Annotated in this window: 42 protein-coding genes, 2 pseudogenes and 1 riboswitch (2 of these 45 cut by a window edge); of the genes and pseudogenes, 24 read left to right on the plus strand and 20 right to left on the minus strand. The window is 59.5% G+C overall.

The genetic code is table 11. The features are described 5' to 3' along the window. Positions 1–2,216, plus strand: partial view of a hypothetical protein gene (locus CU048_00225; protein ID QBR69967.1) — the 3' portion only. 286 nt of this gene lie to the left of the window's left edge; the window shows 2,216 of its 2,502 coding nt (coding positions 287–2,502); the start codon falls outside the window, past its left edge; it ends in the stop codon at positions 2,214–2,216. Positions 2,217–2,234: 18 nt separating this feature from the next. Here the strand turns inward: CU048_00225 and pbpC are convergent, their stop codons facing one another. The 3 genes from pbpC to ispDF all read right to left on the minus strand — a co-directional run bounded on the left by pbpC (position 2,235) and on the right by ispDF (position 10,964). Next, entirely contained in the window at positions 2,235–4,343 is a 2,109-nt protein-coding gene (gene pbpC / locus CU048_00230) for a penicillin-binding protein 1C (protein QBR69968.1), read from the minus strand. After that, positions 4,340–9,553: an alpha-2-macroglobulin gene (locus CU048_00235; GenBank protein ID QBR72529.1), complete on the minus strand. Its 5,214-nt coding sequence runs from the start codon at positions 9,551–9,553 to the stop codon at positions 4,340–4,342. The genes pbpC and CU048_00235 overlap by 4 nt, the downstream gene beginning before the upstream one ends. Positions 9,554–9,767: 214 nt before the next feature. Then, on the minus strand, positions 9,768–10,964 hold the full coding sequence (ispDF, locus tag CU048_00240; protein ID QBR69969.1) for a bifunctional 2-C-methyl-D-erythritol 4-phosphate cytidylyltransferase/2-C-methyl-D-erythritol 2,4-cyclodiphosphate synthase: 1,197 nt from the start codon (positions 10,962–10,964) through the stop codon (positions 9,768–9,770). Positions 10,965–11,097: 133 nt separating this feature from the next. On the opposite strand from ispDF, the gene CU048_00245 reads away from it, so the two are divergent. The 7 genes from CU048_00245 (at position 11,098) to CU048_00275 (ending at position 22,390) form a co-directional block, all read left to right on the plus strand. After that, positions 11,098–12,123: a tRNA dihydrouridine synthase DusB gene (locus CU048_00245; protein ID QBR72530.1), complete on the plus strand. Its 1,026-nt coding sequence runs from the start codon at positions 11,098–11,100 to the stop codon at positions 12,121–12,123. Next, the gene (locus CU048_00250) at positions 12,120–13,262 is read left to right on the plus strand and encodes a two-component sensor histidine kinase (protein ID QBR69970.1); all 1,143 of its coding nucleotides are present in this window, start codon (positions 12,120–12,122) and stop codon (positions 13,260–13,262) included. The genes CU048_00245 and CU048_00250 overlap by 4 nt, the downstream gene beginning before the upstream one ends. Positions 13,263–13,387: 125 nt before the next feature. Then, positions 13,388–14,866 carry a nitrogen regulation protein NR(I) gene (gene ntrC / locus CU048_00255; protein QBR72531.1) on the plus strand — a complete coding sequence of 493 codons (1,479 nt, stop codon included), beginning with the start codon at positions 13,388–13,390 and terminating at the stop codon, positions 14,864–14,866. 235 nt (positions 14,867–15,101) lie between these two features. Next, positions 15,102–17,375, plus strand: coding sequence for a PAS domain-containing sensor histidine kinase (locus CU048_00260; protein QBR69971.1), 2,274 nt, complete (start codon positions 15,102–15,104; stop codon positions 17,373–17,375). 8 nt (positions 17,376–17,383) lie between these two features. Continuing rightward, positions 17,384–18,751 (plus strand): sigma-54-dependent Fis family transcriptional regulator, encoded by a 1,368-nt coding sequence (locus CU048_00265; GenBank protein ID QBR72532.1) that lies wholly within the window; start codon positions 17,384–17,386, stop codon positions 18,749–18,751. Positions 18,752–18,867: 116 nt separating this feature from the next. Then, a complete protein-coding gene (locus CU048_00270) occupies positions 18,868–21,471 on the plus strand; it encodes a glycosyl transferase family 1 (GenBank protein ID QBR69972.1) in 2,604 nt (867 codons plus the stop codon). A gap of 133 nt (positions 21,472–21,604) precedes the next feature. Next, positions 21,605–22,390 (plus strand): hypothetical protein, encoded by a 786-nt coding sequence (locus CU048_00275; GenBank protein QBR69973.1) that lies wholly within the window; start codon positions 21,605–21,607, stop codon positions 22,388–22,390. 109 nt (positions 22,391–22,499) lie between these two features. On the opposite strand, the gene CU048_00280 is transcribed toward CU048_00275, so the two are convergent. Then, on the minus strand, positions 22,500–22,715 hold the full coding sequence (locus CU048_00280; protein ID QBR72533.1) for a DUF1674 domain-containing protein: 216 nt from the start codon (positions 22,713–22,715) through the stop codon (positions 22,500–22,502). 206 nt (positions 22,716–22,921) lie between these two features. On the opposite strand from CU048_00280, the gene CU048_00285 reads away from it, so the two are divergent. Both CU048_00285 and CU048_00290 read left to right on the plus strand, forming a co-directional pair. Continuing rightward, a complete protein-coding gene (locus tag CU048_00285) occupies positions 22,922–24,292 on the plus strand; it encodes an MFS transporter (GenBank protein ID QBR69974.1) in 1,371 nt (456 codons plus the stop codon). Positions 24,293–24,435: 143 nt separating this feature from the next. Beyond that, positions 24,436–26,160, plus strand: coding sequence for a heparinase (locus tag CU048_00290; GenBank protein QBR69975.1), 1,725 nt, complete (start codon positions 24,436–24,438; stop codon positions 26,158–26,160). Here CU048_00290 and CU048_00295 read toward each other — a convergent pair. The 6 genes from CU048_00295 to CU048_00320 all read right to left on the minus strand — a co-directional run bounded on the left by CU048_00295 (position 26,140) and on the right by CU048_00320 (position 32,026). Then, positions 26,140–26,769 carry a thiamine phosphate synthase gene (locus tag CU048_00295; protein QBR69976.1) on the minus strand — a complete coding sequence of 210 codons (630 nt, stop codon included), beginning with the start codon at positions 26,767–26,769 and terminating at the stop codon, positions 26,140–26,142. The two genes, CU048_00290 and CU048_00295, sit on opposite strands and share 21 nt — an antisense overlap. After that, positions 26,762–27,559 (minus strand): thiazole synthase, encoded by a 798-nt coding sequence (locus CU048_00300; protein ID QBR69977.1) that lies wholly within the window; start codon positions 27,557–27,559, stop codon positions 26,762–26,764. Before CU048_00300 ends, CU048_00295 begins: the two co-directional genes overlap by 8 nt. Position 27,560: 1 nt before the next feature. Next, positions 27,561–27,758, minus strand: a complete 198-nt coding sequence (thiS, locus tag CU048_00305) for a thiamine biosynthesis protein ThiS (protein QBR69978.1) — start codon at positions 27,756–27,758, stop codon at positions 27,561–27,563. Further along, positions 27,727–28,737 (minus strand): glycine oxidase ThiO, encoded by a 1,011-nt coding sequence (gene thiO / locus CU048_00310; GenBank protein ID QBR72534.1) that lies wholly within the window; start codon positions 28,735–28,737, stop codon positions 27,727–27,729. Before thiO ends, thiS begins: the two co-directional genes overlap by 32 nt. A gap of 56 nt (positions 28,738–28,793) precedes the next feature. Next, a riboswitch (TPP riboswitch) is annotated at positions 28,794–28,913 on the minus strand. 50 nt (positions 28,914–28,963) lie between these two features. Next, a complete protein-coding gene (locus CU048_00315; GenBank protein ID QBR69979.1) occupies positions 28,964–29,968 on the minus strand; it encodes a phospholipase in 1,005 nt (334 codons plus the stop codon). 192 nt (positions 29,969–30,160) lie between these two features. Next, entirely contained in the window at positions 30,161–32,026 is a 1,866-nt protein-coding gene (locus tag CU048_00320) for a sporadically distributed protein, TIGR04141 family (protein ID QBR69980.1), read from the minus strand. 373 nt (positions 32,027–32,399) lie between these two features. On the opposite strand from CU048_00320, the pseudogene addB reads away from it, so the two are divergent. Beyond that, positions 32,400–35,545: pseudogene (gene addB / locus CU048_00325) on the plus strand (double-strand break repair protein AddB). Then, positions 35,545–39,027, plus strand: a complete 3,483-nt coding sequence (gene addA / locus CU048_00330) for a double-strand break repair helicase AddA (protein QBR69981.1) — start codon at positions 35,545–35,547, stop codon at positions 39,025–39,027. Before addB ends, addA begins: the two are co-directional and overlap by 1 nt. On the opposite strand, the gene CU048_00335 is transcribed toward addA, so the two are convergent. The 4 genes and pseudogenes from CU048_00335 to CU048_00350 all read right to left on the minus strand — a co-directional run bounded on the left by CU048_00335 (position 39,024) and on the right by CU048_00350 (position 42,464). Continuing rightward, the gene (locus tag CU048_00335; protein ID QBR69982.1) at positions 39,024–40,772 is read right to left on the minus strand and encodes a peptidase S8; all 1,749 of its coding nucleotides are present in this window, start codon (positions 40,770–40,772) and stop codon (positions 39,024–39,026) included. The genes addA and CU048_00335 overlap by 4 nt on opposite strands. Before the next feature lie 50 nt (positions 40,773–40,822). Next, positions 40,823–41,506: a hypothetical protein gene (locus CU048_00340; GenBank protein ID QBR69983.1), complete on the minus strand. Its 684-nt coding sequence runs from the start codon at positions 41,504–41,506 to the stop codon at positions 40,823–40,825. Further along, positions 41,503–42,060, minus strand: coding sequence for an RNA polymerase subunit sigma (locus CU048_00345; protein ID QBR69984.1), 558 nt, complete (start codon positions 42,058–42,060; stop codon positions 41,503–41,505). Before CU048_00345 ends, CU048_00340 begins: the two co-directional genes overlap by 4 nt. Before the next feature lie 245 nt (positions 42,061–42,305). Further along, positions 42,306–42,464, minus strand: a pseudogene (locus CU048_00350) (hypothetical protein). 89 nt (positions 42,465–42,553) lie between these two features. Between CU048_00350 and CU048_00355 the strand changes: the two are divergent. From CU048_00355 to queD, 4 genes are all read left to right on the plus strand, one after another. Then, positions 42,554–42,733: a hypothetical protein gene (locus CU048_00355; GenBank protein QBR69985.1), complete on the plus strand. Its 180-nt coding sequence runs from the start codon at positions 42,554–42,556 to the stop codon at positions 42,731–42,733. A gap of 78 nt (positions 42,734–42,811) precedes the next feature. After that, the gene (locus CU048_00360; GenBank protein QBR72535.1) at positions 42,812–43,132 is read left to right on the plus strand and encodes a thiol reductase thioredoxin; all 321 of its coding nucleotides are present in this window, start codon (positions 42,812–42,814) and stop codon (positions 43,130–43,132) included. A 144-nt stretch (positions 43,133–43,276) separates the two neighbouring features. Beyond that, positions 43,277–43,912, plus strand: a complete 636-nt coding sequence (gene queE, locus CU048_00365) for a 7-carboxy-7-deazaguanine synthase (protein ID QBR69986.1) — start codon at positions 43,277–43,279, stop codon at positions 43,910–43,912. Positions 43,913–43,937: 25 nt separating this feature from the next. Next, a complete protein-coding gene (gene queD, locus CU048_00370) occupies positions 43,938–44,294 on the plus strand; it encodes a 6-carboxytetrahydropterin synthase QueD (GenBank protein QBR69987.1) in 357 nt (118 codons plus the stop codon). Between the two features lie 9 nt (positions 44,295–44,303). Here the strand turns inward: queD and CU048_00375 are convergent, their stop codons facing one another. From CU048_00375 to CU048_00385, 3 genes are read right to left on the minus strand one after another with little or no spacing between them, the layout of a single operon-like run. Further along, complete coding sequence (locus tag CU048_00375; GenBank protein QBR69988.1) at positions 44,304–44,438, minus strand: cytochrome bd-I oxidase subunit CydX; 135 nt, start codon at positions 44,436–44,438, stop codon at positions 44,304–44,306. 12 nt (positions 44,439–44,450) lie between these two features. Further along, positions 44,451–45,587, minus strand: a complete 1,137-nt coding sequence (gene cydB / locus CU048_00380; GenBank protein QBR69989.1) for a cytochrome d ubiquinol oxidase subunit II — start codon at positions 45,585–45,587, stop codon at positions 44,451–44,453. An 18-nt stretch (positions 45,588–45,605) separates the two neighbouring features. After that, a complete protein-coding gene (locus CU048_00385) occupies positions 45,606–47,177 on the minus strand; it encodes a cytochrome d terminal oxidase subunit 1 (GenBank protein ID QBR69990.1) in 1,572 nt (523 codons plus the stop codon). A 503-nt stretch (positions 47,178–47,680) separates the two neighbouring features. Between CU048_00385 and CU048_00390 the strand changes: the two genes are divergently transcribed. After that, on the plus strand, positions 47,681–49,201 hold the full coding sequence (locus tag CU048_00390) for an aldehyde dehydrogenase (protein QBR69991.1): 1,521 nt from the start codon (positions 47,681–47,683) through the stop codon (positions 49,199–49,201). Positions 49,202–49,253: 52 nt separating this feature from the next. Beyond that, positions 49,254–49,631, plus strand: a complete 378-nt coding sequence (locus tag CU048_00395) for a DUF779 domain-containing protein (GenBank protein QBR69992.1) — start codon at positions 49,254–49,256, stop codon at positions 49,629–49,631. A gap of 85 nt (positions 49,632–49,716) precedes the next feature. On the opposite strand, the gene CU048_00400 is transcribed toward CU048_00395, so the two are convergent. Genes CU048_00400 through CU048_00410 form a run of 3 tightly spaced genes read right to left on the minus strand, consistent with a single transcriptional unit; the run spans position 49,717 to position 53,765 of the window. Then, complete coding sequence (locus CU048_00400) at positions 49,717–50,190, minus strand: transcription elongation factor GreA (protein QBR72536.1); 474 nt, start codon at positions 50,188–50,190, stop codon at positions 49,717–49,719. A 36-nt stretch (positions 50,191–50,226) separates the two neighbouring features. Beyond that, entirely contained in the window at positions 50,227–50,415 is a 189-nt protein-coding gene (locus CU048_00405; GenBank protein QBR69993.1) for a hypothetical protein, read from the minus strand. 26 nt (positions 50,416–50,441) lie between these two features. Beyond that, positions 50,442–53,765, minus strand: coding sequence for a carbamoyl phosphate synthase large subunit (locus CU048_00410; protein QBR69994.1), 3,324 nt, complete (start codon positions 53,763–53,765; stop codon positions 50,442–50,444). 214 nt (positions 53,766–53,979) lie between these two features. Here CU048_00410 and pssA point away from each other — a divergent pair, with 214 nt between their 5' ends. The 6 genes from pssA to CU048_00440 all read left to right on the plus strand — a co-directional run. Next, positions 53,980–54,876, plus strand: a complete 897-nt coding sequence (gene pssA / locus CU048_00415) for a CDP-diacylglycerol--serine O-phosphatidyltransferase (protein ID QBR69995.1) — start codon at positions 53,980–53,982, stop codon at positions 54,874–54,876. Positions 54,877–55,009: 133 nt separating this feature from the next. Then, positions 55,010–55,228, plus strand: a complete 219-nt coding sequence (locus CU048_00420) for a translation initiation factor IF-1 (protein QBR69996.1) — start codon at positions 55,010–55,012, stop codon at positions 55,226–55,228. Positions 55,229–55,249: 21 nt separating this feature from the next. Beyond that, a complete protein-coding gene (locus CU048_00425) occupies positions 55,250–55,888 on the plus strand; it encodes a septum formation inhibitor Maf (protein ID QBR69997.1) in 639 nt (212 codons plus the stop codon). 28 nt (positions 55,889–55,916) lie between these two features. Next, a complete protein-coding gene (locus CU048_00430) occupies positions 55,917–56,147 on the plus strand; it encodes a DNA gyrase inhibitor YacG (GenBank protein QBR69998.1) in 231 nt (76 codons plus the stop codon). Positions 56,148–56,251: 104 nt separating this feature from the next. Next, the gene (locus tag CU048_00435) at positions 56,252–57,046 is read left to right on the plus strand and encodes a YdcF family protein (GenBank protein ID QBR69999.1); all 795 of its coding nucleotides are present in this window, start codon (positions 56,252–56,254) and stop codon (positions 57,044–57,046) included. Positions 57,047–57,122: 76 nt separating this feature from the next. After that, positions 57,123–57,671 carry the 5' portion of a glutathione S-transferase gene (locus tag CU048_00440; protein ID QBR70000.1) on the plus strand. The gene runs 105 nt beyond the window's last position, so the window shows 549 of its 654 coding nt (coding positions 1–549); its start codon is at positions 57,123–57,125; its stop codon lies off the right edge, out of view.

Raw genomic sequence — 57,671 nt, forward strand, 5'->3', positions numbered from 1 at the left:
AACCGTTCGACATATATGCGATTTCGGTCTCCGACGGTAAGACGACAAGTGTCCCAGTTTCCATCAACACACCTTGCGCGACGCATTTTGATACGCCTGAAATTGGAAGCAAAAACCGTTTCCGCATTTTTGGGCATAATTTGCATGTGCCGGCAGCCGCGCCGACAGTGGCGTTCATAGATCCAAAAACAAATGCGAGCCTGTCGGCAATTGTCGATGTCGCCGCGAGCGATGCCTACAGTCTGGCCGTTGTGGCGCCAGAAAATATTGTGCCTGGCGCTTCTTATCGGCTTGTGGTTTCGAACGGACTCGCATCATCGCCGGTCGAAAAAACGCTCTTGGGACGTCCGCCGGCAGGAGAGGATCATTTTAAGCTCGGCGTGCCCTGGGGGGCGGATTTTATTTACTGGGATGGTCCAGCCTACCAGGCCGGAGCGACGAGAAACAGCCAGGCCGACCATCACCTGTTCGACGTCACCAGTGATCCCGCTTTAAAGCGCCATGCGCTGGGCGATGGCATTGCGGACGACCGGCCAGCCATTCAAGCCGCCATCGACCTCGCTGCTGCCCATGGCGGCGTCGTCTATTTGCCGGCGGGGCGCTATCGGCTCGCGTCGCTGACCAATACCAATGGGCTCACCCTGAAATCGAATGTGGTTCTTCAGGGACATAGCGCCAGCGACACGACCATTCTTTATGGTCCATCCGAACCGCAAGCTGCAGGATATTCATTCAAAGGGATTGAATGGCCCGCGAACACGAAAAACTCCGGGATTGCGGATCTTTCGCTCCAGAACATCGACAACACAAGCCAGAAAGTGAGCAATGCGGTAGCCAAAAGCCCGTCCCAGAATCTATTCATCGCGCGGGTGAATTGGGATCTCGGCAGCGGAATTTTTATTCTCATGCAAGGGGTCGACAAGCTCGTCGTAACCGACTCGACGTTCCGCCAATCCGCCAACAGCCAATTTCCAAATATTGATTTTCGCGGCAACAGCGGTGTCGGGCCGATCTATCTGTGGAATGTAAGCAATGCGATTTTTCGAAATAACAAGATTTCCTGGGCCTCGGGCCAAAATTCATTCAAGGACGTCGACAGTGCCGTAATCGAAGGCAATCATTTCACGCGCAATGCATCCGACCAGATCGTGGCTGGCTCTGAGAATCTTTCCTGGGCGCAGGGCGATCAAAAAATTGCCGTGGGAGACGTCATTCAACGCAGCGAGGGGCGCCAGCTCTCTTTGAATTTCGCCAAGAATGTTGCCGTTCAAAACAATGTTTTCGATGTCTCGGACGGGGTCTTGAAGCATAATTGGTATGACGGCGAGACGCTTTTGAGTGAAGGCGGAGGAGCCTCGCACAAGCACGATGTAGGCACGGCAACGGCAGCCGGCGATTTGACCATTACCGACGATTCCAAATGCGCGGGTGCATGCACGTGGGGCTATTCCGCTAACTCAATGATTGCGATTGTGAGCGGCAAGGGCTGGGGCCAATGGCGCCGGATCGTTGCGCAAAGCGGCAATAGTTTTACGGTCGATAGGTCCTGGGACGTCGTTCCGGAGGCGGGCGACCATTTCTCGATTTTCGAGCCGTCGTATGAGAATGTTTTGATCCGCAACAATCTGATGCAGGATAATCCCGCCGGAATCTTATTATACCACGCCGCCTTCCTAAATGTTTCCATCATCGCCAATACCTTGATGGACAATGGTGGTATTTTTCTGCGGGGAGATCAAAGAAAAGGCTCGATCGGGGCCATGAGAAATATTGAAATCATTGGGAACACTCTAAAAAATACGAAAGGCCAATTCCCTTCCTATATCGTTGCCGAGTTTGCCTTGATTGCCCCCAATGCGATTTGGGGGACCAATATCGACAGCGTCGTGGTGCGCAATAATACGCTCTTCGCCCGCCCGGGAACGCCGACCTATCTCTTTCCGGAAGGCTATATGAGCGTGGTTCAATACCAAGCAGGTGGGGCTGGGTTTTCGCCAGATAGCGCGGCCCCTGCGATCGCGGGCATGGTCTTCCAGGGCAACAATTGCAACAAGTGCCCGGTCGCCTACACACTTAGCACGGGCGATAGCGGCACGATCATCTGGGGTGCCATCGCCGGCGATGCCGCAAGCGCGCCGCGTCAATTTCTTCTCGACAAGAAGATAGCGAATACGGCCAAGGAAGCGTCCGTGGGGACAGTCGTTGGCGGTGATTAGATCAACGCGTGGGTAAGTCTATTCGAGGCGGACCATCACGCTATCCGTTGCACCTTGGGCATCCATGACCGAAACGCGCACGAAGCCCGCCCCATCTGGAGTCCAGCTCGTTTGACGGCGAAGGTCCGGGTTTCCCACCGGCGCACCGTTGATGATCCATGTCAGCGGCAGAACGCCTCCTTCCGCTTTCAAGGCGAGTCGTGCGTTAGGCTCGGGCGGTTGCGCGGCATGATCATGCAAGCCGAGATCGACTCGCGCTCCATCTGGCGGGAAGGCGATCTTCACGCGCGCGGCTGACGCGGCGGCAAGAGCCCTGGGCGCATCCTTGCGCAGACGCCGCAGGGGTGGGGGAAGCGTAGAGGTGCGGCCGGACAGGGTATCGGGCGGCGGGGCGGGAAATTCGTGCTCGGCGCCAAGCCTCGTGAACGCATCGAACAGGACCGGGGCGGCGGCCTGCCGCCCGACCAGCCCGAAGACCGCGCCGTTATCCGGCCGCCCTAGCCAGACGGCAATCGTATGCGCCTTGTCGAAACCGATGGCGAAAGCGTCGCGATATCCATAGGAGGTCCCGGTTTTGAAGGCGATGCGCCCATAAGGTGCGTTGAGCGGCGGCGGCGCGCCGCGCAGAATATCGGCGACATACCAGCTCGCGACTGGCCCGGTCAGGTGGCGTGTTTCGGCATCCGCGGTCGCCTTGTCCCGCGCGATTTCAGTCAGGGTGGGAACATTTCCACCGCGTGCCAGACCTGTATAAAGCGCTGCGAGATCGCGAAGGGTGATTCCAAGACCGCCTAGAGCGGTCGCAAGCCCTGGGGCGGAGTCATCGGGCAGCCTGATTTGCGCGCCGGCGTTGCGGAGACGCGCGATGAAATGGGCCGGGCCGATCTCGGCGAGCAATTCGACCGCAGGCAGATTCAAGGACAATTGGAGTGCGTGCCGGGCGGTCACCGTGCCCTGAAAATTGTGATCGAAATTTTCCGGCGCATAGATTCCATAGCGGGTCGGCCGATCGTCCAAAATGGTTTCGGGGTGGGCGATCCCATTTTCAAAGGCGAAGGCATAAATCAAAGGTTTCAATGCGGAGCCGGGAGAGCGGATGGCCTCTGTCATATCGATCGACCCGGCACGGTCTTGCGAAAAATAATCCGCGGTGCCGACATGAGCCCGAATCTCACCGTTTGCATTGTCAACGACCAGGATCGCGCAAGACAGGGTCGGCCCCAGCGCCGCCGCCGCCGTATGCGCCAAATCCTCAAGCGAGGCTTGGAGTTTGGCATCGAAGGTCAGGCGGTGGACAGGCTGCTGCGGGGCGCGCCGGATGGCCGCCTCGCTGGCATGGGCGGCAAGCATCGGAAACGCCCGCCGACTGGCTGGGACCGTTTCCCGCTTGCCATCGTCACGTTCGGCGGCATTGATCACGCCGCGCGCGAAAGCCCGTTCGAGCACGGTGTCGCGGGCATGACGCGCGGCATCCCGATAACGATCCGGCCGCCGGGTTTCCGGCGATTGCGGCAAAGCCACCAGAAGTGCCGCCTCGGCGACCGACAGCCGCTTGGGCTCATGGCCGAAATAGGCGAGACTCGCCGCTCTCAGACCTTCAATATTGCCGCCATAAGGCGCGAGGACGAGGTAGAGATTTAACACTTCTGTCTTGCTTGTCGTGTGTTCGATCTCGATGGCGCGCAGCATTTGCGCGAGCTTCGCGGAAACGGATTTTTCTCCGCGTGGTTCCAAGAGCTTGGCGACTTGCATGGTCAGCGTCGAGCCGCCGGAAACGATATGGCCTTGTTTTGCCCACTGCAGAGCCGCGCGGCCGAGGCTCAAGAAATCGACGCCGTGATGGGTGCCGAAGCGCTGGTCCTCATACGCGATCAGCATCGCTATAAAGCGGGGATCGACATCAGTGGTTTGGACAGAAAGCCGCCAACGCCCATCTTGGGTCGTGAAGGCGCGCAACAGCTGACCATTGCGGTCGACCACGACGGGTGAAGCTTTCCGCGCCATATCGAGGTCGAGGGGCCCAAGGGATCGGTGGATAAGGGCAAGAGATGTGACGACGCCAAGCAGCGCCAATACAGGGACGAGCGCGGCAATCTTACCAAAATGTTTCCCGTGAAACATTTTCATTTTGGTGCGGTGATGTTGGTGGTTCCAAAAGCTGTACGACCAAATCGTTCCGGGCGGTACATGTCCTCGATGGTTGCGGGCGGAAGAACGTAATGCCCGGGAGTGACCGCGCGTACGATATAGGCAATGGAGAAGGTCGCCTTGTCCTGTCCATTCCGATCGAAGGCGGCGACAAAACGATCATCGCGATATTCGGTGTGCACCGGCTCGACGGTTTTCTTAAGCCAGGACAGGGCCTCAACCGAGCCGCCCTCAAACAGGTCCGGATTGTCGATTTCGAGCCCAGCCGGCAAATGATCGACCAACAGCAGCCGGGCGAACGCCGCTTCGCTTTCAGTGACCGTCAAAGCGACGACAAAGCGGTCGTTCTGCTTGATCGCCGCGTTTGGCGGGATCAGAGTTCCCTCCAGCGAATAATAGGCGCGTTCGATCCGGTAGCCTTGTTGCGCGGCGGGCTCCGGAGTCAGCGGATTGCCGGAGGTGGTCAACACGACGCTCACTGGCGCTTGCCCGTTATTGGCAATCGTGACGGGTTTCTTGTCGAGCGTGGCGCCGGCCCAATGCCGATAGAGGATGCCTTCATGCGGCGCGCCATCGATCGAAAGAGCGATGTTTTCCGCCTTGTCGGAGAGTGCCTCGGCGGCGAGCACCATGAAGGCATCTTCCTGCGTACTGGTCAAAGAGGTTTTCGTTCTTGCGTCTTCAACGACTTTCGATATGCGCTGAATTTCAGCGGCAGGCATTTGGGTTTCGACGCCAAGCGCCAGCACCCCGGCGCCATCGCGCAGACGGGAACCATAGTCGGGGCTCGAATAGAGGGGATTTCCGATCGTGCTCAGACGGTCCGTTGCTTTGGTGAACACAGCCAGCGCGTGCGTGCGGTCCCCTAGAAGGGCCAAGGCCGCGGCGAGCTGGGCGCGGGCGAGGGGCGACTCGAATGAGTCGATCTTAGCGTCGGCGAGATACCTCAAATCGCCCATGACTTGCCGCCCATTCCGCGCGAGAACATAAGCGGCATAAGCGATCGGGGCGCCTTGACCCGCGGCAATATCATTCGAATTGGCGAGCAGATTGCGCAGCCGCTCCAGCGCGGCATCGAATTTTTTCTGCGAAACCTCGAAATGATTTTCCCTCGCGCGGGTCAGGAAATCCGTGACGAAGGCATGCAGCCACATGTCTTCGGAATCCGCCGACGACCAAACACCGAAGGCGCCGTTCGAATCCTGGCGTGCCAGCACCCGTTCGATGGCCTCGCGGATGCGCTGATCGACATTCGGGTCGATCCCAAGCGCGGCGCTCTTGGCAAGTCTGTTCACATAGAGGAGCGGCAGGGCACGGCTGACGATCTGTTCGGTGCAGCCATAGGGGTAACGGTCGAGCGCCTGCAGCAAGGCCGGAACATCTATTCCGGCCAGCTGCGCTACGGCGAGCGAAATCGCCCCGGTGCCGGGCACGAAATCAACCAAAAGGTCATTTGAGACGGTGAGGCTCGCCGTGGGCGCGAGCGTGCGCACCGTTCGGCGATACAGCTCCGAGGTGCCGGGAAGTATGTTAAGTGCGAGCGACTGCGGCGCTTCCAGGGCCGGGCCGGTCAACTTGAGGTCGATGTCGGCGCGGCCGACCCCGGAAGCCGTCACCGGAACTGTCAGCGCCTTGCGTGCCCCGGCATCGAGCTTGAGCTTGCGATGCATAGCATCGGCCTGCGCCGAGATCGGGCCGTGAAGGTCGACATCGAGGGCATAATCTCCAGGCTTTCCCTCGACATTGTCGACCTGAACAAAAAATTGCGATCGATCGCCGAGCGACAGAAAGCGCGGCATAGTTGCCTGAACGACAACCGGATCGCGAACGATGACATCGGTACTGGCGCTGCCTGCCTTGGACTTTGTCCAGGCGACAGCCATGATCCGCAAGGTGCCGTTGAAGGCGGGCAGATCGAAGGTGATCCGCGCCTTGCCATCTGGATCGACCTTGACGACTCCCGAAAAACGCGCCAGCGGCTCCTGCGTGGGGCGTTCGCTGCCGAGATCCGGCGACGCGTCGCCGCCCGACCGGATCGCTCCGCGCGAGCCGAGCATTCCATCGATCAGGAGACCGTAAAGATCGCGGATCTCCGTGCTCAATTGCCGCTGACCGAAAAAATAAGCCCGTGGATCCGGTGTTTCATAATGGGTGAGATTGAGGATGCCCGCATCGACGGCCGCCACGATCACCCTGGCTTCCTCTCCCGGAGCCAGGCCCTTGATGGCAACCGTGATGGTGAGCGGCTCGCGCGGGCGCGCCTTCGCCGGCGGCGAGAGATTGACGTCGAGCTTATGGGCATCGGCGTCGATGGCAAACCAAGCAAGCCCGATGGCCCGGCCCGGCATGCGATTGGCGGCCTTGTCCATCGGCCGATACGCCGACACAACGGCATAGGCGCCAGCGCCCCAATCCGCCGAGACCGGAATTGACTTGACCGTGTCGCCTTCCTTGATATCGAGCGTCGCCAGAGAGTTCAATCCCTCGCCGACAATCGCGATGGTCGCGGTCCCGGCAAACTTCGAAGCGATGCGCAACCGCATCTCCTCGCCCGGCTTGTAATTTGCCTTGTCGAGCGTGACATCGAGGAGATCGGGAGTTTGAGCACTGGCATCGCCCGACCAGCCGCTATCGAATGTAATGCTCGTCGGCTGATCGCTGCTGTTGTCGCTTGCGAGATCGAGCCGGTACTGGCCGAGCCCGACGATGGCGGAAATTTTCGCCGGCGCTTCGGTGGAAAGATCGATCTTTCCGTCCGCTATTCGCTTCGAAGATTTGACCTGCTCGAAATTCCAACGTCCGTCCGCCCGGTACCATTGGTAATCATTGCTGATCCGGTACAGCGACCAGCCGACACCCTTGCGGGCGACGCGCGCACCATCCACACCGACTGCAATAACATCGAAACTCGCCGCAGCGCCGTCACTCAAGGTCGTAAAATTCTTTTTCACGCCGATCAGCCCATTCTTCGGAAGAATTGGCAGGACGAGCGAGCGCTCGATGGCGCGTCCGCCCGGCTCGCCGGCTCGAAGAATGATCTTGGCCTCAAGCGGGCGTGCCGCCGTTACTTCCGGGATGGGCGCCAGGATTTTTGCCGCACCCTTGGCATCGGTCGTCGCGACATCTTCGAGTTCATTGCTGATCGTTTCGAAGGGCTCGTTCTGCAGTCCGGCGACAAAGCCGGTGAGGGCCGGCAATTGCGATTTTTCAGCAGCGTTGATTTGGACGTCGCCGGTGATTTCAAGGTCCGACCCGGCGGCGCCATAGAGGTAACGCGCCACCGCGGCAATCTCGACCGTGCCGCCGGCGCGCGCCGTTGTCGTGGCCGGAGTCAAGGTGAACTCGAGGCGTTCGGGTACATAATCTTCAACGAGAAAACTCGTCTGCCCGACCGCCGCGGCCTTTGGATCGGCAAACGCCTCGATGCGCCACGTTCCGGTTGAGACGCCTGACAAGAGGGGAAGCGCAAAGCTGCGGCCGCCGTCTCCCTGATCCTCGATTTGAGCCCGCTTATATTCGACGCCGTCGGGACGTTTGACTACAAGGGTGAGGGGCAGAGCGGGGACGCCAACACCCAGCCCGTTGCGCAGCAGGGCCGAGATGAAAACCGTCTCGCCGGAGCGGTAAACGCCGCGTTCGGTAAACACCAGCGCATCGAGCGCGGTCGTCGCCGCGCGCCCCTTGACGCCGCGATCGCTGAGGTCGAACGCGCTTTGCGCGAGGTCAAGGAAACCATAATCACCCTTGCCGTCCTCGGCGACGAGCAGGCCGGGAGAAACCCCGCCGGTGCCTCGCGCAAGTCCGGGATCGAAATGGATATGGCCTGTCGCGTCGGTCTTTTTGGTCGATAAAATCTCATTGTCGCGCGCGATCAGGCGCACGTCGGCGCCCTCGATCGGTTGAGCAGTGGCCAAGGAGCGCAGGAAGACGTGGATACCGTCCTTGCCCATGAAGGAGCTAAGTCCGAGGTCCGAGACTATGAACCATTGGGTCGCGGTCGTTTCGCCGCTGTCCTCGTCGCTGGTCGCTGTGGATTGATCATCGGCCGGTTTTGCGACCATGACATAGACGCCGGGATCGAGTTTCGTGACCGCCTCGTTCACCGGGAAAGCGGTTGTCACATCGGCATTGAGTTCGGGGCTCACGTCGAGCGTTCCCGACCAGACTTTTCGGCCGTCCGTGTCGATCAATTGCTTGATACGGTAGGAGGAAAGCTGGGAAAGGAAATCCTCGGACCTGATCGTCGGCAACAGATTGCGATCGCCGATCCGGACGATGTCGATGCCGACCTTGCGTGTATTGACGGAGACGACCGGAATGCCCTCCTGGCCCACCCGTGGCAGAACGTAATTCTTGCCGGTGAAATGCACATGCGGCGAACGATCGCGGACATAGAGTTCGTAATCTGCTGTTTTGAGGAGCGCTTCGCCGGTCGAAGAGGGCAGGCCCTGCCGCAGCACGATCTTGTAATGTTCGCCGTGCTTCAGGCCTTCAACGCAAAGCTGCTGATCCTCGCTGGAGATGGCGGGCGTCGTGAAACCCGACGCCGTCACGAAAGGCGCGAAATCGACCTTGCCGAAGGCAAGCGGCTCGGAAAATTGGAAACACGCGCGGGGAGAAGCCGACTCATTATCGATTTTGTAATCGACGATGCGGAAGCCATGCTTTTCGCGAAGGTCCTCATAGATGGCGCGCACGGCAGGGATGTCCGCGAGATCGAGGCTCGCGTGATAGGCATCGAGCGAGGGACGCCACATGCTTCGCTTCGCGTAGATTTCGCCGAGCCACGCGAGCGCGATGGCCCGCTGTGGCTTATCTGTGGCGCGTTGATAAGCGATATAGGCGGCGGCCGTGCCGGCCTGCATAAGATCGTAATCATCGCCTCCAGCGGCGATCGCGGCGCGCGAATAGGCGAGCCACGCGCCGGCATCCTTTGGATTTGCCGCAACGATCGCGGCGAGATATTTGACCGCCGTTTTGAAATCCTTGCGGGCGAGGACTTGGTCGGCATCCTTGCGTATTTTGGGCAGGGGCTGCGCGGCAAGAGGGCCCAAATCATTGCCGATGTTTTGTTCGAGACGGGTTGCGTCGCTTGTCAGCTCGTCGGTTACGAAGCTCTTCTGCGCTTGGGCGGGAACGGCCCAAAGAAATAGCGCCATGCCGAAGACCAAAAGGGCCGATTTGCGCATTTTTTTCTCGATGAAATAGAGGGAAGGGCAATGATCGATGCTAGCATATTCAGTGTCGTACGCCACGATTCCGTCAGTAATATTTCAGCCGTGGAATATGGCTCGGCTGCAGCTCGTCGACTTTCCGATGGCCCGGTCAGTTTTGGATGCCTTAGGGGTCGGTACGATTTGGAAGATTAGGACCGAAGACCTTCTTTAATCGCTTGCTCCTGCGCTAGAGCGGCAGACGCACCGTTGCGATGGCAAGCGAGGCCATGCCTTCCTCGCGGCCGGTAAAGCCCAAGCGTTCGGTGGTCGTCGCCTTGATCGCCACCCGGTCTATCTGGATTTCGACGATCTCCGCGATGCTGGCCCGGATCGCGTCGCGGTGCGGCCCGATTTTCGGCCGCTCGCAGGCAAGCGTCGCATCGATGTGGGCGATCATGCCCCCACGCGCACGCACTTTTGCGGCGGCCGCGGCGAGGAAAATCCGCGAGGCCGCGCCGCGCCACTGCGGATCGCTGGGTGGAAAATGACTCCCGATGTCGCCTTCGGCCAAGGCGCCGAGCAGGGCGTCGGTAATCGCGTGACTTAAGACATCGGCGTCCGAATGACCGACAAGGCCATGGTCATGCGCGATTTTTAAGCCGCCCAGCCAGACATGGTCGCCAGGCCCAAACGCATGCACGTCGTAGCCTTGTCCGATCCGGACATCGGCCAGCTCGCGGATCAATCGCGCCTCGGCAACATGCAGATCGGCGCTGGTTGTGATTTTCATGTTGGCATCGTCTCCCGGGAAAACATGGACAGGATGGCCCGCCCATTCCGCGACGGCGGCATCATCGGTCAGATCGCAGGCGCCGGATTTCGCGGCACTTCGATGCGCCGCCAAGATCAATTCAAACCGAAAGGCCTGCGGCGTCTGGACCGCGCGTAACCGGCTTCGGGGCGGCGTTGCCAGAACCAGGCCCTCTTCGTCGATTTCCTTCACCGTGTCTGTGGGGAGAACACCCGGAACAGCTGCACCGTGAGCAATTGCGGCTGCAACCGCTCTATCCACTAATGTATCGCTTACAAATAATCTTGCAGCATCATGAATTAAAACAATTTTTAAATTGTTATCCAGTGCCAGTGCCTCAAGCCCGGCAAGGACGCTTTCCTGGCGCGAGTCGCCGCCAAACACCGGCTTCGAAATGGCTTTCCTTTGTTGAACCGTAAAATCAGCCAAGCTGCTATTAAACAGGGCTAGGTCATCCATGTGAATAACGGGCAGAAGTTTCGCGCCAGGAACCGCGCGGATAAGGGCGTCGAGTGTGTGCGAAAGCAACGGCCGGCCCGCCAAGTACCTGTATTGTTTGGGAAGCCCGGAACCGGCGCGTGAGCCTCGTCCGGCTGCAACGACGATGATCGCTACGTCAGTCCCGAATTGCATGATCTCTCCAAGGTGACATCACAAAGTGCTTTCCATCGTTTGTTTTCACAGTGTCGTCAATTTCCTTGCTTTCTGACGCTATTATGGGCAATTTACTCGTTGCCGCATTGCACAAAGTGACTATGATATGAGCATGAGTTGCATTGCTAAAAATTTAGGCAACAATGCCAGCGGTCTTCGGATTGGTGGACTTTGCCTTGACGGGCGGGCGTTGCTTGCGCCGATGGCCGGAGTAACCGACCTCGGCATGCGCCGTCTAGCGCGCCGTTTCGGCGCCTCTCTGACCGTCTCGGAAATGGTGGCAGCCGATTATTTCACCCGCGGAGATCGGGCGAATCAGCTGAGGGCGCGTGGCACGGGCGAAGGCCTGCACGTGGTGCAGATTGCAGGATGCGACCCGGCCGTCATGGCGGAGGCCGCCCGTTTCGCGGAGGGTTCAGGGGCCGCAATGATCGACATCAACATGGGGTGTCCGGCCAAACGGGTGACAAGCGGTTTTGCGGGATCGCATCTGATGCGCGACCTGGGGCTTGCCGTCGCCTTGATCCGCGCGACGGTTGGCGCGGTGCGGGTTCCTGTCACGCTCAAAATGCGGCTCGGCTGGGATGAGCAGTCGATCAATGCGCCCGAACTCGGACGCTTGGCTGAAGGCGAGGGGATCGCGCTGTTGACGGTCCATGGCCGGACGCGCTGTCAGTTCTATTCAGCGTCGGCCAATTGGGCGGCGATCAATAAGGTGAAGCAAGCGGTTTCGATTCCGGTGGTTGCGAACGGCGATTGTGCCAGCCTTGCGGATGCTGCCACGATGCTGGCCAGATCTGGTGCCGATGCGGTGATGATCGGCCGCTCCGCAATCGGACGGCCCTGGTTTGTCGGGGATGTGGCTCACTACCTTACGCACGGGAGCGCGAGGGGCGCTCCGGCCGCCGCCGAACGAAAATCGGCGGCGCTCGAGCATTATGAGACTTTGCTTGAGATTTTCGGCAAGGCGCAGGGCGTGCGTCATGCACGCAAGCATCTGGCCGGCTATGCCGAATGGGCGAGCGTCCGCGATGGGGCAATGCTGCGCCAGCGTCTGGTGATGGCCGAATGCCCCAATGAGGTGAAGTCCGCCCTCTGCGCGTTATTTGACTCTCCGCCTCTGAGGGAGGCGGCATGAGCACGGCTCTTGCCTCTTCAGGACTGACGCAGCTCGGTCTCGCCCGGAACGACGGCGATGCGGGCAAGCTCCTGAATGCTCTTCCCCATCCTGTCATCTCGGTGTTGCCGGATGGTTCAATTGCCGATGCCAATGCGGCGGCTGAAGTTTTTTTCGGGATGAGCCGGACATCGCTTTGGCAGCAAAAAATCGGTCAAATCGTTACGGCGGACTCGCCCCTCCTGTCCCTCATCGAACAGGTGAGGGCCGGCGGTGCGGCGATCAACGAATATCGGGTCCATTTGAGATTGGCGAAACCTCAAGGGGAGAGGCTGGTTGATATTTCTGTGACGCCATTGCGGGACCCCGGCGATGGCGTTGTCGTCATGTTGCAGGAACGCTCGCTCGCAGAAAAAATCGACCGCCAGCTCACCCATCGCGGCGCCGGCCGTTCCGTGGCCGCCATGGCTTCCGTGCTCGCCCATGAAATCAAGAACCCGCTGTCCGGGATCAGAGGCGCCGCGCAGCTTCTTGAAGCCGAAGCCACCGACGCCGATCGGGTTTTGACGCGCCTGATCTGCGAGGAGACCGACCGAATTGTGAAACTGGTCGATCGCATGAGTGCTTTTTCAGAGAAGCGGCCGATCGATCGGGAGAAGGTCAATATTCACGCCGTCCTCGACCATGTGAAGAAAGTGTCCCAGGCCGGATTTGCGCGTCATATCCGCTTCCATGAGAATTACGATCCCTCGCTTCCTTCGGTTCTCGGCAACAAGGACCAACTCGTTCAAGTGTTCTTGAATCTGGTCAAGAATGCTGCGGAAGCGATTGGCGAAACACGAAGCGACGGCGATATCGAACTGTCGACTGCGTTCCGGCCCGGAGTTCGTCTGCAAATCCCCGGCGCCAAAGCGCCCGTGAGTCTGCCTTTGGAATTTTGCGTTCGCGACAATGGTTCGGGCGTCGCGCCCGACTTACTGCCCTATCTCTACGATCCGTTTATCACGACGAAGGCAACAGGAACTGGCCTAGGGCTTGCTTTGGTTGCCAAGATTGTTGGCGATCATGGTGGCACCATAGAATGCGAATCTTTTCCCCGCCGGACGACGTTCCGCGTTCTCATGCCCATGTTTGCGCCCCATAAAATGGCCAAGGCGTGAAGGGCGGCCGGGCCTGAGCCCCGGTTCCGCAGCCAAGGCCGGCGGCCCTGGGCCTAGGAAGTCGGCAAGATCTTAAACATCCCGCGGGTTCAAGCCTTTGTTCGCCCGCAGCAAGGTGCATCATGATGGCCACTGGCAATATTCTCATTGCTGACGACGATACGGCAATTCGGACGGTTCTTAGTCAGGCTCTGTCCCGGGCGGGCTATGAGGTTCGCACGACCGGAAACGCGGCAACGCTTTGGCGGTGGGTTCAGGCCGGCGAGGGAGATCTCGTCATTACGGACGTCGTGATGCCGGACGAGAATGCCTTTGAGCTTCTTCCGAAGATGAAAAAATTGCGGCCGGAGCTGCCGATCATCGTGATGAGCGCGCAGAATACGTTCATGACCGCGATCAAGGCTTCTGAACGCGGGGCTTATGATTATCTGCCGAAGCCCTTCGATTTGAGGGAATTGGTTTTGATCGTCGGGCGCGCGATGAGCGAGCCCAAGAATCGAGTCCGCGCCGAACCCAACGCCGAACTCGAAGGGATGCCTCTGGTTGGGCGATCGCCCGCCATGCAGGAAATCTACCGTGCCTTGGCGCGCCTCATGCAGACCGATCTGACGGTCATGATTACCGGCGAATCCGGCACCGGCAAGGAGCTGGTCGCCCGCGCGCTGCATGACTATGGCAAACGCAAGAAGGGCCCGTTCGTCGCCATCAATATGGCGGCCATTCCCCGCGATCTCATTGAGAGCGAATTGTTCGGTCATGAAAAGGGGGCTTTCACCGGGGCCAATCAGCGCTCCGCCGGACGCTTCGAGCAAGCCGAGGGCGGCACTTTGTTCCTCGATGAGATTGGCGACATGCCGATGGAGGCGCAGACACGGCTTTTGCGCGTGCTTCAGCAAGGCGAATACACGACGGTCGGAGGACGCACGCCGATCAAGACCAATGTTCGCATCATTGCCGCGACCAATAAGGATTTGGGCGGCCTCATTCGCCAGGGCCTATTCCGCGAGGATTTGTTTTTCCGGCTAAACGTCGTCCCCTTGCGGCTGCCGCCCTTGCGGGAACGGACGGAAGATATCGCCGACCTCGCGCAGCACTTCTTCGTTCTCGCCGCCTCCGAGGGCTTGCCGCTGAAACGGGTCGAGCCCGATGCGCTCGAACGCCTCAAACGCTATCGATGGCCGGGCAATATTCGCGAACTCGAAAATCTCACGCGGCGGCTGGCAGCGCTTTATCCCCAGGAGGCGGTCACGGCCCAATTGGTCGACATGGAACTCGCCGTCGACACGTCCGCGCTTGGGTCGAGCTATGCGCCGCCCCTCGCTGCCGGAAATGGCCGCTCGCAGGAGCCCGAACGGAGCGCGACGCTCGCGAGTGCGATGGAACAGCATCTCGCCGAGCTCTTTCATGAACATGGCGAAAGCCTTCCACCTCCCGGTCTCTACCATCGCATTCTGCGGGAGCTGGAATATCCGTTGATCTCCGCAGCGCTCGCCGCCACGCGTGGAAATCAGATCAAGGCTGCCGAGCTTTTGGGACTCAACCGGAACACCCTGCGCAAAAAGGTTCGCGATCTGGACATCAGGTTGATGCGCTCGCCGCGCTGAGGATCGAATGGGTCCCCGCAGCCAGGCTCCGCTTTTTCTGCACCAAAGATTATTTTGGAATCAGTGACTTAAAGCTAGTTCATAAGGTTTTAGATGCAGATTTGCGCGTCTGTCTCTCAACTTTGCGCGGTAGGCTGGTCCCTGAAATGTCGCAATCCTGCAACAGCGTGGTATTATGGCAACGCGACTCATTTCCTGGGTATTCTAACCCTTTGATTTCTTTCTTCCGGCGGGCATGGGTGATCAGCGAATAGCGGGGCGAGCTAAAGGCGGACGAAATGGCAAACCCCGGTTTGCAGCTCGTTTCGGCCCTGTCGCGGTTATTCTCGCGCTGTTCGTCGCTCTCGTCAGCTTTCTGATCTTCTCGGGCTATACGCCAATTTCCCCGACAAACACCGTGGTCGTGGGGTTGTTTGTCGCCAATATCCTCGGCATCCTTCTCGTCTTCTGCTTCGTGCTCGCGGAAGCCTATGCGCTGTTCAAGGCACGCCGCGCCGGGATCGCTGGAGCCGAGCTGCATGTTCGCGTGGTCGGGCTTTTTTCGATCATCGCCGCCGCACCGGCTCTCTTGATGGCCTGGGTCGGTTCGGTGACCTTGGAGCGAAGTCTCAATCCTTCTTTCATGCAGGACGGGCGTGGCTTTGTCCAAAATACCATTGACGCGGCGCGGCTCTATGAGCGGGACCAATGCAAATCCCTGCTGCAGGAAGCCCGGCTCACGGCCTCCGATCTCGACCGCGGCAAGCTTATGTTTGAGGTCGACCGCCCGTTGTTTCGGGAGTTTTTTGCCTCAAGGGCCCGTTTTTTGGGATTTACCGCGGCGGCGCTTCTGAAATCCGATGGCACGGTCGTTGAGCGAGTCGACACCGGCGCGGCGGTTGGAAACGTGGTGGTTCGGCCAGACCCCAGAGATTTCGAGGAAGCAAAAAAAAATGAGCCGGTTTGCCTGACCCTTAATGAAGGCCCGACTTTCGTGGCCTTGCGGACGCTCAATTCCTTCGAAGATACTTTTTTATATGTGGCGAGGCCAGTCGACCCGTTCACGGTGGAGTTTCCCCGCCAGGCCGCCAAAATGGTTGCGCTCTACGACGCTTTTGACAGCCATCGAAGCGGCATTCGGATCGCGTTCGCGACCATGTTCGTCCTGATCGCCTTGATCATGCTGTTGTCCGCGACTTGGCTCGGTCTTTCCTTTGCCGACAGCCTTGTCGCTCCGATCCGGCGCCTGATCGCGGCGACAGACGAGGTGGCCTCCGGCAATCTCCACGTTCAAGTCGCGGTCCATAAATCCGACGGAGATTTGGCGCATCTAGGCGAAACCTTCAACAAGATGACATCGGAACTCAGCGTCCAGCAGCGGCGGCTGATTGCTGCCAGCAAGCTGATCGATGAGCGGCGCCTCTTTACCGAGGCCGTCCTATCCGGGGTTCCCGTCGCGGTGGTGGGCGTGGGACGCCAGGGAGAAATTACCGTGCTCAATCATTCGGCGGAGAATTTGATTCCCCGAAGCGGAGAATCGGCAGCTCGGCTCGTGGGGCAGGCGATCGAAGCCGTCCTGCCGGAAATCTCCGATACGCTGGCCGAGGCACGCGCCAACCCCTCCCGCCTGATTCAGGGGCAGATTTCCTTAGCCCGAGGCGGCCTCGACCGGCTTTTCAATGTGAGTATCACCAGCGAGCCGACCGAGCGGGCCGACCGGAACTATGTCGTGACACTCGACGACATTACCGACCTCGTCTCGGCGCAGCGGACGGCAGCCTGGGCCGATGTCGCGCGCCGGATCGCCCATGAAATCAAAAATCCGCTGACTCCGATTCAGCTCTCCGCCGAACGGTTGAAGCGCAAATATGGCCGCCTGATAGAAAAGGATCGCGACGTCTTTGACCAGTGCACCGACACAATCGTCCGCCAAGTCGATGACATTAAGCGTATGGTGGATGAGTTTTCCTCGTTCGCGCGGATGCCAAAACCCAGCCTCGAAAGCGACGATCTCGGCGAATGCGTGCGCCAGGTTCTGTTTTTGATGCGGGTCGCCCATCCCGATATTGTTTTTGAAGACCATTTGCCGGAGGCCCCGGTTCGCGTCCCGTTCGACCGGCGACTCCTTTCTCAGGCTTTGACGAACATTATTAAGAATGCGACGGAGGGGATCGGCGAGCAGCCGGAAGGCACCGAAGACCAGGGACGCATTTCCGTGACCCTTGCGATTACTGGGCAAGGTGTCACCATTGACGTTATCGACAACGGCAAGGGGTTTCCAAGGGAGAACCGACAAAGGCTGCTCGAACCCTATATGACGACGCGAGCGGAAGGAACCGGCCTCGGACTTCCGATCGTGGCCAAGATTCTCGCCGATCATGGCGGCGGGATCGAGCTACGCGATGCGCCAGAAGGGCGGGGCGCCTGGGTCAGGCTCTTTTTTCCTTTGGGCCACGATCTTGGGAGTAAATCTGATTTTGCCGGGGCTTCGGATCAAGCCGCGCCGGCGGCGGCCAGAAAGGGAGCGTGAAACAGTCCATGGCGAGCGACATTCTGATTGTGGACGATGAAGCCGATATCCGCGAGATTGTTTCCGGGATCTTGTCGGACGAAGGCCACGGCACGCGCACGGCCAAGAACTCCGACGAGGCGTTGGCCGCGATTGGGGCCAGACGACCTACTCTCGTCTTTCTCGATATTTGGCTGCAAGGGTCAAGACTCGACGGCTTGCAGCTGTTGAAAATCATCAAGGAGCAGAACCCGAACCTCCCGGTCGTCATGATTTCGGGGCATGGCAACATTGAGACGGCGGTGTCCGCGATCAAGCTCGGCGCCTATGACTTCATCGAAAAGCCGTTCAAGGCTGATCGCCTGGTGCTTGTCGCTGAACGTGCGCTCGAAGCCTCGCGGTTGAAGCGCGAAGTCAATGAACTTCGCACGCGAACGGGCGGTGCCAATCTGATTGTCGGCAAATCGACCGCGATCAATCAATTGCGCCAGGTGATCGAGCGCGTTGGACCGGCCAATTCGAGGATCCTGATCACCGGTTCGCCGGGCGCGGGCAAGGAACTCGTCGCACGCAACATCCATGAGACATCGGCGCGTGCGAGCGGGCCGTTCGTGACCATCAGCTCGGCGACGATCGAGCCGGAAACCATGGAACTCGAACTTTTTGGGGTCGAGGGCAAGGAGGGCCGTAGCCGCAAGGTGGGAGCTCTCGAGGAAGCCCATGGAGGCACGCTCTATCTCGACGAAATTGCGGATATGCCGAAGGAGACCCAGGGCAAAATCCTGCGTGTGCTCGTCGAACAAAATTTTCAGCGGGTAGGGGGAACGACCCGCGTCCATGTCGATGTGCGCATCATTTCATCGAGTTCGCGCAATCTCGCGGCGCTGATCGCCGACGGTTCGTTTCGCGAGGACCTTTTCCATCGTCTTGCGGTTGTGCCGGTTCGGGTCCCTTCCTTGAGCGAACATCGCGAAGATATTCCCGAACTCATCGGGTTTTTCATGGAGCAGGTCTCGGTGACGAGCGGTATGCCCAGGCGTTTGATCGCTGACGACGCGATGGCGGTCCTGCAGTCACATGATTGGCCCGGAAACATCAGGCAATTGCGCAATAATGTGGAACGCCTGATGATTCTCGCTGCTGGCGACCCGGATGCGGCGGTGACGGCCGAAATGCTGCCGGCCGAAATCGGTACGCTCGTTCCTTCGACCCCAAATGGTCAAGGCGGCGAAAAGCTGATGAATCTTCCCTTGCGGGAGGCCCGCGAGGTCTTTGAGCGCGAATATCTGGTCGCTCAGATCAATCGCTTCAGTGGCAATATCTCGCGGACTGCGGAGTTTATCGGGATGGAACGCTCGGCCTTGCACCGCAAATTGAAGTCCCTTCAGGTTGACTGACCTAAAAGAATTGAATGGCCCATTGATCACGTGTTGAAGGGGCTTTCGCCGATTGCCATGAATCCCTATTTCTATATTCGGGCCTCGACCAAATCTCTTCGTTTAACAAAGCGCCTATGGACTCATTGGAAACCCCATCCAACTTGTTGAACGGCACAAAGCAAGACTCACAACGCGGCCCTAGCTGGTGGCTGCTGCTACGGCTCGCCCTGCGCGACTTTCGCGGAGGCCTGCGCGGTTTCGGGATCTTTCTTGCGTCCATCGCGCTGGGCGTCGCCGCGATCACGGGCGTCGGCTCGGTGTCGGCTGCGCTTAAGGACGGGCTTGCCCAGCAGGGGCGCGCAATTCTTGGTGGCGATGCCTCTTTTAATCTCGTCCAGCACGAAATAAATGCGCCTGAACGCGATTTTTTTCTCCAACAAGGACGCCTTTCCTCCGTGGCGCTGATGCGCGCCATGGCGCGTGGGGACAACGGCGAAGCCGCGCTTGTCGAGATCAAGGCAGTCGACGGTAGCTATCCGCTCGCCGGCGAACTTGGCCTCGAACCACCGCTGCCGCTCGCCGACGCCTTGGCCGAGCGGGAGGGTGCCTTTGGAATCGTGGCCGAGGCGGCGCTTCTGGCAAAGCTCGGCCTCTCACTGGGAAGCCGCCTCACAATCGGCGACACGCCTTTCGAATTGCGGAGTGTGCTCGCGGCCGAGCCGGACCATTTTTTTGGGGCGATAGGATTCGGACCCCGCGTCTTGATTTCGGAAGCCGCACTTCGCGCGACCGGTCTGCTGCAGCCGGGTGCTCTCACAAAGTGGGCTTATCGCGTCCTGTTGAACGGGGCGACTACAAGCGACAGTCAACTCGACGCATTTACAGAGGCGGTGAAACAAAAATTTCCCGAGGCGGGATGGGACGTCCGCACGCGAAAAAACATATCTCCGCAATTTTCCCGCAATCTGGATCGCTTCACGGAATTTCTGACCCTCGTCGGCCTCACGTCTTTGATCGTCGGCGGGATCGGCGTCGCCAACGCGATTGCCGGCTTTGTCGAGCGTAAGCGGCCGGTGATTGCGACTTTGAAAGCAGTCGGCGCGAGCGGGTCCACCGTCTTTGCTCTGATGTTGACTCAAACGATGCTGGTTGCCCTCGTCGGAGTGACGATTGGCGCGGCGCTTGGCGCCGCATTGCCTTTTGTCGCTGTCTGGGGCTTCGGTTCTCTCCTCCCTTTCCCGCTTGCGCCAGCGGTCTTCCCGACTGCAATTGGCAAGGGCGTTCTGTACGGCCTTTTGACCGCGCTCGCATTCTCCGCGGGTCCATTGGGACACGCCCATGACGTTCCGGTCCAGGCGTTGTTTCGCGCCGAGATCGAACCGAGGCGGACTCTCCCGAGGCCCCGCTACATTGCCCTGATCCTCAGCGCCGCCGTGGGCCTTGCATCGACGTTTTTGGTCTTTGCGACCGATCGCGGGCTTGTCCTAATTTACATGGCAGCGACCCTCGCCGCCTTCGCCGTCCTGCGGGGGGCGTCCTTTCTCATCATGTTCGGCGCCAAGAAAATCCCGCACATGCGCAATTTCGCGTTGCGCTTGGCCATCGGTAATATTTATCGGCCGGGCGCGCTCACGCCTTCCGTCGTCCTTTCGCTCGGCCTCGGTGTTGCGCTTCTCGTGACGCTCACTTTGATCGATGGCAACATCAGCGCCGAACTCAAACCCTCCCTCATCGGCAAGACGCCGAGCTTTTATTTTCTCGATGTCCAAAACGCGAAGGCCGGAGAGTTTACGGCGTTCTTGAAGAGTCACGCGCCAGACAGCAAAATCGAACTCGTCCCGATGCTGCGCGGTCGCATCATCCGTCTGAATGGATTGCAGGTGGGCGTGGCACAGCCCAAACAAAGCGTCGCCTGGGTTTTGGAAGGCGACCGCGGGATTACCTTCGCCCCTTCTTTGCCGGAAGGCTCCGTTCTGATCAAAGGAGCCTGGTGGCCGAGCGATTACACGGGGCCTCCCTTGGTCTCGATGGAAAATGAGGCCGCCGAGGGGCTCGGGCTTGCCGTCGGCGACGAAGTCACCGTCAACGTTCTCGGCCGAGAGATCGGTGCCAAAATCGCCAATACCCGCAAGGTCAATTGGCGGAGCTATGGAATTAATTTCGTCCTGGTATTCTCGCCGAACAGCTTCGCTGGCGCTCCCTTTGCCGACCTCGCGACACTGACCTTTGAAGATGCCAGCAGCCCGGCGCGGGAATCTTCGATTTTGCGCGAGACAGCGCGGAAGTTTCCGTCGATTACAAGCATCCGTGTGAAGGATGCGCTTGATACCGTAAACGCGGTTGTGGCTCAGCTGGCCTTTGCGGTCAGGGGAGCCTCCAGCGTTGCATTCCTGGCCTCGATCCTGGTCCTCGGCGGGGCGCTCGCGGCGGGTCAAACCGCCCGTATTCACGATGCCGTCGTATTGAAGACGCTCGGCGCGACGCGGTCGCGCCTGCTGGCCGCCTATATTTTTGAATATAGCGCGCTTGGGTTTTGCACGGCGTTGTTCGGTGTCGCGGCAGGGGGAGCCGCCGCCTATGCCATTGTTGACCAAGTGATGAAACTCGATTTTCTTTGGCTCTGGCCGCAGACATTTATCGCGGCAGTGGCCGCGGTGAGCGTCACAATCGGCCTTGGACTGCTCTCGACATGGTGGATTTTGGGCCGCAAACCGGCACCTTATTTGCGCGATCTATAGTCAGGGAACGTTAAGCATTGTTCATGTAGGCGCCCTTGTACCGTCTCGGTGCTTGCGCCATATTAAAGGGGACGCTGATCCTGCAAAGGCAGCGGCCGGAGGCGGTCAAGCCTCCCTAACTTTTGAGGAAAACATGTCCGACTTCGACCGCAACGCAGGTGCCCGCTGGGGGCAGGGCGCAGTACGGGCCGGTCGCGCCGAAATCGACCAGGGCCTGCGCACGTACATGCTGGGCGTCTACAACAATATGGTGGTCGGTTTGGCCATCACAGGTTTGGTAGCGCTTGGTGTCCATATGCTTGCCGTCACGAGCGATCCCTCGATGGCGGTCGCCCAAATTGGGCGAATCTCTCTGACGGCCTTTGGCCAGACCCTGTACCTGACCCCGCTCAGGTGGCTGGTGATTTTAGCGCCGCTCGGTTTCGTTCTGTTCTTTTCGTTCCGCATTAACCAGATGTCGGCATCAAGCGCCCGGACCTTGTTCCTCGCTTTTGCGGCGGCGATGGGCCTGTCCATGTCGACGATCCTCGTGGTCTATACCGGAACGTCGGTCGCCCGCGCTTTCTTTGTAACGGCGGCGGCTTTCGGTGGCTTGAGCCTTTACGGCTACACCACGAAGCGTGACCTGTCGCCGATGGGTGCCTTTTTGGTGATGGGTTTGTTCGGCTTGATCATCGCGATGCTGGTCAATCTGTTCGTACAAAGCACCGGGTTCCAGTTCGCATTGTCGATCCTTTCGGTTCTGATCTTCTCGGGTCTCACCGCGTGGGATACGCAAGCGATCAAGGAAATGTACTTCGCAAGCGATGATTATGAGGTCGCCACGAAGAAATCGGTCAATGCCGCCTTGATGCTTTATCTGGATTTCATCAACATCTTCCAGTCGCTCCTGTTTCTCACAGGGTCACGAAACGACTGATCATCGCACAGTTTGCAAACCAGGCCCCGCGAAAGCGGGGCCTTTTTTTGCTTTAAGAGCTCACTGCGGTTGGCCGTCGGTGAAAGCAAAATAATATTGCGCCGTGATATCAGAAATCAGTAGCGATACCCTTGACCTCCCAATCACCATAGCGGGCCGGCTCTAAACCATCCCGGCCATTGATTTCCGTGGGCGCCACTGTACTGTCCTGCTTGGCAATGCGACGGCGTTCGTCTGCCTCGGCGAGCGCCCGCTGCGCCGCTTCGCTGAGCTTTCTTCGGCTTGCCTTCAAAATGGCAAGGTCATCGTTTTTCGGTCGTTCCATCTTTATGGCTCCGCAGTCTTGGCGGGGACGAGCGCGGCTCGCATGCGCGGCCATTCGTGAGAAGTTTGGGCCAAATTCTGGGCAAAGTCCAAAGGTTCGTGCTAGGAGAAGGCGATGATCGCACCCCCCCAAGTCTTCGCAGCGGAGTGTCCCGTTTGACCCTATCTCCGCGTCCGCCGTCGGATCGGCGGCGTAGCCGTAAGATTTTGAGTGGAAGGCCCCATCATCCCCCCTTTGCGGTCGACCAAGGGCAACAGGGCGAAGACTGCCCGGGACTGGCTGCGCGCCTCGCCGCTGCGGCAATCCTAAACGATATAATCGGCCGTTTTCATCCCCTCGATGAATGCTTTTCGGGCAAGGCTATTCCGTCTCGGCTTGGGGGGCTCGATGCCCGGGACATTGCCCTCACTCGATCGATCGTCACCGCTGGACTTCGCCGGCTTGGAACGATCCGTGCGGCTCTGGCTGGGCTTTTGGATAAGGGACTGCCGCGCCAGGCCGCGCATCTCGAATGGATCTTGATCGCGGCTTCTGCCCAGATTCTTTTTCTGGATGTTCCCGATCATGCCGCCGTCGACCTCGCCGTCCGCATGACCCGGCTCGAGTCGAAAGGCGCGCCTTACGCTTCGCTCGTCAACGGCGTGCTGCGCAATCTCATCCGCGCACGGGAAAAGATCTTATTGGAAAGCGACCCTCTCGATCACGACACGCCGGCTTGGCTGGCCGCGCGCTGGCGGAAGACTTATGGAGACGCCGAGGCCCGTGCGATCGCGAGCGCCCATCGTGCGGAGCCGACGCTCGACATCACCGTGCTTTCGGACCCCTTGATTTGGGCCGACCGGCTTGGAGCGATCGTTCTGCCAACCGGTTCGCTGCGGCTTCGCACTCATGTGCCCGTGACCGAACTCCCGGGTTTCTCGGAAGGTCGCTGGTTCGTTCAGGATGCAGCCGCGGCACTTCCCGCGCGCCTATTGCAGGCAGGCCCCGGTCTCAAGGTGGCCGATTTTTGCGCAGCTCCGGGCGGCAAGGCGGCGCAACTCGCTGCGGCCGGCGCCGACGTTACCGCGATTGATCGGTCCGCTGAACGGCTGAAACGACTGACCGCGAATTTTGCCAGGTTGAACCTGCATGCCGACATTGTCGTCGCTGATATCGTTAGCCTGAAAACGCCACCTTTCGATGCGATTTTGGTCGATGCGCCCTGTCTTGCCACCGGCACGATCAGGCGCCATCCCGATATTGCCTGGATTAAGAAGCCGGGTGATCTGACGGCGCTGACGGCCCTTCAAAGCCGCATGCTGGACAAAGCCGTCGAGCTCGTCAAACCGGGCGGATTGATCGTTTATTGCACCTGCTCGATCGAGCCGGAGGAAAATGAGATGCAGATTTCCGCGCTCTTGCGCCGTAATCCGGATGTTACGCGGGTCCCGATCGAACCAAGCGAAGTCGGCGGCTTGCCGCAAATTTTGAACGAAAACGGCGAATTGCGGACCCTGCCTTCGCATCTTCCCGATGCCGAGCCGCGCCTCGCGGGCCTCGATGGTTTCTTCGCTGCGCGCCTGGTTCGGCGAGGTTAATAAACCCGACAGAATTTTAAAAGATAAACCCAATGCTGCGGTTTAGGATCGCTCGGCTGAAACGACGATATGCCAGCGACAAGATTTGCTGGCCGCGTCACGGTCCTGGCAAACGGGCGGCATGGAAATGAGGAGGTAGTCCCCTGGCGGGCGCGACATTCAAGGAACGGTTGCGCGTCGTCGGAGTCCTCGCCGCACGCGCCGGATTGGTTTTGCGGCGGTCTCTCGGCGCACCCTGGCGCGCCGCCATCGGATTGCGGAGGCGGCCGCCGGAGCGGCTCTTGATCGCGCCGCAAGATATCCGAACCAGCGATCCGACACTTGCGGCCGATATTTACGCCGGCTATTTCGCGTTCGGCGGTAAGATCGTCAATGCGCATGGCCGCTCGCCGTTCGAATTGGAGACCGGATCGGCCGCCTGGGCGCGGGCGCTTGCGGGTTTTGGATGGTTGCGGCATTTGCGGGCTGCCGATACCGCAGTGGCTCGCGCGAACGCCCGGGCTCTGGTCGATGATTTCTTGAGCATTGCGGGCAAGCCAAGCGCAATCCCGGCGTGGGAACCGCAGGTCGCGGCCCGTCGCCTGCTCGCCTTTTTATCGCAATCGCCGGTGATCCTCGATGGGGCGGACCGGGCCTTCTACCGCCGCTTTATGAAGGGGATCGGCCGAACTCAGGTGTTTCTCGAGCGCAAAATCGCTGGCGGCCTTGCTGGAGAACCGCGGCTCCTTGCAGCGATTGCCTTGGCTGAACTCGGCCTCTGCGCGGAGGGGACGGGCCGGCTTCCTCAACGCGGTGCCAAGCTGCTGGCCGAGGAGCTTGACCGCCAAGTCCTTCCGGATGGTGGCCATATCAGCCGAAATCCGGAAATCCTGCTCGACCTTCTTCCTGATCTGCTTCCTTTGCGGCAAGCCTATGCCGCCCGTGGTTTGCAGGCGCCCGCCCAACTCCTCAACGCCATCGACCGCATGTTGCCGATGCTGCGCCTGTTCCGGCATGGTGATGGGACGCTCGGCCTCTTCAACGGCATGGGTGTCACGCCGCCCGAACTGCTTGCCACCATCCTGGCTTATGACGACGTCCGGGCCCAGGCGCTGACCAGCGCGCGGCACTCCGGTTACCAGCGCCTGGAAACGGCGGACGCGATTGCCTTGATTGACGCGGGCCGGCCGCCGCCGCAAATTTTTTCAAATCGCGCGCATGCCGGTTGTTCGTCGCTCGAATTTTCGGTGGGTGCGCATAGGCTGGTCATCAATTGCGGCGCGCCCGACGCCAATCGCGCTGCGGCGCGCGAAGCCGCCCGCATGACGGCGGCCCATTCGACTCTTGTCATCGACGACATATCGTCCTGCCGCTTCGCGTCGCACGCTGGGCTGAGCAAATGGCTCGGCGATCAGATCGTTGCGGGGCCGGACAAGGTCGACGTCGAGCGCCATGACGACTCTTCCGGTTCAACCGTGCTTGTCGGGCATAATGGCTATGCGGCCCGGTTCGGTGTCATCCATGAGCGTTTCGTCATGCTGCACAAGGATGGCAAGATGCTCGAGGGCGTGGACCGTCTGCGGGCCGCGGAGCCTGGTGAGCCGGTCGAAAAACATCCCTTTGCGGTGCGCTTCCACATTCACCCGAATGTGCGGCTGAAGCGCGTGCGCGATGGCCTCGCCGTGCTTTGCGTCTTGCCCGATGGCGGGCGCTGGCTCTTCGAGACCGCAAATGGTTTGGTGGACATTGAGGAAAGCATTTATTTCGCGGCACCCGATGGGCCGCGCAGTTGTGCGCAGATTGTTATTCACGGCGAGACTGCGGCCGACACGGTTGTCGAATGGAACCTCCGCAACGTCGAACGGAAGTCACCGCGAGACGAGGGGTGAGGGCGTGCGCACGAATCCTCGCGTCGCTGTCACCCAGTCTCGCGTGCGTTGTTCGGGGTCCGCGTTCAAGGTGATGTCGGTGACCACCGCGGCGCTATCGGCGCCCGCTTCGAGAACGCCGGCGACGCGGTCCAAAGTGACTCCGCCAATGCCTACTAGCGGGATCCGGCCGATCTTCTTTTTCCATTCGGCAAGGCGGTCCAAGCCTTGCGGCGCAAAAGCCATCGCCTTCAAGATCGTCGGATAGATTGGCCCGAGCGCGATATAATCCGGTGCCACTTCCAATGCCCGGAACAATTCGGCGTCATCATGGGTCGAGACACCGAGCCTCATCCCGGCGCGGCGGATAGCGGCTAAATCCGCCGTATCGAGATCGCTTTGTCCGAGATGAACGAAATCGCAGCCCGCTTCGATTGCGTCTTGCCAATAATCATTGACGATAAGCTGCGCGCCATGCTGCTCGCAAAGTGCCTTGGCCTCTTTGATCTCGGCGCGAACCGTCGACTCCGGCTTGTCCTTGATCCGCAATTGCACGAGCCGAACGCCGCAAGGCAAAAGCCGCGCGATCCAGGCGGCGCTATCGACGATCAGATAAAACGGATCAAGCACGCGCGAGGTCGCTGAACGCGCGCCCGATGACGGGAGTCGAAGGCGCGGCCATGTCGCGCGGCTGCATCGGATCGGCGCGGTAGCCGAGCCGCCCAGCCTCGACCGCGAGCGCGAAGGCGCGGGCCATCCCGACAGGATCGCCGGCCTTGGCAATCGCGGTGTTCAAAAGGACCGCGTCAAAACCCATTTCCATAGCGGCCGCCGCATGCGAGGGCGTGCCGATCCCGGCGTCGATGATCAGCGGCACCTGCGGAAAATGCGCGCGCAGCGATTTCAGCGCATAAGGATTGTTGAGGCCGCGCCCGGAACCGATCGGAGATCCCCATGGCATGAGAACCTCACACCCCGCGCGTAAAAGTTTTTCCGCCGCGACAAGATCCTCAGTGGTGTAGGGAAAAACCTGAAACCCTTCGCGGGAAAGAATCGAGGCCGCCTCAACGAGACCGAACACATCGGGCTGCAAACTGTCTTCCTCGCCGATGACTTCGAGCTTGATCCAAGGCGTGTCAAAAACCTCGCGCGCCATTTGCGCGGTGGTCACTGCTTCCTTCACGCTGCTGCACCCGGCGGTGTTGGGCAGGACCCGAACCCCAAGTTCGCGGATCAGCGACCAAAAATTTTCGCCGGCCCGGCTTGCCCCCGACTCGCGCCTGAGCGAAACGGTCACGACCTCGGCTTTCGCCGCCGTGATCGCGCGCGAAAGAATCGCGGGCGAGGGATATTGCGCGGTCCCAACCAGAAGACGCGAAGAAAGCTCGAGTCCATAAAGGGTCAGAGCGTCGAGACTCATCTCAGCCTCCTTGCCGGGGGACAAGAATTTCGACCGCGTCGCCCTCTTTCAAAAGGGTCTTGGCGCGATCCACCTTGCGCACGAAATTCTGATTGAGCGCGGTTGCCACGGCCCCTTCTTCGTAATCGAGTTCAGCAAGCAGCGCGGCAAGCGTGTCCGCACCGACGTCAAGCGCTTTGCCGTTTACCTGGATTTGCATCCATGACCTCCGGAAAATAAGCGTCTTCGAGCACGATCTGCGCGACCCTGCGCGCGAGCGCGGGCGCGACCAGGAAGCCATGCCGGAACAGGCCGTTGACATAGATTTTTCGGCCTTCGCGGCGGATCCTTGGCAGATTGTCGGGAAACGCCGGCCGGACGCCGGCACCCGTCTCGACGATTTCCGCCTCGGCGAAAGCCGGGTGGAGCTGATAGGCCGCGCCAAGCAATTCGAGCATGGCGCGCGCGGTGATCCGCCCGGCTTCCTCGTTTTCGATCATCGTAGCGCCGATCATGAAATGCCCGTCGCCGCGCGGCACGATGTAGACCGGATGGCGGGGATGAATGAAACGCACCGGCCGCGCGAGGCTGACTTCGCGCGTGAAGAGAACCAGCATTTCGCCCTTGACGCCGCGCAGGTCGGGCAGGGCGTCTTGCGCCGAGAGTCCCCGGCAATCGATCGTCCAATCGGGCGCACCAAAAGCAGATTGCGCATCGACGCCGTAGCGCAGCGTAACTTGGTCGAAGCCAGCGAGAGCCGCGGCAAGCACCGACATGGCGGCACGTGGATCGAGATGGGCTTCCTGCGGAAAAAACAAAGCCTCCTCGAAACGCCCTTCGAGATCGGGTTCGAGCGCGGCGATTTTTTCCGCGGCGATGGGCTCGAAACCGCTGGTGCGCCGCGCGAACTGCGTCAGCTCAACGCGGTCCCGTGCGGTGGTGACAACCAAAGTTCCCCGCTGCATGGCCACGGGCACTGTGGTTGTCCAGAATTTCAGGGATTCCAAACCGAGATCAAAAATGAGCGGCTCGGCGGTCTCGGATTCGCACCAGGGCGCCAGCATGCCGCCCGCAAAAAAGGAACAACCAAGCCCCGGACCTTCGCGGGCTTCGAGCACTTCGACAGTTTGCCCCGCCCGGGCAAGTTCGAATGCCACGGTCAGGCCCGCGATCCCCGCGCCCAGGATTCGAATGCGCATCAAGCCATCCCTCCCTGCGGGTGCAGGGTCGGCGAGACGCGGGGCAAAATGAAGGAAAGAAGCGACATCACCATCCCTACGCCAGTACGAGCTGGATCAGGTTCGAAGGGTCGCCGGGCCGCCTTTCAGCGCTGCCAGCCTCTCAGCCCCCTGCCGGGGATCCCCTAGGTCTGTCTGTTTTAGGTAGGCTTTTGAGCGGCTTGCGTCAAGCAGAGCTGGGGGCCAGCTATGCCGCCAGCGCCTTATCGGTCTCTGCGTAGCCTTCGTCGGCACGCTGCTTGATGGTCTCGGGCGAGAAATCGGCGCCATCGAGGCCGTCGATCGGTTCCGGACGCGTGATTGAAATGATGCGCGGCACACGAACATAGCCGCGTTTCGCCACCGCCTCAAAGGCCGGATTGTCTTTCAGCGGATTGCCTCCGGGCAGGCTTTCAAGCGCCTCCATCAAATCGGCTACTTCGTCGATCCGGTGCAGCATCTTCACATCCTGCGCCGTCTTGTTGGCGAACTGAAGGTTCTTGGTCCGCGAGGTGACTTCCTGCATGGTGCGCGGAATCTGCCCTTTGTTCGGGAAGAGATTGACGACATAAATCGTGCGCGCCACGCCCCGCGCCCGATCCATCGTGTCGAGGACGGCGCCGAGCGGCGTGTTGTCGAACAATCCGCCATCCCAATAATATTTGCCCTTGATTACCGTCATGGGAAACGAGGGCGGCAGACTGCCGCTCGCAACAATGTGGTCCAAGGACAGGCTTTGGTCGCGGCTGAAGAAATGTTCGATCTGGCCTTCCGCGATATCCGTCGCGGTCACCAGAAGACCCGGCGAAGCATTCGTGTCGGCCAGCGCATCGAGATCGACCAATTGCGAGAGCGTGTGGCGCAACGGTTCGGTGTCGTAAATATTGGTCCAGCTCGGCAAGGCAAAATAATCGAGCCGTGGCACATAGAAATTGGGATTGCCGAGAACCGACGCATAGGGCCGGAACGCCGGCGGAAGAAACAATCCGGAAACTGTGATCTTATCCCAAAACGCTTCGAGCGCTTCGAGCGGTTTCAGACCTTTGGCCGGGCGCGCCAGCAGCACCGCGGTAATTGCGCCGATGGAAACCCCGGCGATCACGTCGGGGGCGAAATGATCATCCTCGTAGAGTCGCCGCGCCGCGCCGAGCTCATAGGCGCCAAGCGCGCCGCCTCCCTGCAGAACCAACGCCGAGCGTGCCGCATGCGACATGTCAACCTCCAATGGAGTGGACTGCGATGCAACAACTTAAGCACCGCAGCGCGGCAAGCGCAAGCTGAATTGGCCTTTCGAAGTGATCTCAGGTTTCGCGAACCAGTGGGTGCATCGAACAGCGTGGTTGTCATCCGCAGCATCCACGCTCGATGGAAATTCGATGATGCTTCTCTCGGAGACACGGACGTTTTATGCCGCCCGCTGAAATGGCCAGCTATGGAAGCTCGATAGATCACCATCGCCTGACTTCTTGACGGACAGCATGAATCTGGTGCCAACAGCGCTTTCACGGATTTGTTTAGGGCAACCCTTAATTGGCTTTCCCGTATTGAACCCTTGTCCGGCGAAAGGTCGCACTTCGGTCTTTCCATCTTTCAAGGCACAAACCTCAACAGTGATCTGTTCATGTTTCGGATGCCCCTTTTTCTTGGGACTTATGTCTTCGATGAATGCGAGTGCCGACGGCACCTTCATAAGGTCGAGCCGCTGCATATTACGCATCAGACTGATCTTGGAAAAAAGGGGAAGATTGCCGGATTTAAGAGCTTTGTCTTTGTGTGTGATGATTCCGAAGATTACCTTGAAATCAAAAGCTTCAATAGGCGCCAAGTACCTCTCCTGATCGTTTCCATTTAGCCTAGCGATCAGCAAGTTCTTCATCTTGTTCCGCGACGTAGGTTCGAGTTCGATTAACTCAATGGAATTCACGCCTTGGCTAAATAGATGGCTCAGATGGGATGACCGGGTTGAAATTTTCAGATGATAGAGCACCCCGCGATGTCCATTTGAACCGGAGGGATCCTTTTCAACAGTGTAAATATCGCAAGGTTCGATCGCCGTGTTGCCGGCTGGACTGATATCAGTTTGATCAAGGCAGATAAAACGGTTCACCCACGCGGGAATGGCTGCATTGTAGTTGCTTTCGCTGTAAACTGCTTTGCCATCCTTGATGCCGTCGTGGTCATAGGGGCAAAGGTTGCTATCCTCGCATTTCTTATCAAGATAAGTCTTGAGCCGCGCAACATAACTCTTCTCTACTCTGTACCATCCCCCTTCACACAAGTGATAGATAACCTGCTCTTCCGTTAGCTCTGCATCAAAGATGAGCGTTCGATAAGCACTGTATGATTGACTGCCGTAACCGTCTGCGTCTGTGAGCCGCATGCGGTAGTTCTTGAGCCCATCAATAGTTAGCACATCAACAAGATCATCACCCAAAAATTCATAAAACTGCTCAAGCGAAATATCGGGGAAAATCTCGCTTGTTACCCTGTCACCTTCGAAAACGCAGCACGTGTTGTCGCGATAATCCACAATATCAGGGACCATGAGTGTAACGTGACCTTCCCGCTGCCGAAGAGCCTGCAGAAGTAACTCGTCCAAATGGGCGATCTTGCTAGGATCCTTAACAGGAGCGATATTTTGAATGTTGGGAAATGCAGCCTTATAGTCCTCCTTTCCGTAGAGCGTGAGGAGCTTCTCGCACGTTTGCGCCAGCTCATTCGGTCCCAGCTTCAAGTTCACCTTCAGAGCTACCGAGCCAGTGGCATTTTTGAACAGCTCCTCATATTCCTTTTTTACCTTGCCGGTGAGGCATTTGATGATCTCGCTGTTGCCATCGAAGTCCAGATAGGTGAGTTCAGTCGATACCGGAACCTGAGTCCGCTTGCGGCGTGCGATACCAGGCTCGACCATATCGGCGCTCTTGAGTTCGTTCGGGTCGACGCTATTGAGCGTCACTAACAGCCCAAAATCATACTCGTAAGCTTCGTCATTGAGGTGGTGAAACACTTGCCCAAAGGACAGAGCGAAGTAGCGGTCCGCGACTGGTAGGAAGACAAGCGCGCCTTTATGCTCCTGCCAAAGATCCGCCTGCACTCCGAAAAAGTCTTTCCACCAAGGCGGCTTCGGATCGGAATCCAGGATGTAGAGCGTAGCGTTTGCCGGAAGCTCAGCGGCTGCAGCGCTTCCCAGGCTATGGTCCTGCTTCAGGGAGTTTGTGGCGTCATAGCCCGACTTCAGAAGATAAATTGAAAACGGATGGGATTTGCCCATAGTTTGATCCTCAAAAAAAATAATAAAGTAAGACTGTCGTTATCTGTTGCTCCATCAAACCAGACGGGATGATAAACGTGCAGCAATTTTCGAGGTATGGGACGAATTTCCACTGGTGTTTTCATGCGATCGCTTACGACGATCAGCGCCTCTAGGCGTGAAGTTGGAGCAACGCCAGCAAAGTCTTCTGCTACGTTCAAGCTAGCTGCGGGCTTTGTGCGCTCCACCCTCATAGCGAGCGCATCCCTGACCAACTCCCAGTTTCCCCGGCTCAACCCGCACCTGTGGACAGCCGCTTATACCCTTTAGGATACCAAGTTCGCAGGCCGCATGATGGCGGCGACAACTGCCATAGATCACCTGAAAAACCCACGTGCAAAACAAGAGACTCTTCACGATTGCGCCCGGGGCGCCGTTTCTCAAAACCTTCGCCACGGCGCTGCTCGAAGGCCGCATCATTGTGGGCTATTCCAAGAGTCTCGGGCCGCTCGAAATCGCCGACGCCACGATCTATGTGCCGACGCGGCGCGCCGCCCGCGCGCTGGCTTACGAACTTGGCCGCGCGCTGGGGCGTCCCTCGATGCTTCTGCCGCGCATCCTGCCGCTCGGCGCGCTGGAGGAAACCGAGACGAGCCTTCTGTTCGAAGCAACTGGGATTGAGATTGCGGAGGAAGCCGCTGGCGCCCTCGATCTTCCCGAGGCCGTGGGCGAGATCGCGCGGCGGATGTTGCTCACCGAACTGATCCTGGCCTGGGCGCGCGCGTTGAGCCATGCGATCGTCTCGGTCGATGCAAACGGCAACCGCGAAGTTGATCAAAGCGAATCTTTTCTCGTGGCGAAGACCGCCGCCGATGCCTGGTATCTATCCGGCGAGCTTGCAAGCCTGATCGATGAAATGATCATCGAGGACGTGGCTTGGGAAAAACTCGATCCGCTGGTTCTGCCCGAGTTCGATCAATATTGGCGGATTACGCTCGATTTCCTGACGATTGCCGTCGAGCATTGGCCGAACGAACTTTCGCAACGCGGTCTGGTCGACAAGGCGCGACGGCAGATGGCGCTGATCGAAGCGCAAAGCAGAAGATTGCGCGAGGGCGGGACGACAGGTCCGGTCATCGCGATCGGTTCGACGGGCTCCAATCGCGCGACGGCCGATCTCCTTGCGGCCATCGCGCGGGCGCCGCGGGGAGCGGTCGTTCTGCCCGGTCTCGATCAGCAAATGGACGCGCACGCCTGGGCGATGATCGTGGGCGCGGCTCCCGATGCCGAAAATTCCTTCACCCATCCTCAGGCTTCGCTTCGCCGCCTCCTGGTTTTGTTGCAAGTGCAGCGGGATGAGATCGTCAGCCTCGGCGAGGTCGCGGCCCCTCTCGTCATGCGGGAAAGCTTTGTGTCGCAGGCCTTGCTGCCTGCGGACGCGACCGACGCCTGGAACGCCTATCGCAGTCGTGTGGACCCTGTTGAATTAGAGTCCGCCTTAGGGGGGATAAGCCTGATCGAGGCCGTCGACGCGCGGGAGGAGGCGCTGGCGCTGGCCATCGCCATGCGGCAGGTTCTGGAGACACCGGGGGAAACGGCGGCGCTCGTGACACCGGATCGAGAACTCGCGGCCAGGGTGCGCGCGGAATTGCGGCGCTGGGGCGTGGAGGCCGATGATTCCGCCGGCGAGCCGCTCAGCGCGAGTCCTATTGGCATTCTCGCCCGGCTCGTGATCGCCTGCGTCGCTAGCGGAATGGCGGCGGCGGATGTCGCGGGTCTTCTCGGCCATCCTTCTGTGCGGCTTGGGCTGGCGCGAAGCGAAGTTGCGCGCCTCGCGCCGCTTCTCGAAGTTGGGTTGTTGCGGTCCCCTTGCGCCGCGCAAGGTCTTGCCGGCGAGGCGTCCACGCTGATTGCCGCCGCGCGCGAGGCTGCCAAGGACGTTTACTCACACCCCGCGAAGCAGCGTATTTCCGAAGCGGATTGGGCGGCCCTCGAAGATCTGTTGAATCGCCTCGGGGCTCAATTCGCGCCGCTTCAAAACCTGCGCGGGGATCAACCCCTCAAAAGCTGGCTTGCGGCGCATCGGCTGGTGCTGACGGCGATCCTGGGCGACGATGAAATTGATGAGGATCGGGCGGCGCTTGAAGATTTATTCGATGAACTCACGGCCAACGTCCTTGACAGCCTGAACTTCGATGTCGACTCTTATGCGCATTTCTTTGCGGCAGTCGCGCGTGAGGTTGTCCTGCGCGGACCGAAGCGCGCGCATCCGCGCCTTAAAATTTTCGGACTGCTCGAAGCGCGTCTTGTCGATGTCGATGTGATTTTGCTGGGTGGCCTCGACGAAACGGTATGGCCGCCGCAAGCGCGCACCGATGCGTTTCTCAATCGGCCAATGCGCGCGGCCTTGGGGCTGACGCCGCCGGAGCGTAAACTTGGTCAGACGGCCCATGATTTCGTCCAAGCCATGGGCAAGTCCAAGGTCATCCTGAGTCGCGCCCGCAAGCGCGCCGGCTCGCCGGTGGTCGCCTCGCGCTTTCTCCAGCGCATGGCGGCGCTCGGGGGGCCGCGTGGGACGCTTGCCGGGAACGCGGCGATTATTATCTGCGATTGGCGCAGGCGATCGACCATCCGGTTTCCTCCGCGGCGCCGTCCGAGCGCCCGCTTCCCAAACCCTCGGTCGAGCTGCGCCCGACCCGTCTCAGCGTGACCCAGATCGAGACGCTTCGGCGCGATCCCTACGCCCTTTACGCCGAAAAAATTCTCGGTCTCAAGGAACTTGACCCGCTTGGCGCGATGCCCGGCCTCAGGGAGTTGGGCAGCGCCGTGCATTATGCGCTGGAGAGCTTTGTTGCCGATCATCCGGCTGGGCCGCTGCCACCCGACGCGCGCGAAAAACTACTGGTATTTCTACGCGCCGGACTTGTCGCCCATTTGCAGGATGAGAGTTTTGTCGCCTTGCAATGGCCGCGGCTTGAACGGACCATCGATTTCTACCTCGACTTCGAGGCGCGGCGCCGCAACAGGATCGTCGAGATCAAGACCGAATTGGCTGGCAAGCTCGATATCCACCTCGAGGATGGTTCCGTCTTTACCTTGACCGCGCGCGCCGACCGGATCGAGCTGAATACCGACGGCAGCGTGACGCTGGTCGATTACAAGACGGGGACGCCGCCGGGAACAAAGGAAATTCTGGTTGGCTTCGCGCCGCAGCTCACACTCGAGGCGGCAATGGTTTTGCGGGGCGGGTTCGATCTTGGCAGAACTGTTCGCTCGGTTGATGGCGTCTATCTCAAACTGCTTGGCGCCAAGGGGGGCGAAGTTAAGCCAGTCGATTTCAAGGCGAATGGAAACTTCATGGATGTTTCGGAAAAGCATTATAAGAGCCTGCTGGAACTCTTGGATCAATTCCGCGATCCGGCGGCCGCCTATCCGCCGCGTCCGTTTCCGAAGTTCGCCAAGCGCTACAATGCCTATGATCACCTGGCGCGTGTCAAGGAATGGTCGCAAGGCGGCGAGACGGAAGGCGGTGGCGGCTGATGCCATTTTTCGAGATCCCGTCCGACACGCGGGCAAAGCAGCATCAGGCCTCAAATCCAAATCATTCGGTCTGGGTCTCGGCCAATGCCGGGTCCGGCAAGACCCATGTGCTGGCGCAACGGGTCGTGCGCCTTCTGCTTCAGGGCGTGGCACCTTCGAAAATCCTTTGCCTGACGTTCACGAAGGCGGCCGCCGCGAACATGGCTTCGCGGGTGTTCGATACGCTCGCCGATTGGACGCGGGCGGAAGATGATGAACTTGCGAAGATGATCCTTGCCATCGGAGCGCCCGCGCCGGACAGGCAGGGGTTGACCGTCGCCAGGAAACTGTTCGCGCGCACGGTCGAGACGCCGGGCGGTCTGAAAATCCAAACCATTCATGCTTTTTGCGAGCGGCTGCTGCATCTGTTTCCGTTCGAGGCGAATGTTCCGGCGCGCTTCGAGGTTCCCGATGAGCTCCGCCAGGCGGAATTATTGCACTGGGCTCGGCGCGACGTTCTTGCAGAGGCAAACTCCGGCAGAAGCAGGCTTGCCCCGGCCGTTCAACGCGTTGTGGAGGAATGCGGCGCGCAGGGCTTCGAAGATCTGATCCAGGAGGCCATGACACATCGGGCGATGGCTCGGGCAGGGGTGGAGCTTCAATCAAAGGAGAGCCTGCGCCAGGCGTTGGGTCTGGCAAAGGGCGAAGGCGCAGTCCAGATCGAAAGTGAAATGATCGAGCATGGGATCGCACCGAAGCGCTGGTCCGATCTTGCGGATATGCTCGACGAAGGCAACATCAACGACAAGAAAAAAGCGGTTCTGTTGCGGCGTGGGGGGGCAGCGTATTCGAAGGGACAATTGGAAGATTGCCTGGAGTGTTATCTCTCAGTCTTTTTTACCGAAGGCGGCAAAGGAAGCAAAGCCCAAAAGCTCCTGACGAACAGCCTTGCCGCCAAATATCCGAAGATGAGCGCCGAACTTAGTGACGAGCAGGACCGGCTCGAGCCCCTGCGCATTAGACATAAGGCTGCGGCAACTTTCGAACGCACCTGCGCGCTGACCGAAATCGCGGCTGCGATCTTCAAACGCTATCATATGGAGAAAGCAGCCGGGGGGCTTCTCGACTTCGACGATCTGGTCGAGAAGACCTTGGCCCTGCTGGAGCGCTCGGATGCACGCTGGGTGCTCTATAAGCTCGATGCGGGGATCGATCATATTCTCGTCGACGAAGCCCAGGATACCAGCGAATCCCAGTGGCAGATCTTGGAGAAGCTTACGGAAGATTTCACGGCGGGGTGGGGGCGCAGCTCGGCCTTGCGGACCTTCTTTGCGGTCGGCGACGAAAAGCAATCGATCTTTTCTTTTCAAGGTGCGGCCCCGCATATGTTCGCCGAGATGCGGCGAAGATTTCAGACGCGGTTTACGGCCGGCGCGCAGAGCTTCACGCATGTGCCCCTCACTCTGTCATTTCGCTCAGTGTCGGGCGTGCTGTCTGCTGTCGACCGGGTTTTTTCGCGACGCGAATATCAGATAGGACTCGTTGCGGCCAATGATGTTTGGATGCCGCATGAAGCCCTGAAGCATCAGCTTCCCGGTCTCATCGAGGTTTGGCCTGCGGTCAGCCCGGAGGAGCGCGAGGACCAACGCGATTGGACTTTGCCGCTCGACATCCTCGACCCACAGGACCCGCCAAGTCTGGTCGCCAAGCGGATCGCGCAAAAGATCGCGGACCTCATGGCTCCCGGGTCAGGTGAATATGTGCACGATGGTCAAACAGGAAGGCCGCGGAACATTTCCGCCGGCGATATTCTGATACTGGTACGCTCGCGGGGACCCTTCTTCGAGGCCATGATCCGAGCCCTGAAAAGGAAGAGGATTCCAACCGCTGGCGCCGACCGGCTGGAAATCGCCAGTCATATCGCGGTGATCGATCTTGTCGCGGCTGGGCGGGTGGCGCGGCTGCCGCAAGATGATCTTACGCTCGCTTGCGTGTTGAAATCGCCATTGATTGGCCTCGATGACGAAGATCTCTTACGGTTCGCGCCGGGCCGGGCCGGCAGTCTTTTCGATGCGCTCAAAGGCTCTCTCGATCCGCGCCACGTCGAAGCGGCGCGTAAGATAGCTGTTTGGCAGGCCCGCGCGGCCGACAACCCCTTTGCCTTTTATTCACGCCTGCTGAGCGCCGATGGCGGGCGACGCGCCCTGGAGGCACGGCTTGGCCCCGAGGCGGGAGATGCTATCGATGAGTTCCTGCAGCTCGCTTTGGCGCATGAAAGCGAGACCTCGCCGGCTTTGGCGACATTTCTCGATGCCGTCGCGGGCATGGAATGTTCGATCAAGCGCGATATGGAGTCCGGCCACGACGCAGTGCGGGTGATGACGGTTCACGCGGCGAAAGGGCTCGAAGCGAAAATCGTCTTTCTTCCCGACAGCTGCCGGGCGCCATCGCCGGCGCATGATCCCTGCATCTTTGCCCTCCCCACGCGCGTGCCGGGTCGGAAACTTATCGCCTGGTCGCCCAAAAAGGATCTTGATTGTGCGGCGGTTGCACTGGCGCGGGAAGAGTCGCGCCAGGCTGCGGCCGAGGAGTACCGTCGGCTTCTCTATGTGGCGCTGACCCGGGCCGAAGAGCGGCTCTATCTCGCTGGATTTCACGGCACGAGGGGACGCGACGCAGGCTGTTGGGCGGAGATGATCGAGGAGACTTTGGGAGAGGAACCGGGCTTGGTGTCCGTGCCGGCATTCTGGAACGGTGAGGAACAAATTTCGCGCCGTGTCTGCGAGCCGAGCGGCGGGCCGGATTTGGTGCCTATGCTGAAAGAAATGCCCTCGAACATTGTCTCAGGCGTCCCGGATTGGCTTTCGCGGCCGGTGGCGTTTGAAAAAGATGTGAAGCCACCGGTGAGGCCTTCCAATGCGCTTGCGGCCGCCGATCATTTGGAAGGGGGAAGCCTCTCCAAAGGCCGGCGCGAGGCTTTGCGAAGGGGCAGGCTTCTCCATGCTTTGCTGCAATATTTACCTGGCGTCGCGGCGCCCCGTCGCCAAGCCAAGGCCATGGAGTTTTTGCTGGCCCGCGCCCCCGACCTTGCCGAGGCGGCACGCCAAAGTCTCGCCGGTGAAGCGCTGAACGTTTTGAATACGCCGTCTCTTGCCGGTCTCTTCGGTGAGACCTCGAAAGCGGAAGTGTCGGTGGTCGGCACAGTGAAGCTGGCGGAAGGGGGATCGATCGATATCCTCGGTCAGGTCGATCGGATCGGCGAAACCGCAAGCGAAATTCTCGTCGCCGATTACAAGACCGGTACGCCCCGCGCGCTGGCCGAGACCCCGCCCGCCTATCTGGCCCAGATGGCGCTCTATCGCGCGGTTCTGGCGTCGCTCTGGCCAGAGAAGCGTCTGCGCATGCTGTTGATTTGGACGGCCGGCCCGCTTGTCGTCACGCTCCCCGGCGAGCTGCTGGATGATGCGTTGAAAGCGCTTAATTCGAAAGCCGACGTGGCCTAAGGGACGTGCTCCTCCGATGCCTGCGCCTTGGGCGGTTCTTGTGGGGCCAAAATCTCATCGCTCGGGGCTGCTTCTATCGCAAAATGCGGAGCGGCGGCTTCGAGCGCGTCATAGGCATCGACAATGCCTGCGATAGATTTTTGCCCGGGTTCGCTTGGCTGCAAATGTCGCGCTGTGTTGAACAAAATTTCCCGCACGGCCCTGGGCCCGAGATCTGGTTTGGCGTCGAGCAGAAGCGCGACAACGCCGCTCACATGCGCGGCGGCCATCGAGGTGCCGGAGAGGAAGCCATAAGCATCGCCCGGTTCAGCGACGAGCACATCGACGCCAGGGGCCGCGACACAGGTGGCGGGACATGGATTGGCATCCTTGAAAATCGCATTGCTTCGGTCGGTGGCTGTGACCGCGATAACGTTCTCATCTGCGGCCGGGTAAAGCGGCTTTGCCGTTCTGCCCTCATTGCCGACGGGCGCGATGAATATCGTTCCGCGGTGCGCTCCGTCAGCGAGTTCGCGGGACAGGGCCGGATCTTGAGGTCCAGCGAAACTCATGTTGACGATGCGCGCGCCGTGTTGCTCGGCCCATTCGATGCCGGCGCGAATATCATAGGTCGTGCCGCGCGCGACGGCTTTTACGTCTTTGCCGAAAAAAGCGCGCACGGCGAGGACGCGGGCTTGCGGTGCCACTCCGGTAAGTTCAGCGTGAGCGGCTATGATCCCGGCAACTGCCGTACCATGCACGCCCGCGTCCCGATTTGCCGCATCGCCATCGAAGCTTTCCTTAACGGCATTCGCGATTTCGGGATGAGATTGGTCGATTCCAGAATCGATCACGGCAACAAGGGCACTGCCGCCGGTGGAAATTGCATGAGCCTCGGTCAAATGCATTTTCGGGACGACATACTGGGCTTCGGACAGCGTGCCTGTGTGGTCGGCCTGAAGGCTGTAGAGATAATTTGGCTGAATCCCCGAAAAACGGGGATCGGCTTGAAGGGCGGCGACGATGGTTGCAACCGAACGCTTGCCGATGATCCGGCTGCGGTACATCGTTGTCCCGATCAACGGGAGGCTTTGCGATCCGAGCAATCGAAGCCGATTTTTCTTGGCAAGGGCCTCGGCCATTTGCGGCGGAACATCGGGTCGAAGTTCAAATAGCACCTCGTCCGGAACGAAGCGATCATCGTGCGCCGCTGTCACGACGTGATGGGAACGCGGCGGCAGCTGGCTGGCCACCAGCTTGCGCGGCGCCACCACGATTTTCTTTTCGACCGGCTTTTTGGCGGCTTCGACCTTCGGAGCCACGATATGATGCCTGTGCCTGCGAGGCGGCGGATTCTCGTCGCTTGGGTCGATGACGGGGATCGGCCGGCGTCCAGGGTGCGGCCAAGGGTAAGGGTCGGGATAGTAAGGTCCGATCGGATGGCGCCCGAAATGGCGAGGCCCATCCCAAGGTGGATAGTGCGGGTGGCGATGCCCGCTTTCCGGCAGCGGGCCATTCGGACCCCCGCGGCCCAGGATTTGGCCATGTCCGAAACCAAAGGGAGAGCCTCCTCCCATTGCAGCGGAGCGACCAAAAAAGGCCGGGTCGGCTTGCGCGGATAAAGGAAAAAGAATTGGCCCGCTGCAAAGCAGCAGAGCGAGCGCGCATAAGCGTCTGCGCGGAGGGGACACCGGCTCGGCCATGCCGTGCAAGTTCCGAGTTCGGTCTTCCCGAGGCGATGGGCCTGGCATGACTAACTCCCTCATCACCGGTTTCGGTTGGCCGAAACGAGTGCGTTACCCGGATCAAAACGCAATCACAAGGTGGGCGCGACGAAGCGCACGATGGTGCTTTCCTTTCGCATCGAGACCACGATGGCATACAGCTCCTCGGGGGAAAGTGCCTTATCGCTCACTCGGATACGAAACATGCCAGCTGCCAAGGGCCCTTGAACGATCGATGCCTTGCGGATCTCCAGGAAGTTCAGGATTTGAGCCGTCGTCGCCTCCGGCACGAATGCGACAAGGAGGAAGGTCCCTTGCTCGGTGACCTGCTTGGAAGCCGATGCTGTCTCGTAGGTCGCGCCCGTTTCCCCGGAGCCAAAATACATTGCCCCGAGCAGGCCAGCCTCGATTACGGCGATAAAGGCCGCCACTAGGGCTGCCAATGCCAGGGAGCGAGGCTGCCAGGCAGAAAACAGCTCGGACAGCCAAGGTCCAAGTTCGAACTTTTTAAGTTCTGGTGCCTCTGCGGCGTCACTTTGAATTCGCGCAAACAGTCTCTCTCTGGCTCGCAGCGAGGGTGTACCGAGGCCTTCGTTCAAGGTGGCGGTTGCCGCGCGCTCTTCGAGAATAAGCTCATACCGCCTTCGCAATTCTGGCATTTGCGCAAGCGCCAGTTCGACGCGGCGCATATCCTCGGGCGCAAGTGTTCCGCTGGCGTACCAGGGAAGCAGGCTCTCGACATGCTCAAATTCACGCGGATCATCTGTCGTCGTCATGGCCAACCTCTGTCCACCCCGGCAGCGACAAGCAATTCCGAGAGGCGTTTTCGTGCATGAAACATCCGCGTCTTGACCGTGTTTTCCGGAATGTTGAGGATCTCTCCGACTTCCTTGATGCTCCTCTCATGGTAATAGATGAGATCAATGACCTCGCGGTGCGGCACCGACAGGAGTTTCAGGCAATTTTGCATGAGCTTGCTCTTATCGGATTTCTGCAAGAGATTTTCCGGGTCATCGCTTTGGTCTTCGATCAAGTCTTCGTCGGGACCGAGTTCGAGGTGTTGACGTTCTCGCCGCGTTGACAGCGCCTTGAATCTGCCAATCGCAAAAAGCCATGTCGATACGCTTGAGCGCGCTTCAAATCGTCCGGCCTGCTGCCAAACATTGAAGAAGACATCGCTGAGGATATCCTCGGCAGCCGATTCATTGTTGGTCAGACGGACAAGGAAACGGTACAGCTTCACCCGGTGGCGCCCATAAAGCGCCTCGAGGGCTAGTCGGCTGCCCTCAGCGATGTGCTTGATGAGGTCCTCGTCCGAGAGCTTATCCATCCCCTGATCGTGTCCGTGGCCCTAGCTTGATTTGCAGCAGCTTCGGGCCACCGCAGGCAAAGTCAAGCGCCGGTTGGAAATCGTGAGATAAGTCACCATCCGGAATCGAACGGATGAGGGGAGCGGCAATGCGGCCGGCTCAGTCGAACCGGCCGATTGACCACAGCTTTATCGAGGGCTCAGTAGCAAACCTTGCGGACGACGACCCCGACGTCTTCGTCAAAATAGCGCTTGATGACGCATCCGCCGTAATATCCGCCGTATCCGGCCCAACCCCATCCATGACCATGGCCCCAATGCCCGTGGTGACCCCAGCCACCGTGGAACCCGCCGCCATGGAACCCGCCACCATGGAACCCACCGCCATGGAAGCCACCTCCATGAAATCCACCGCCGCCGCCGAACGCCGCTGCCGGTGCGGCTGAAACCACTGTGAGGGCGGCCGTTGCAACCACGGCGCTGAACACGGTCGCTTTCAAATTGAACTTGCGCATTGATCTTCTCCTTCGGGTCCGGGGGCCCGGTTTCGAGCCCCGATATCCTTTGGTCGCCCGAGCGAGGAAAAAGGTTCATGCGGTCCGCATTATTTTTTGATTCGCGGAAAGCTGCAGCGCGGCACGGCAGGATTTCCGAGAGCGGCGGAGGCCTCCTTGTGCGCCGCGGCGCGGCTTGACGAAGGGCCCCCGCCTTCTTACTTTGCGGGTAATCTGCGGCGGGTATGGTCCCACGCATGAATCTTCGAGAGATGGCGATGTCCACCGTTACAGTTACGGATGCCAATTTTAAAGACAAAGTGGTGGGGGCCAGCGGACCTGTGGTCGTCGATTTCTGGGCTGAATGGTGCGGTCCCTGCAAGATGATTGGGCCGACGCTCGAGGAAATCGCAGCCGAAATGCAGGGCAAGGTTACGATCGCCAAACTCAATGTCGACGAAAATCCGGGTGTGGCCGGTGCCTACGGGATCCGCAGCATCCCGACGCTCATGCTGTTCAAGGGCGGCAAGATGACGTCGTCCAAGGTAGGCGCCGCGCCGAAGGGCGAGTTGAAGAAATGGATCACAGAGGCGATCTAACGTCCAAGCGCTGCCAGTTTCTGCAAAGGGACCTCGCGAGGGGTCCTTTTTTGCGTGGGGCATGATCCGCCAGGGCGGTCATGCTCCAAGGTTATTTCTTTTGCGTGATGTTCTCCCTTTCAAAATCACGCTTGGGGCGAACGCATGGGCAATTATGCGGTCAAGGAGATTTTCCTGACTCTCCAGGGCGAAGGCGCCAATGCGGGGCGTGCTGCCGTGTTTTGCCGTTTTGCTGGCTGCAATCTCTGGTCCGGCCAAGAAAGTGACCGAGAGGACGCCACCTGCAGCTTCTGCGATACCGACTTTGTCGGAGTGGATGGCGTCGGCGGCGGGAGCTTCGGCAATGCGGAATCGCTCGCCGCCGCGATCGAGAGCAAGTGGACCGGCGGAAGAGCGGACCGACTGGTTGTCTTCACCGGCGGCGAACCTCTTCTGCAACTCGATGAGGCACTGATTGGCGCGATGCATGCGCGCAAGTTTGAGATTGCGGTCGAGACGAATGGCACGCTCTTGCCTCCCAGCGGCGTCGATTGGCTTTGTGTCAGTCCAAAAGCAGGGGCGCCCCTTGTCGTACCCTCCGGTTCCGAACTGAAGCTGGTTTTCCCGCAACCGGGCCTTCCGCCCGATGCCTTGGCGGAACTCGCCTTCGATCATTTCTGGCTGCAGCCTATGGATGGCGAAAGCCTCGCCGCGAATACGGCGGCAGCGGTCGCCTATTGTCTCGATCATCCGCGCTGGCGGCTCAGTGTGCAAACCCATAAGCTGATTGGCTTGCCGTGACTTATTTTGAGGTGAAAATCCACGCATGAAGATTACGCAAGCCTTCAGCTTCGAGGCCGCTCACTCTTTGCCAAATGTGGCTGCCGAACATCGGTGCAAGCGTCTGCATGGGCATTCCTATCGCGTCGAATTGCGGCTTGAAGGGGCGGTCGATCCCGTCACCGGCTTTGTGGCCGATTTTTTTGAAATCGAGGCCGCGTTCGCGCCGCTCCTGGAGCGCCTCGACCATCATCATTTGAATGAAATCGAGGGGCTTGAAAATCCAACCGCGGAAAATATCGCGATCTGGATTTGGGACCGAACCAATAAGGCGCTGCCGCAACTTGCCAGCGTCGTTGTGTACGAAACGCCTGATTGCTGGGCGGAATACGAGGGAATCTGAGCCCTTGAGTCACGCGCCGTGACCGTCGCTCCGATCCTCGGGATCCCCCGCGTCCATGAAGGATTGCTGCTCTTGCCACAAGGCGTTGATGATCGCGAAGGAGACGGCGAGGCTAACACCGAGAACCCAGGAAAAATACCACATCGGGACTTTCTCTCAGTAGGAACTGGAACTGTTTCCGCCGTCGGCCAACATGACCCGTCCGCGCAGTACACGATAAACGAAGGACGTGTAGGCGAGGATAATCGGCATGAAGACCAAGGTGGCGATGAGCATGAACAGCAGGGTCAAACGGCTTGATGAGGAGTCCCAGATGGTGAGGCTCGCGTTCGGCTCTATCGATGAGGGAAGCAGGAACGGGAAAGCACTAAGCCCAGCCGTGGCGATGACGCCCGCCACCGCGATACCGCTTGTGATCAAGGCAAAACCATTGCGCCGCGCGCGCAAAAAGACGCTTGTCAGCATTGTGCCGACCACGACCATTGCCGGGGCAATCAGCATCCAGGGATATGTCCAATAATTTGAAACCAAAGCACCACTTGCGCGGGTCACGGTTTTGAACAAAGGATTCGACGGGCCGTCATGGGCGAGTTCGCTGGTGATTTGATAGCCCTCGATTACGAGGCTCACGTAAATTCCGCAAATGGCAAAAAGGGCAAGCAACACCAGAATGGCGCGCTGCGCATAAACCGCCGCGCGATCGGCAATCACCGGGTCTGCCTTGAGGGCGAGATAGGTGGCCCCATGCATGACAATCATCGCGCAGCTGACAAGCCCACAGAGGAGCGCGAAAGGATTGAGAAGATCAAAAAAGCTGCCTTCATAGGTCATCCGCAAGGTGTCATCGAGGCGGAAGGGGACGCCTTGCAATGCATTGCCGACAGCGACCCCGAAGATCAGGGCCGGAACTGCGCCGCCAATGAACAGGGCCGCGTCCCATACCCCCCGCCAAACCGGATTGTCGACTTCGGAGCGAAACTTGAAACCGACTGGACGTAGGATCAAGGCGGCCAGAACCACGAACATCGCAAGATAAAAGCCAGAAAAGGCGATTGCGTAGAGCATCGGCCAAGCCGCGAAGATGGCGCCCCCTCCAAGGATCAGCCAAACCTGATTGCCTTCCCAGACCGGCTCGACGGTCGTCAAAACGATTTCGCGTTCCCTTTCATTTCGAGACACGAAAGGGAGCAGCATCGCCGCGCCAAGGTCGAACCCATCGGTGACCGCAAAGCCGATCAGCAAGACACCGAGCAGGAACCACCACGCCAGCCGCAAGACCTCATAATCGGGCATGAATCACTCCTTCCAAAATCATTCGGCGCTGCTCGCGGCGTGAACGGCTTGTTCCCTCGGTTCTGCAAAAAAACCGCCGGGGCCCAAGCGGATCGCCTTCACCATCAGATACACATCGGTGATCAGGAGCGCGGAATAGAAGCCGATGAAACCGAAGAGCGTGACAAGAACGTTCTGCTCGGAAAGGCTCGACACGGCAAGAAAAGTTGGCAGGACCCCTTCGATGACCCAAGGCTGTCGCCCGACTTCCGCGACATACCATCCGGCCTCGGCGGCAATCCAAGGCAGCGGCAAAGCGAAGACCAGCGTCCAAAGCAATGCGCGCGACTTCCATAGCCGCCCGGTCGATACGAGGAAAAAGGCGGCACCAAAAAGAAAGATAAAGAGGAAGCCAAAGGCGACCATGACGCGGAAGCTCCAGAACAGGGCTGCCACGTCCGGCACGGTACTCCAGGCCCCTTTCGAGATGTCCGCGTCGCTCGCTTGCTCGATGTTTGGAAGAAACTTCTTGAGGAGGAGCGCGTAGCCGAGATCGCCAGAGTATTGATCGAGCGCCGCGCTCGCCTTTGCGTCGGTATGATCGGCCCGCAATTTTTGCAAGGCTGAATAAGCGATCAGCCCGGTCCGGATATGTTGTTCGTTGCGCTCGACCAGTTCCTTGATTCCAGGCACCTCCGTATCGATGGAATGGGTTGTGATGAGGCCCAATACCCAAGGAAGACGCAAGGCATATTCGGTCTGGCGTTTGGCTTGGTTCGGGTATCCAAACAGCGTGAACGATGCCGGCGGCGGCTCAGTCTCCCACATCGCCTCGATCGCGGCGATTTTCATTTTCTGGTTTTCGGTGGCCGTATATCCGCTCGCATCGCCAAGCACGACGACGGAAAGCGCGGAGGCGAGGCCAAAGCTTACGGCGACCGTCATTGATCGTCGTGCCATCGCGATGTGCTTGCCGCGGAGCAGGTAGAGCGCGCTGACGGACGCTACAAACATGGCGCCTGTCACATAGCCTGCACTCACCGTATGAACAAATTTTTCCTGCGCCACCTGGTTGAAAATGATCGCGCCAAAGTCCGACACCTCCATCCGCATCGTTTCGGGATTGAAATGCGATCCCACGGGATGCTGCATCCAGCCATTGGCGATGAGGATCCAGAGCGCGGACAGATTTGCGCCCGCGGCGACCAGCCAGGTGACGCATAAATGTCCCACCTTGGACAACCGATTCCAGCCGAAGAAAAAGAGCCCGACGAAGGTCGCCTCGAGAAAAAAGGCCATCAAGCCTTCGATGGCAAGCGGAGCCCCAAAAATGTCACCGACATAATGGCTATAATAGGCCCAGTTCATGCCGAACTGGAATTCCATGGTGACGCCGGTGGCAACGCCCATGGCAAAATTAATGCCGAACAGCGCGCCCCAAAATTTTGTCATCTGCCGCCAGACCTCTTTGCCGGTCATGACATAGACGCTCTCCATGATGCCCAACAAAAGCGAGAGGCCGAGCGTGAGGGGCACGAACAGGAAATGATACATGGCCGTCAGGCCGAATTGGAGCCTTGAGAGCTGTACAACGTCGAGCGTTGTGGACATGGCCGAACGTTCCTAAGGTTGTTGAACGAAAGTTCCGATGACGCGCGCCTGAACCGTTGCCGCGTCTATCCTTGCTCGCTGCCCGGAGCCATAAATATAAATTGCCGCGGCGATGATAATGAACAGCTTAACCGCGACGGCAAGAGCGACTTCTCGGACGAGGGGAGGGCGGACCATGGGGGGTTCCTGTACCGCGGCAGGGGGGACCGATTGGAATCAGAAGGAGAGTCCTTATCATACATATTGCATGACGGCGGCGTGACCAGATGGCTCAGCCTGGGGTATGTTGCTCCGCGTTAAGTCCTCGGTCGCGGCGCGGGCGGCGGACGACGGTGCCCCCGCGGAGTTGCGTTCGTCAGTGTCAATCGGACTCTTCTCAAATAGCCGGATGTGCTAGATTCTTCGTAAAAGCGAAGCAGCAAGCTTCAACACGTTGGGCCGCGTTGGGATGCCATCTTCCATGAGGGAGGTTCCCAGACCCTTCAAATATTAGGGAGGCAAGCATGGTCGACAAAATACTGGCCAACATCGCCAATCAGATTGCGATCCGGCCACATTACGACAATTTCATCGGCGGCAAATGGGTTCCTGCGGCGAAGGGCCAGAAATTCGACAATATTTCACCGATTGACGGGCATACGGTCTGTACAGTCGCCCGTTCCACGGCAGAAGACGTTGAATTGGCGCTCGATGCCGCGCATGCCGCGCGGGAGTCCTGGGGACGGACTTCCGCCACCGAGCGTTCGCAGATCCTTTTGCGCATCGCCGATCGGATGGAACAGAAGCTCGATCTTCTGGCGCTGGTGGAAACCATCGACAATGGCAAACCCATTCGCGAGACCAAAGCCGCCGACCTGCCCTTGGCGATCGATCATTTCCGCTATTTTGCCGGCTGCATCCGCGCCCAGGAGGGAAGCCTCAGCGAAATCGATCATGACACGGTAGCCTATCATTTCAATGAACCGCTCGGCGTGGTGGCGCAGATCATACCGTGGAATTTCCCGATCCTGATGGCGGTGTGGAAGCTCGCGCCCGCGCTTGCCGCCGGCAATTGCGTCGTGCTGAAGCCGGCCGAGCAAACCCCCATGAGCATCATGGTTCTCATGGATATGATCGGCGACCTGTTGCCGCCCGGCGTCCTCAATGTGATCAATGGCTTTGGGGTCGAAGCCGGCAAACCGCTCGCGCAAAGCAAGCGCGTCTCCAAGGTCGCTTTTACCGGCGAGACGACGACCGGACGTCTCATCATGCAATATGCGTCCGAGAACATCATCCCGGTGACATTGGAACTTGGCGGCAAGTCCCCAAATATTTTCTTTGCGGACGTCGCCGCCGAGGACGACGAGTTCCTTGACAAGGCGCTTGAAGGCTTCGTCATGTTCGCCCTCAACCAGGGCGAAGTCTGCACCTGCCCGTCGCGGGCCTTGGTGCAGGAGAAAATCTATGACCGCTTCATGGAGCGGGCCATCGCACGGGTGAAGGCCATCAAGCAGGGCAATCCACTCGATCCGGCGACCATGATCGGCGCCCAAGCGTCCAACGATCAACTCGAAAAAATCCTCTCCTACCTCGACATCGGGCGGCAGGAAGGTGCCAAGGTCTTGACCGGTGGCGCGCGGGCCGATGTGGGGCCGGAGCTCTCCGGTGGGTTCTACGTCCAGCCGACGGTTCTCGAAGGCCACAATAAGATGCGCATCTTCCAGGAAGAGATTTTTGGGCCGGTTCTCTCCGTCACGACGTTCAAGGACGATGCGGAGGCGCTCGAGATTGCCAATGACACGCTCTATGGCTTGGGCGCTGGCGTTTGGACACGGGATGGGACGCGCGCCTATCGCTTCGGCCGCGCGATCCAGGCCGGGCGCGTGTGGACCAATTGCTATCATCTCTATCCCGCGCACGCGGCCTTCGGCGGCTACAAGCAATCGGGGATCGGCCGCGAGAACCACAAGATGATGCTGGGCCACTACCAGAAGACGAAAAACATGCTGGTCAGCTATAGCCCCAAGGCCCTCGGCTTCTTTTGAGCTCCGACACATAAAGCGGGCGCGCCTGCGCCCGCTGCTGGGAGATTTCGTGATGGTCGAACGCGTCGTCGCTACAAAGCAGGCGGAAGACCTGATCGGGCGGCTCAAGGAAATCCACGGGCCGCTTCTTTTTCATCAGTCGGGGGGCTGTTGCGATGGCAGCTCGCCGATGTGCTTTCCGCTTAAGGAGTTTCGGACCGGAGCCAGCGATGTTCTCCTCGGCGAGATCGCGGGCTGTCCGGTTTATATCGGCGCCGCCCAGTTCGAAGTCTGGTCGCATACGCAACTCATCATCGACGTTGTGCCAGGGCGAGGCTCGGGATTTTCCCTGGAGGCGCCGGACGGCGTTCGGTTCCTGACGCGGGGGCATGTTTTTAGCGGCACCGAGCTCGGAGCTCTGTGCGAACTCCCCAAACCCGATGCCCCGTGATCTGAACAATCGTACCAAAAGGTTTCACGTGAAACCTTTTGGTACGATGCGCCCGGATATGGAGGGGACGCGCCGGCCAGCCGCTCTACTGAAACGCCACATTCAAAATCTCATAGCTCTTGCCGCCGCCGGGTGTATTCACTTCGACCGAATCGCCGATTTTCTTGCCGATGAGCGCGCGTGCGGTCGGTGAGGTGATCGACACGCGTCCGGCCTTCACATCGGCCTCGCTTTCGCCGACGATCTGATAGGTCTTCTTTTCTTCCGTGTCCTCGTCGACCAGCGTCACGGTTGCGCCGAACATGATCGTCGTCCCGGAAAGCTTCGACACGTCGATAACTTCGGCGCGAGACAATTTGTCCTCGAGTTCGGCAATGCGCCCCTCATTCAAGGACTGTGCTTCCTTGGCGGCGTGATATTCCGCATTCTCCGACAAGTCGCCATGCGATCGCGCTTCCGCAATCGCCTGGATGATGCGCGGACGCTCAATCTGCTGGCGCCGCTTCAACTCCTCTTCGAGGGCAGTATATCCGCCCGCCGTCATGGGGAACTTGTCCATCCTCATCTCTTTCACGTCTGCTGGTCTTCTTTGTCGTCACGATTGCCGGTTCAATATTCGGCGAATAATGGTGGTACACGCCAAAGCGGTTTCCTTGCCTATGCCTTTGCTGAGACCCCACATCGGCGGAAACTCCGCCAGCGTCGTTGCGTCCCGAATCTTAACAGACACCTTCACGAAACCGGCCGCAAGGGGTGCAGATTCGCAGAGGCTGGGCACCGCCATGAAGGCGCGCGGGTTAAGGCTGCGCTTTAGCTAAAATAATCCTGCAGGGCGCGGACCTCCAGATCGCCGGCGAGATAGGCGCGAATCCCCTGCGAGGCGGCGATCGCTCCCGCCAGCGTCGTATAATAAGGCACCTTATGCAAGAGGGCTGCGCGGCGCAATGATCGCGAATCTGCAAGAGCTTGCGCGCCTTCCGTCGTGTTGAACACAAGGTGGATTTCGCCATTCTTGATAAAATCAACGACATGGGGCCGGCCCTCTGAGACCTTGTTAAGCTTTTGTGCAGAGACGCCTTGGGCCTCGAGATAGCGCGCTGTACCGCCCGTGGCGCAGATGCGGAAGCCAAGGCCCGCCAATAATTTCGTCGAATCGAGGATGCGTGGCTTGTCCGAATCGCGGACCGAAACAAAGACTGTGCCGCTCGTCGGCACTTTTGTGCCGCCGCCGAGCTGACTTTTTGCGAAGGCGATCTCGAACGAACGATCGAGCCCCATGACTTCGCCGGTCGAGCGCATTTCCGGCCCCAGCACGGTATCGACGCCGGGAAACCGCGCAAATGGAAACACCGATTCCTTGACGCCAATGTGATCGAGCTGCATAGGCAGCAGTCCGAACGCGGCTAGGCTCTCTCCCGCCATGATACGCGCCGCGATCTTTGCGATCGGGACCCCAATGACCTTGGCGACAAAGGGCACGGTGCGGGCCGCGCGAGGATTGACCTCGAGAACATAGATCTCGCCGCCCTTCAGCGCGTATTGAACGTTCATCAGGCCGCCGACGCCAAGAGCCAAGGCGAGCTTGCGGGTCTCGTCTTCAAGCTCGGTGATTTTTTCAGGGGTCAGCGAGCGCGGCGGCAGAGAACAGGCGCTGTCGCCGGAATGAATCCCCGCCTCCTCGATATGTTCCATGATTCCGCAGATGAAAACATCTTTGCCATCGCAGAGAGCATCGACGTCGATCTCCACGGCGTCCGACAAATAGCGGTCGAAAAGCAGCGGGTTCTTGCCAAGAACCGTATTGATCTGTCCGGTCTTATCGTTGGGATAGCGCGCCTTGACCTCGGAGGGCACGAGGCTAGGCAAGGTGCCAAGCAGGTAATCGTCGAACGCCGCTTTGTCGAAAATAATCGCCATCGCCCGGCCGCCCAGCACATAAGAGGGACGCACGACGAGCGGCAGGCCGAGATCCGCGGCAATGAGACGCGATTGCTCGACGGAATAAGCGATTCCATTCATTGGCTGCTTCAGGCCGATCTTGTCGAGCAGCCGCTTGAAGCGATCACGGTCCTCCGCGAGATCGATCGAATCGACGGATGTTCCCAGAATCGGAATGCCCGCCTCTTCAAGCGCATGCGCGAGCTTCAACGGCGTTTGCCCGCCAAACTGGACAATCGCACCCTTGAGGTTTCCAGCTTCTTTTTCCTTGGCAAGGATTTCAAGCACATCTTCCGCGGTCAGCGGTTCGAAGTAGAGCCGATCCGATGTGTCGTAATCGGTCGAAACCGTTTCGGGATTGCAGTTGATCATGATCGTTTCATAGCCGACCTCGCGCAGGGCGAAGCTGGCATGACAACAGCAATAATCGAACTCGATTCCTTGCCCGATCCTGTTTGGGCCGCCGCCCAGGACGACGATTTTTTCGCGTGCCGTCGGCCGGGATTCGCAAGCAGGCGCGGCGCCGAACGGGGGAGCATAGGTCGAATACATATAGGCGGTCGGCGAGGAAAATTCCGCCGCGCAGGTGTCGATCCGCTTAAACACCGGGCGCACACCGAGCTTATGGCGCAAGGCTTTGACCGTGGTCTCCGGAACCTGCGCGAGCGCGGCCAAGCGCGCATCGGAAAAGCCGGCCGCCTTCAGCATTCGCAGATTGGCGCCATCGCCCGGGATCCCATGCATGCGGACCTTGGCTTCGAGGTCGAGAATCTCCTGCAGCCGCGCGATGAACCAGGGATCGATGCCACAGGCCTCATAGATCTCATTCTGTGGCATGCCCTGGCGCAAGGCCTGAGCAACGACAAGCAACCGGTCGGGCGTCGGACGGCCCAAGGCGGCGCGGAGCACATTCATATCATCGCCGAGGCCCAATCCCTCGATCTCGATTTCGTCGAGCCCGTCCAAGCCGGTATCGAGGGAGCGCAGAGCCTTTTGCAGGCTCTCGGCGAAGGTCCGGCCGATCGCCATGGTCTCGCCGACCGATTTCATGGCCGTCGTGAGGGTATCTTCGGCGCCGGGGAATTTCTCGAACGCGAACCGCGGAATCTTGGTGACGATATAGTCGATCGAAGGCTCAAAAGACGCGGGGGTCGCGCCCCCGGTAATGTCGTTGGCGATTTCGTCGAGCGTAAAACCGACGGCCAGTTTCGCTGCCACTTTTGCGATGGGGAAGCCTGTCGCTTTCGACGCCAGCGCCGAGGAACGCGAGACGCGCGGGTTCATCTCGATCACGATCATGCGCCCATCGTTCGGGTTGACCGCGAACTGGACGTTGGATCCCCCGGTCTCGACGCCGATCTCGCGCAGGACCGCGAGCGCGGCATCGCGCATGATCTGATACTCCTTGTCGGTCAAGGTCAGCGCGGGGGCGACGGTGATCGAGTCGCCGGTGTGGACGCCCATCGGATCGATATTCTCGATCGAGCAAACGATGATGCAATTATCCGCCTTGTCGCGGACGACCTCCATTTCGAACTCTTTCCAGCCGAGCACGCTTTCCTCGACCAGAACCTCGCTGGTCGGCGAGGCATCGATTCCCCTTTCGATAATGTCGATGAATTCAGCCTTGTTGTAAGCGATGCCGCCGCCGGTGCCGCCCATCGTGAACGACGGTCTGATGATCGCTGGAAGACCAATATCATCTAGAATTGCAAGAGCTTGCGACAGAGTCTTAATCTGATGGGAACGGGGAGTCGAAAGGCCGATCCGGGTCATCGCCTCGCGAAACAGCTTGCGATCTTCGGCCATGTCGATGGCCGCTGCGCTGGCGCCGATCATTTCGATGTCGAATTTGTCCAGAACGCCCATTTTTTTTAAGGAGAGCGCGCAATTCAGGCCTGTCTGTCCGCCCATGGTGGGCAGAAGCGCGAAGCCGCCGGGAACGACATAGCGCTCCTTGGCAATGATCTTGGCGACGATTTCCGGTGTGATCGGCTCGACATAGGTCCGATCCGCCATGTTCGGATCCGTCATGATCGTTGCCGGATTGGAATTGACGAGGACGATTCGATAGCCCTCTTCGCGAAGGGCCTTGCAGGCCTGCGTGCCGGAATAATCGAATTCGCAAGCCTGACCGATGATGATCGGTCCAGCCCCGATAATCAGGATCGTTGAAATATCCGTCCGTTTGGGCATTGGATCTCGTCTGAACACACAAAAAAAGGCCGCGTCTGCGCTTGAAACCCGCAGTGCGTCCTTGTAGCAGGGGCCAGAAAGCTTGTCGTTTCCGGTCTCGGGTGTCTCCCTAGACGAGAAATGAGCCCCTGTGAACCCGGAGGGAGAAGTTAGCGCGCTTCCTGATCGGGTGCTTGTGGCAATTGTGCGGCGCGCTTATGGTGCGCCGATGAGCATGTATCGAAAAGACGGTTCGCCCGGCCCACGGGAACACGGCGCCGAGGTAACGCCGCTTTATGGCGATGCCGCCGAGCAGGGCGGGTCCGGCCCGCCACGGCGAAGGCGCGGCATTCGCGCGGTTCCCATGCGCATCATCCTGCCCAATCTCGTAACATTGCTGGCGTTGTGCATGGGCCTCACCGCGATCCGTTTCGCGATCGAAGGCCAGTTCGAAATCGCTGTCGTCGCGGTGATAGTCGCCGCCATTCTGGATGGATTGGATGGCCGGATCGCGCGGGCCCTGCGCGGCACGTCGCGGTTTGGCGCCGAACTTGATTCGCTGGCCGACTTCGTCGATTTCGGGGTGGCCCCGGCGCTTATCCTGTATTTCTGGAGCCTCAACCAATTCAAGAGCCTCGGCTGGTTCGCGGCGCTGGTGTTCGTGATCGCGGCGGCGCTGCGCCTGGCCCGCTTCAATGTCATGATCGACGATCCGAATCGGCCGCAATGGCAGGCCCATTTTTTTACCGGAATGCCGGCGCCGGCCGGCGCCATCGTCAGCCTCTTGCCGCTTTATCTCCACCTCTCCGTTCTCGCGGTTCCGAATGTCCGCGCTCTGGTTCCCCTGGAAATCGCCTATGTCTTGATCATCGCGCTCTTGATGGCCAGCCGAATCCCGCATTTTTCCGGCAAGAAAATCGGCCGCGTGCCGCGTGAATATGTGATTTTCGTGCTTTTCGGAATTGTCGCCTGCCTCCTGCTGCTGGCGACCTTTACGATGGAAATGCTGATCGGCTTAAGCGTTATATATTTGGCGACGATTCCCTTTGCGATTCGTCGCTTCAACGCCTGTGCGGCGGAAGACGCCGCGAGAGGGCCCGGCGCCTCACCCGCTGCGCCGTCGCGGGGGTAATCCGCGCGCCTGTGGTTCGCTCACAAAAACACCTGGCCGATGTTCACAAAGGCGCGGTTCTCCATTAGGGTCCGCCCGAATAAGCTCCGCTGGACCGCCGCGCAGTGACGGCGGTCTACAAATAAGGAAACAAATGTCGAAGGAAGAATTGCTTGAATTTCCTGGAACCGTTGTCGAATTGCTCCCCAACGCGACATTCCGCGTAAAACTCGAAAACGACCACGAGATCATTGCTCACACGGCGGGTAAGATGCGCAAGAATCGTATTCGTGTTCTTACCGGCGACAAGGTGCTGGTGGAAATGACGCCCTATGACCTGACCAAAGGTCGCATTACCTACCGGTTCAAATGATCCCAATTCAGGCAATGGCCGATGACCGGCGAAGATAGGGCCTGGCGCCCGCAACTTGTTTTGGCATCGGCCTCGGTGCGACGGCTCGCGCTTCTGCAGCAGATCGGTATCGAACCGGATGCTTTGCTCCCTGTCGATCTCGATGAAACGCCGCGCAAGAATGAGCTGCCGCGCAGCCTCGCGGCACGGCTTGCCCAGGAAAAGACCAGAGCCGCCGCAAAGCTCGCGGCAACGCGGCCCGAACTGGCAAATGCCTATATCATTGGCGCCGATACGGTTGTGAGCGTTGGCCGTCGCATTTTGCCCAAATGCGAGATCGTTGCGGAAGCGGCGCAATCCCTCCGGCTGCTGTCGGGGCGGGCGCATCGGGTGCACACCGGCATCTGCCTTGTCACGCCAAAGGGCCACGAACGTCACAAGCTCGTCGAGACCAGGTTGCGTTTCAAACGCCTTTCCTCAAACGAGATCGAAGCCTATCTCAGTTCGGGCGAATGGCAGGGCAAAGCGGGAGGCTATGCAATCCAGGGCTTGGCCGGCGCCTTCGCGCAGAAATTTGTCGGCTCATATTCCGCGGTCGTCGGCTTGCCGCTCTATGAAACCATGTCGTTACTGGCCGGAGAAGGCTATCCGGCGCTGGTTTCATGGTTGAACAAAGTGTGACGACCGCTGTTACGCTTGGGATGAAACGATGCCAGCGCCAAAAACCGAAAATCGTCTCTCGGGAAATGCCAGTGAGGATCAACGCCGGACGCGGATGTGCCCGATTTGCGCCAAGCCTTCGGTTTTGGAATTTCGTCCCTTCTGTTCAAAACGCTGCGCCGATATCGATCTTCATCGCTGGCTGAGCGGCGTCTACGCCATTCCGGTCGCGCCCGGATCGAGCGACGAAATTGATCGTGAGGAGCCCGAGCCGGATTGAGGGAGTGATAAGATCGCGCGCTGATTTTCGGCGCCAGCGTCTGCCACAGAGAAGGGGCTCGTGGCCTCCCCTCGACTCTCCCCAAACCTTCCGCCGGATCGCACATGTTTTTCGCCGCATCAAAAATCTTTTGGTTCGTTGCCGAGCCCGTGTCCCTGGCCGTCCTGGTCGCCCTTTTGGGAATGGTCTTGCTGTTCACCCGTTTCGCGCGGGCCGGGCGCGCGCTCATGATCGGTGCGATTTTGGTTCTCGCGATCGGCTTGCTGACGCCGTTCGGCGCGCTCCTTCTCCGCCCCTTAGAGAACCGATTTCCTAGTCCACCGGTCGAAATGGCAGCTCCAACTGGCATCATTGTCCTCGGCGGCGCGGTCGAACCGACCCGAAGCGAGGCCCGCGGCCAGGTTGCCTTGAACGCGGAAGCGGCACGCCTTACCGCCGGCGTCGAATTGGCGCGGCGGTACCCCGACGCGCGGCTCATCTACACCGGGGGATCGGCGGCTTTTCCGAGCGAGGGGCCGGTTGAGGCGGAGAGTGCACGGCAGCTTTGGCTCGCTCTGGGCGTCCCGCCGGAGCGCATGGCTTTCGAAGCCAAATCGCGCAATACATGGGAAAATGGCGTGTTGACGCGCAACCTCGTTCAGCCGAAACCCGGCGAGACTTGGCTGCTCGTCACCTCAGCCTGGCATATGCCGCGCTCGGTCGGCATTTTCAGGAGGTTGGGTTTCGACGTGATACCCTATCCGGTCGCCTATCGCACGCTCGGGGACGACCGCGATTTCCTATCTCCTATACCCCCGAGCGAAAGGGTATTCATGTTGGATTTCGGCGTTCGCGAGTGGGTCGGCCTCTTGGCCTATTGGCTGACCGGCAAGACCAGCGCGTTCTTTCCGGCGCCTTAACCCGCCACACTCTTCGCGGCATGGCCATCGTCCGTTCGTCGATGGGCGCGCCGTCGATCAATTCAGGAACCCTTCCATGAGTCTGACCCTCCTCATCGCCAACAAAACCTATTCATCCTGGTCGTTTCGTCCATGGATCCTGATGCGTCATTTTGGCATTCCGTTCGAGGAGGTTGTGATCCCGTTGGCGCAGGAGACGACGCGCGCGGAGATCTCGCGCTTTTCCCCGTCAGGCAAATGCCCGGCCCTGCGGGATGGCGAGATTCTGGTTTGGGATTCCCTTGCGATCATTGAATATGTCGCCGAGCTCAATCCGCAGCTCGCAATCTGGCCGAGCGAGCGGGCGGCCCGGGCGCAAGCGCGGTCGCTCTCCGCCGAAATGCATTCAGGCTTCGCGGCGATGCGATCGCTCTTGCCGATGAACATGCGCCGGCCGGTTCACAAATGCGCCTTAAGCCCGGAGGCAAGCGCCGATATTTCCCGTATCGAACAGGCCTTCGCCCAGGCTCGCAAGCAGTTTGGCCAAGCTGGGCCGTTTCTGTTTGGCCAATTCTCCGCCGCAGATGCGATGTTTGCGCCGATCGTCAACCGGCTCCATGTTTACGATGTAGAGGTTACGCCGGTC

This window comes from Beijerinckiaceae bacterium, from assembly GCA_004564215.1.
In the GTDB taxonomy this organism is placed as follows: Bacteria; Pseudomonadota; Alphaproteobacteria; order Rhizobiales; family Beijerinckiaceae; genus Methylocapsa.

Bases quoted from the DNA above. Each gene is read 5' to 3' on its own strand.
- pbpC (QBR69968.1), bottom strand. From the start codon at position 4,343: ATGAAAATGTTTCACGGGAAACATTTTGGTAAGATTGCCGCGCTCGTC.
- CU048_00235 (QBR72529.1), bottom strand. From the start codon at position 9,553: ATGCGCAAATCGGCCCTTTTGGTCTTCGGCATGGCGCTATTTCTTTGG.
- ispDF (QBR69969.1), bottom strand. From the start codon at position 10,964: ATGCAATTCGGGACTGACGTAGCGATCATCGTCGTTGCAGCCGGACGA.
- CU048_00245 (QBR72530.1), top strand. From the start codon at position 11,098: ATGAGTTGCATTGCTAAAAATTTAGGCAACAATGCCAGCGGTCTTCGG.
- CU048_00250 (QBR69970.1), top strand. From the start codon at position 12,120: ATGAGCACGGCTCTTGCCTCTTCAGGACTGACGCAGCTCGGTCTCGCC.
- ntrC (QBR72531.1), top strand. From the start codon at position 13,388: ATGGCCACTGGCAATATTCTCATTGCTGACGACGATACGGCAATTCGG.
- CU048_00260 (QBR69971.1), top strand. From the start codon at position 15,102: ATGGGTGATCAGCGAATAGCGGGGCGAGCTAAAGGCGGACGAAATGGC.
- CU048_00265 (QBR72532.1), top strand. From the start codon at position 17,384: ATGGCGAGCGACATTCTGATTGTGGACGATGAAGCCGATATCCGCGAG.
- CU048_00270 (QBR69972.1), top strand. From the start codon at position 18,868: ATGGACTCATTGGAAACCCCATCCAACTTGTTGAACGGCACAAAGCAA.
- CU048_00275 (QBR69973.1), top strand. From the start codon at position 21,605: ATGTCCGACTTCGACCGCAACGCAGGTGCCCGCTGGGGGCAGGGCGCA.
- CU048_00280 (QBR72533.1), bottom strand. From the start codon at position 22,715: ATGGAACGACCGAAAAACGATGACCTTGCCATTTTGAAGGCAAGCCGA.
- CU048_00300 (QBR69977.1), bottom strand. From the start codon at position 27,559: ATGAGTCTCGACGCTCTGACCCTTTATGGACTCGAGCTTTCTTCGCGT.
- thiS (QBR69978.1), bottom strand. From the start codon at position 27,758: ATGCAAATCCAGGTAAACGGCAAAGCGCTTGACGTCGGTGCGGACACG.
- thiO (QBR72534.1), bottom strand. From the start codon at position 28,737: ATGCGCATTCGAATCCTGGGCGCGGGGATCGCGGGCCTGACCGTGGCA.
- CU048_00315 (QBR69979.1), bottom strand. From the start codon at position 29,968: ATGTCGCATGCGGCACGCTCGGCGTTGGTTCTGCAGGGAGGCGGCGCG.
- CU048_00320 (QBR69980.1), bottom strand. From the start codon at position 32,026: ATGGGCAAATCCCATCCGTTTTCAATTTATCTTCTGAAGTCGGGCTAT.
- addA (QBR69981.1), top strand. From the start codon at position 35,545: ATGCCATTTTTCGAGATCCCGTCCGACACGCGGGCAAAGCAGCATCAG.
- CU048_00335 (QBR69982.1), bottom strand. From the start codon at position 40,772: ATGAGGGAGTTAGTCATGCCAGGCCCATCGCCTCGGGAAGACCGAACT.
- CU048_00340 (QBR69983.1), bottom strand. From the start codon at position 41,506: ATGACGACGACAGATGATCCGCGTGAATTTGAGCATGTCGAGAGCCTG.
- CU048_00345 (QBR69984.1), bottom strand. From the start codon at position 42,060: ATGGATAAGCTCTCGGACGAGGACCTCATCAAGCACATCGCTGAGGGC.
- CU048_00360 (QBR72535.1), top strand. From the start codon at position 42,812: ATGTCCACCGTTACAGTTACGGATGCCAATTTTAAAGACAAAGTGGTG.
- queE (QBR69986.1), top strand. From the start codon at position 43,277: ATGGGCAATTATGCGGTCAAGGAGATTTTCCTGACTCTCCAGGGCGAA.
- queD (QBR69987.1), top strand. From the start codon at position 43,938: ATGAAGATTACGCAAGCCTTCAGCTTCGAGGCCGCTCACTCTTTGCCA.
- CU048_00375 (QBR69988.1), bottom strand. From the start codon at position 44,438: ATGTGGTATTTTTCCTGGGTTCTCGGTGTTAGCCTCGCCGTCTCCTTC.
- cydB (QBR69989.1), bottom strand. From the start codon at position 45,587: ATGCCCGATTATGAGGTCTTGCGGCTGGCGTGGTGGTTCCTGCTCGGT.
- CU048_00385 (QBR69990.1), bottom strand. From the start codon at position 47,177: ATGTCCACAACGCTCGACGTTGTACAGCTCTCAAGGCTCCAATTCGGC.
- CU048_00390 (QBR69991.1), top strand. From the start codon at position 47,681: ATGGTCGACAAAATACTGGCCAACATCGCCAATCAGATTGCGATCCGG.
- CU048_00395 (QBR69992.1), top strand. From the start codon at position 49,254: ATGGTCGAACGCGTCGTCGCTACAAAGCAGGCGGAAGACCTGATCGGG.
- CU048_00400 (QBR72536.1), bottom strand. From the start codon at position 50,190: ATGGACAAGTTCCCCATGACGGCGGGCGGATATACTGCCCTCGAAGAG.
- CU048_00405 (QBR69993.1), bottom strand. From the start codon at position 50,415: ATGGCGGTGCCCAGCCTCTGCGAATCTGCACCCCTTGCGGCCGGTTTC.
- CU048_00410 (QBR69994.1), bottom strand. From the start codon at position 53,765: ATGCCCAAACGGACGGATATTTCAACGATCCTGATTATCGGGGCTGGA.
- pssA (QBR69995.1), top strand. From the start codon at position 53,980: ATGTATCGAAAAGACGGTTCGCCCGGCCCACGGGAACACGGCGCCGAG.
- CU048_00420 (QBR69996.1), top strand. From the start codon at position 55,010: ATGTCGAAGGAAGAATTGCTTGAATTTCCTGGAACCGTTGTCGAATTG.
- CU048_00425 (QBR69997.1), top strand. From the start codon at position 55,250: ATGACCGGCGAAGATAGGGCCTGGCGCCCGCAACTTGTTTTGGCATCG.
- CU048_00430 (QBR69998.1), top strand. From the start codon at position 55,917: ATGCCAGCGCCAAAAACCGAAAATCGTCTCTCGGGAAATGCCAGTGAG.
- CU048_00435 (QBR69999.1), top strand. From the start codon at position 56,252: ATGTTTTTCGCCGCATCAAAAATCTTTTGGTTCGTTGCCGAGCCCGTG.